The organism is Mesorhizobium sp. WSM4814 (assembly GCF_055811595.1).
Genome location: NZ_JBVVQT010000032.1, coordinates 1 through 55574, shown reverse-complemented (window position 1 = coordinate 55574; position 55574 = coordinate 1). Strand labels below are relative to the sequence as shown.

Here is a 55574-nt window from a genome sequence, read left to right as displayed (position 1 = left end):
CTTCTGTCCTTGAATGGCATCCCGAACCCCCTCGCGCACAATGCGCAAAACTGTTCGCGATGTCCTCGCACACCTGTTCGCGATGTCTCCGGTCCAAACAACCTTCTCCCACAAGGGGAGAAGGCAAAAAAGAACGTTCAGTGATTGTCCCGCGGCACGCCTGCGGTGTGCGCCACATCCTGGTATTTCACCGCGGGCTTCAGCACCATTCCTTCGGAGAACTGGTCGACCATGCCGCGCTGGATCTCCTGCCATGGGGTCTGGTGCCTGGGGTAGCGATAGCCGCCACTGTTCTGCAACTCGGCGCGCCGGCGCGTAATCTCGTCATCGGTGACGAGAATGTCGGCAGTGCCCTTGCGCAGGTCGATGCGGACGCGGTCGCCGGTCTTCAACAGCGCCAGCCCGCCGCCTATGGCGGCTTCGGGCGAGGCGTTGAGGATCGACGGCGAGCCCGAGGTGCCCGACTGGCGGCCGTCGCCGATGCAGGCCAGCGCATGGATGCCCTTCTTGATGAGATGGGCCGGCGGCTGCATGTTGACGACTTCGGCGCCGCCGGGATAACCGATCGGGCCGGCGCCGCGCATGAACAGGATGGTGTGCTCGTCGATGCCCTGCGCCGGATCGTCGATGCGAGCGTGGTAGTCTTCGGGCCCGTCGAAGACCATGGCGTTGCCCTCGAAGGCCTCGGGGTCGTTCGGGTTCGACAGATAGCGCTCGCGGAATTCGGGCGAGATGCCGCTGGTCTTCATGATCGCCGAATCGAACAGATTACCCCTAAGATTGATGAAGCCGGCATTGGCCTTCAGCGGCTCGGCGACGGTACGGATAACATCGAGATTCTCGTTGACGGCCGCGCTGCAATTGGCGCCGATCGTCTTGCCGTTGACCGTCATGGCGTCGGGATGAGGCAGCAGCCCGGCCTTCATCAGTTCGGCCACCACTGCGGGCACACCGCCGGCATGATGATAATCTTCGCCGAGATATTCGCCCGACGGCTGCAGATTGACGATGAGCGGCACTTTCAGGCCGACCGTCTGCCAGTCGTCATTGTCGAGCGGCACGCCGAGATGGCGGGCGATGGCGTTGAGGTGGATCGGCGCGTTGGTCGAGCCGCCGATGGCCGAGTTGACGACGATGGCGTTCTCGAAGGCCTGCCGGGTCATGACGTCGGAGGGTTTTAGATCCTCATGCACCATGTCGACGATGCGCTTTCCCGTCTCATAGGCGATCTGGCCGCGCTCGCGGTAGGGCGCCGGAATGGCGGCCGAGCCCGGCAGCTGCATGCCGAGCGCCTCGGCCAGCGAGTTCATGGTGGTGGCGGTGCCCATTGTATTGCAATAGCCGGTGGACGGCGCCGAGGAGGCGACGATGTCCATGAACTCGTCATAGCCGATCTCGCCGGCCGACAGACGCTGGCGCGATTCCCAGACGATGGTGCCGGAGCCGGTGCGCTTGCCCTTGTGCCAGCCGTTGAGCATCGGGCCGACAGACAGCGCGATAGCCGGAATGTTGACGGTGGCAGCGGCCATCAGCAGGGCCGGCGTCGTCTTGTCGCAGCCGATGGTGAGCACGACGCCGTCGAGCGGATAGCCGTAGAGCACCTCGACCAGGCCAAGATAGGCGAGGTTGCGGTCGAGTGCGGCGGTCGGGCGTTTGCCCGTCTCCTGGATCGGGTGGCACGGGAACTCGAAAGGGATGCCGCCCATCGACACGATGCCCTCGCGCACGCGCTTGGCCAGTTCGAGATGATGGCGGTTGCAGGGCGAAAGATCCGAGCCGGTCTGGGCGATGCCGATCAGCGGCTTGCCCGACATCAGTTCGGCACGCGTCAGCCCGTAATTCAGGTAGCGCTCGAGGTAAAGCGCCGTCATCCCCGGATTGTCGGGATTGTCGAACCACTCCTGCGAGCGAAATTTCTTTTTCTGCGTGGGGGCGCCGGCCATCATGGTCTCCGTATTTGTATGACAAATCGATATGACAACGCGCGAGAGCAGGCAAGAGGCACGCGCCATCCGATTCCGGACTTTGGTGCGATAGACATGCGTTTACCCCCACGCTAGATCGGATCGGGGCTTGTCAATTCATATCCGGGAGATTTTGATGGCTTTGGTTATCGAAGGCGAGGAACGCATCGCCGCACCCCTGCAAAAGGTGTGGGAGGCGCTGAACGACCCGGACGTTCTGAGGCAGACCATTCCGGGCTGCCAGAGCCTCGAGAAGAAGTCGGACACCGAGATGGCGGCGACCGTGGTGGTCAAGATCGGCCCGATCAAGGCGACGTTCAACGGCGAGGTGACGCTCAGGAATCTCAACCCGCCGCATTCCTACACCATCCAGGGCGAGGGCAAGGGCGGCATCGCCGGCTTCGCCAAAGGCGGCGCCGATGTGACGCTGACCGCCGATGGCCCGGAGGCGACGATCCTCAGATATGCGGCCAAGGCCGATGTCGGCGGCAAGATCGCCCAGCTCGGCAGCCGTCTGATCGAATCGACATCGAAGAAACTGGCCGGACAGTTTTTTTCGAGTTTTGGCGAGAAAGTTGGCGGCTCCCCTCCCCCTTGAGGGGAGGGTGCCGAGCGAAGCGAGGCGGGTGGGGTCGCCTCAACCGCCTCAACCGACAACTGGCATTGACCAAAAAAGGTGGAGTGCGTCGCCACCGACCCCACCCGGCCCTGCGGGCCACCCTCCCCTCAAGGGGGAGGATCACTCAAACACGATGTTCGGCACGGCGGCTTCGGCCGCGCCGCGTTCTTCTTTGACCCTGCCCCAGACGTTCGCGGCGATGTCGCGGTAGATCTTGGCCTCGGCGCTATCGGGCTTCGAGACCACCACCGGTGTGCCGGCATCCGAGCTTTCGCGGATGCCCATTTCGAGCGGCACTTCGCCGAGGAAGGAGACGCCGAGACGCTCGGCCTCGCGGCGCGCGCCGCCATGGCCGAAGATGTCGTAGCGCTTGCCGGTGTCGGGGGCGAGGAAATAGCTCATATTCTCGACGATGCCCAACACCGGCACGTCGACCTTCCTGAACATATTGAGGCCTTTTCGCGCATCGATCAGGGCCAGATCCTGCGGCGTCGAGACGATAACGGCGCCGGCCAACGGCACCTGCTGGGCCATGGTCAGCTGCGCGTCGCCGGTGCCGGGCGGCATGTCGACGACGAGCACGTCGAGCGGACCCCACTCGACCTCGCGCAGCATTTGCGTCAAAGCCGACATCACCATCGGCCCGCGCCAGATCATCGGCGTCTCCTCGTCGACGAGGAAGCCCATCGACATGACCTTCAGGCCGTAATTCTCCATCGGCTTCAGGACCTTGCCGTCGACGGTCTGCGGCCGGCCATGGATGTTGAGCAGCCGCGGCATCGACGGGCCGTAGATGTCGGCGTCGAGCACGCCGACCCTCAGGCCGTTGGCGGCGAGGCCAAGCGCGATGTTGACGGCAGTAGTCGACTTGCCGACGCCGCCCTTGCCGGAAGCGACAGCGATGATCGCCTCGATGCCGGGCACGCCGCGCTTGCCCTGACTGTGCGAGGCCGGAGCGTGCGGAGCCGGACGTGGCGCGGCAGCGGGTGCGGCCGGCGGTACGGGCCTGGTGGCAGGCCTTTGCGGAACCGGAGCCTCCATGCCGCCACCCTTCTTTTCCGCCGTCAGGGCGACCACGGCGCCGGCGACACCCGGGATCGCCTTGACGACACGCTCGGCGGCGGCACGCAGCGGCTCCATCTCCTGGGCCCGGGCAGCCGGCACGGTGATCGAAAAGAACACCTTGGCATCGGCAATGAAAATCTCGGAGACCATCCCGAGGTCGACGATGTTGCCGGTGAAGTCCGGTCCGTTGACCGTCTTCAGGCGCTCGATGACGATTTCCTTGGTGACGTTTTCCTGGACGGCGGGCATCAGCTTTTCCTCTGCTTTTACGCCTGAGATAGTGCAGTTCCCGAACAGAACCAAGCGGCGGAACGACACGCACGGGCGTGGCTGCAAAGACTTGCGTCTGTTTGTCGGTCCTGCAGAGGACGAAACGTCTTTAGGGAAGAGGCACGCCGATCGCACAGGCTGCGGTCGCCGGAAGACGAAGCAGCCCTATCTTTGCAGGCTTCGGACGTGCTCGCCCGCAAGCAAAGGAGACCAATCATGCTCGCAAACAGCAACGCAACGGCCAATCTCGCGGTGAAGGACCTGGCCAAGGCCAAGGCCTTCTATGAAGACGTTCTGGGGCTGACGGAGGTTCACAACGAGGGGGACGAACTGATCGTCTACAAATGCGGCGACACCAGCATCAATGTCTATCGCTCGCAATTCGCCGGAACCAACAAGGCGACGGCGGTGACCTGGATGGTCGGCGACGAGATCGACACCATCGTCAAGGCGCTGAAATCGAAAGGCGTTGTCTTCGAGCACTACGAGATGCCGGGCCTGAAGCTGGAAGGCGACATCCACGTCGGCTACGGCATGAAGGTCGCATGGTTCAAGGATCCTGACGGCAACATTCTTAACCTGGTCGACAGGTAGGCCTGGACGGCGGCGAAGCTTCGGCCGCAATGAGGATTCGCCACGCAAAAACAGCATGCATCTGGCGCAGCCTCACTCGGCCGGGTAGCGTCCGCTCATGATCGACAAGCTGGAATTCTTCATCGCGCTGGCCAGGGAGGAGCATTTCGGCCGGGCGGCGGAGGTGTGCGGCGTCACCCAGCCGACGCTTTCGGCCGGTATCAAGCAGCTGGAAGGCCAGCTCGGCGTGATGCTGGTTCTGCGTGGCTCGCGCTTCCAGGGGCTGACGCCGGAGGGAGAACAGGTGCTGGCGTGGGCGCGCCGCATCGTCGGCGATACCCGCACCATGCGCGAAGAGATGCGGGCGGCGCGTCACGGCCTTTCGGGGCGCATCCGCATCGCCGCCATTCCGACGGCGCTGGCCATGGTGGCGCGGCTGACGACACCTTTTCGGGCAAAGCATCCCGGCGTCACCTTCTCGGTGCTGTCGCGCACCTCGATCGAGGTGCTGTCGTTGCTCGGCAATTTCGACATCGACGCCGGCATCACCTATCTCGACAACGAGCCGCTGGGGCGGGTGACCAGCGTGCCGCTCTATGACGAGCGCTATCAGCTGATCACCGCGATCGGAAATCCCTATTCCGACCGCGACAAAGTGACATGGGCGGAGCTCAGCCAGCTGCCGCTCTGCCTGTTGACGCCGGACATGCAGAACCGCCGCATCATCGACCAGCATTTGGCCGAAGCCGGCACGCAGGTGCGGCCGACACTCGAATCCAATTCGATGATCGTGCTGTTCTCGCATATCCGTACCGGAAAATGGTCGTCGATCATGCCGCTCAACCTCTCGGAAACATTCGGCTTTTCCGAGCCGATCCGGGCCATTCCGATCGTCGAGCCGGACGCCAGCCACACCGTCGGGCTGGTGGCGACGCTGCGCGAGCCGCACACCCCGCTGGTCTCGGCGCTGCTGGACGAGGCAATGGCGCTGGCAGACGATTTCCGCGCCCGCCACTGAGCTAGAGATTGCAGGCTGGACGGCAGCGATAGAAGATTTCTATCGAGCAACGGATCAGCTTTATTGATTTAGCGGGTTTCCTCCGATTTCCTAGGCACTTAGCGGATTACTACGACCAGGGAGGGCGCTGCATGATCATGCAGCCTGCAAGTACCGAGATCGCGTCGCGCACGGCGGCGATCGTTCAGGAGTTGAAGGGCCTCGAAGGTCCGCTGTTGCCGATCCTCCACGGCATCCAGGAAGAGTTTGGCCATGTGCCGCAGGACGCGCTGCCGGTCATCGCCGAAGCGCTGAACATCTCCAAGGCGGAGGTGCACGGCATCGTCACCTTCTACCACGATTACCGCAGCCGCCCGGCCGGCCGGCATGTGCTGAAGCTCTGCCAGGCCGAAGCCTGCCAGTCGATGGGCTCGGACGCGATTGCCGCCAAGCTCAAGCAATTGCTGGGCATCGGCTTCCACGAGACGGCCCGCGACGGTTCGGTGACGCTGGAGCCGGTCTATTGCCTCGGCCTTTGCGCCTGCGCGCCATCGGCGATGCTGGACGGCGAGGTGATTGGCCGGCTCGATGACGAAAAGCTCCACGAGATCGTTGCCGAGGTGCGCTCATGACCCCGCGCATTTACATTCCCGGCGATTCCGGCGCGCTGGCGCTCGGTGCGGAAAAGGTCGCCAAGGCGATTGAGAAGGAATTGGCGGATCGCGGCATCGAGGCCAAGATCGTGCGCAACGGCTCGCGCGGCGCCTATTTCCTCGAGCCGATGGTCGAGGTGGCGACAGACAAGGGCCGCGTCGCCTACGGGCCGGTGAAGCCTTCCGATGTCAAAGGCCTGTTCGACAGCGGCTTTCTCAGCGGCGGTCACCACAAGCGCTGGCTGGGCGCGCCCGACAAGATCCCGTTCCTGGCCAGGCAGACGCGGCTGACCTTCGCACGCTGCGGCGTCATCAATCCACTGTCGCTCGATCACTACAAGGCGCATGGCGGACTGAAGGGGCTGCAGAACGCCGTGGCGATGGCTCCGGCCGACATCGTCAAGCAGGTCACCGAGTCGGGCCTGCGGGGTCGCGGCGGCGCCGGCTTCCCGACCGGCATCAAGTGGAAGACGGTGCTCGATACGACCGCCGACAAAAAGTACATCGTCTGCAATGCCGACGAGGGCGACAGCGCCACCTTCGCCGACCGCATGATCATGGAGGGCGACCCCTTCGTGCTGATCGAAGGCATGGCAATCGCCGGTGTCGCCACCGGCGCGACCAAGGGCTTTGTCTATATCCGCTCGGAATATCCGCATGCGGTGGCGATGATGCAGAAGGCGGTCGAGGCTGCCCGCCAGGCCGGCCTGCTCGGCCTCAACGTGCTGGGCTCGCCCAACGCCTTCGACATGGAAATCCGCGTCGGCGCCGGCGCCTATGTCTGCGGCGAGGAAACCTCGCTGCTCAACAGCCTCGAAGGCAAGCGCGGCGTCGTTCGCGCCAAGCCGCCGCTGCCGGCCATCCAGGGCCTGTTCGGCAAGCCGACGGTGATCAACAACGTCATCTCGCTGGCCTCGGTGCCTGTGATCATGGACAAGGGTGCTGCCTTCTACAAGGATTTCGGAATGGGCCGCTCGCGCGGCACCATTCCGATCCAGATCGCCGGCAATGTCAGATATGGCGGCCTGTTCGAGGCGGCGTTCGGCATGACGCTTGGCGAGATCGTCGACGACATCGGCGGCGGCACGGCGACTGGACGGCCGGTCAAGGCGGTGCAGGTCGGCGGGCCGCTCGGCGCTTATTTTCCGCGCAGCCTGTTCGACACGCCGTTCGACTACGAAGCCTTCGCCGCCAAGGACGGGCTGATCGGCCATGCCGGCATCACCGTGTTCGATGACACCGCCGACATGCTGAAGCAGGCACGCTTTGCCATGGAGTTTTGCGCCATCGAGAGCTGCGGCAAGTGCACGCCGTGCCGCATCGGCTCAACACGCGGCGTCGAGACGATCGACAAGATCGCCAGGGGTATCGAGCCGGAAAAACAGATCGAGCTGGTGACGGACCTCTGCAACACGATGAAGTTCGGTTCGCTCTGCGCGCTGGGTGGCTTCACGCCTTATCCGGTGATGAGCGCAATCAACCACTTCCGCGAAGATTTCAAGCCGGTGCCAGTCGCCGAAGCAGCAGAATAGGAACCTCGCGATGGGTCTCATTCAGGAAATCGACTACGGCACGCCGGCCTCGACATCCGAGAAGCAGGTGACGCTGACGGTCGACGGCTTCACCGTCACCGTGCCGGAAGGCACCTCGATTATGCGCGCCTCGATGGAGGCCGGCATTGCCATCCCAAAACTTTGCGCCACCGACATGGTCGACGCCTTCGGCTCCTGCCGGCTCTGCCTGGTCGAGATCGACGGCCGCAACGGCACGCCCTCCTCCTGCACGACGCCGGTGGCGCCGGGCATGGTCGTGCACACCCAGACCGGTCGGCTGAAGGACATCCGCCGCGGCGTGATGGAGCTCTACATTTCCGACCATCCGCTCGACTGCCTGACCTGTGCGGCCAATGGCGACTGCGAATTGCAGACGCAGGCCGGCGTCGTCGGCCTGCGTGACGTGCGCTACGGCTATGAGGGCGACAACCACGTCTTCAAGAAGAACGACGGCGCCGAAAACTTCAAATGGATGGCGAAGGACGAGTCCAACCCATACTTCACCTATGATCCATCGAAATGCATCGTCTGCTCGCGCTGTGTGCGCGCCTGCGAGGAGGTGCAAGGCACATTCGCGCTGACCATCGAAGGCCGCGGCTTCGAAAGCCGTGTGTCGCCCGGCATGCACCAGCTTTTCATCGACAGCGAGTGCGTGTCCTGCGGCGCCTGTGTGCAGGCCTGCCCGACGGCGACGCTTTCCGAGAAATCGGTGATCAAGATCGGCCAGCCCGAGCATTCGGTCGTCACCACCTGCGCCTATTGCGGCGTCGGCTGCTCGTTCAAGGCCGAAATGCGCGGCGACGAGCTGGTGCGCATGGTGCCCTACAAGGACGGCAAGGCGAACCGTGGCCATAGCTGCGTCAAGGGCCGTTTTGCCTACGGCTACTCGACCCACAAGGAGCGCATCCTCAATCCAATGATCCGCGAAAAGGTCACCGATCCATGGCGCGAGGTGTCGTGGGAGGAAGCGCTGACCCACACCGCCAACGAGTTCCGCCGCATCCAGTACCAGTATGGCCGCACCTCGATCGGCGGCATCACCTCGTCGCGCTGCACGAATGAGGAAACCTATCTGGTGCAGAAGCTGATCCGCCAGGGTTTCCGCAACAACAATGTCGATACCTGCGCCCGCGTCTGCCATTCGCCGACCGGCTATGGCCTTGGCCAGACTTTCGGCACCTCGGCAGGCACCCAGGATTTCGATTCGATCGAGCAGACCGATGTGGTGATGATCATCGGCGCCAATCCGACCGACGCACATCCGGTGTTTGCGTCGCGCATGAAGAAGCGGTTGCGCAAGGGCGCCAAGCTGATCGTGCTCGACCCGCGCCGCACCGACATCGTGCGCTCGGCACACATCGAGGCGCAGCATCATCTGCCGCTGAAGCCGGGCACCAATGTCGCCGTGGTCACCGCGCTTGCCCATGTCATCGTCACCGAAGGCCTGTTCGACGAGGCCTTCATCCGCGAACGCTGCGACTGGGACGAGTTCCAGGATTGGGCGTCGTTCGTGGCGCTGCCGGAAAACAGCCCTGAGGTGGTCGGCCAGCTCGCCAATGTCGATCCAGAAGAGATCCGCAGCGCCGCACGGCTGTTTGCCACCGGCGGCAATGGCGCGATCTATTACGGCCTCGGCGTGACCGAGCACAGCCAGGGCTCGACCACCGTCATCGCCATCGCCAATCTTGCCATGGCGACCGGCAATATCGGCCGGCCGGGCGTCGGCGTGAACCCGCTGCGCGGCCAGAACAATGTCCAGGGCTCCTGCGACATGGGCTCGTTCCCGCATGAGCTGCCCGGCTATCGCCACGTCTCCGGCGACGCGGTGCGCGATATCTATGAAAGCCTGTGGGGGGTCAAACTCGACGACGAGCCCGGCCTGCGCATCCCCAACATGCTGGACGCCGCCGTCGACGGCTCGTTCAAGGGCCTCTATGTGCAGGGCGAGGACATTTTGCAGTCGGATCCCGACACCAAGCATGTCGCCGCAGGCCTTGCGGCGATGGAATGCGTCGTCGTCCACGATCTCTTCCTCAACGAGACCGCCAACTACGCGCATGTCTTCCTGCCCGGCTCGACCTTCCTCGAGAAGGACGGCACCTTCACCAATGCCGAACGCCGCATCAACCGCGTGCGCAAGGTGATGGCGCCGAAGAACGGGCTGGCCGACTGGGAAGTGACGCAGAAGCTCGCACAGGCGATGGGTCTTGCCTGGAATTACCAGCATCCGTCCGAAATCATGGATGAGATCGCCAGGACGACGCCAAGCTTCGCCAAGGTCTCCTACGACTATCTGGAAAAGATAGGCTCGGTGCAGTGGCCGTGCAACGAGCAGGCGCCGGAAGGCACGCCGATCATGCATATCAGCGGCTTCGTGCGTGGCAAGGGCAAGTTCATCCGCACCGAATATGTGGCGACCGACGAGAGGACGGGACCGCGCTTCCCGCTGCTGCTGACCACCGGCCGCATCCTGTCGCAGTACAATGTCGGCGCGCAGACCAGGCGTACCGACAATGTCATGTGGCACAGCGAGGACCGTCTCGAGATCCACCCGCATGACGCCGAAAACCGCGGCCTGCGCGACGGCGACTGGGTCCGCCTGACCAGCCGCTCCGGCGAGACGACGCTGCGCGCGCTGATCACCGACAAGGTGTCGCCTGGCGTGGTCTATACGACGTTCCACCACCCCGACACGCAGGCCAACGTGATCACCACCGACTTCTCCGACTGGGCGACCAACTGCCCGGAATACAAGGTGACGGCGGTGCAGGTCGGCGCGTCCAACGGGCCGTCGGAATGGCAGCTCGACTATGACGAGCAGGCCCGCAACAGCCGTCGCATCGCGACGCTGGAAGCAGCGGAGTAATCGTGCCGAGGCATTCGACCGAAAGCGCTTCAATCTTGACGGTTGGTCGACCCCCACTCCGTCGAGCTTCGCTCGACACCTCTCCCCCGATCGACGGGGGAGAGGAAAGCGCGCGAACTCCAGGCTCCCTTCCTCTCCCTCCGGAGGGGGGAGAGGTGGCGCTGCGAAGCAGCGACGGAGTGGGGGATGGCCTGGGAGAGCAACTGCCAATTGAAGCAAGAAGTCTTCGACGCTTCCTAAGTAAAATGGCCGGCAGGCCAAAGGGGGTGCCGCGTGATGCCTAAACGTTGCGGTATCACCCAAATTTCCCGCCTCGCCCACCGCGCCGGCAGCAGTGCGGCCGCCAACCGGATGGTGCCGGAAGAGACGCCGGTGGCGTTCTCCTTCGCCGGCACCACTCACGCGGTGATGATGGCAAGTCCGGCCGATTTCGAGGATTTCGCGCTCGGCTTCTCGCTGACCGAAGGCATCATCGCCGACGGCCGGGAAATCGAGGCGATCGAGGTCGAGGATCACGGCGCCGGCATCGACATCCAGATCAGGCTGAAGGACCAGGCCAATACGCGCTTCGAGGCGCGGCGCCGACGGCTGGCCGGCCCGGTCGGCTGCGGGCTATGCGGCATCGAGTCGATCGAGGAGGCGATGCGCTCGGTCGAGGCGGTCGGTTCGTCAAGACTTACACTTGACAGCGACGACATCGTCCGTTCCGTCAGGCTTTTGTCGAAAGCACAGCCGCTGCATGCCGAGACCGGTGCGGTCCATGCCGCCGGCTTTTATATCCCAGGCAAGGGCATCGTCATGGCGCGCGAGGATGTCGGCCGTCACAATGCGCTCGACAAGCTGGCCGGGGCGCTCGCCAAAGCCGGCATCGATGGCTCCTTGGGTGCCGTCGTGGTGACATCGCGCGTTTCGGTCGAGATGGTGCAGAAGACGACGGCGATCGGCGCTGCGTTCATCATTGCCGTTTCGGCGCCGACGGCACTTGCCATCCGCACCGCCGGGGACGCCGGCATGACGCTGGTGGCTTTGGTGCGCGGCGATGATTTCGATATTTTCACCCACCCCGAGCGGGTGGCTTCCGGAGTTGCCAAGCATGTCGCATGACGAAGGCCACATCATGAGCACCAGCGAAAAGCTGGTCCGCATGGCCAACCAGATTGCCGCCTTTTTTCACTCCAAGCCGCGCGAGGAAGGCATTGCCGGCGTCGCCGAGCACATCAACAAGTTCTGGGAGCCGAGGATGCGGCGGCAATTGTTCGAAATGCTGGACAATGGTGGCGAAGGCTTCAACGAGCTCGTCGTGGCCTCCTCGGCAAGGATCAAGCGGCCGGCCGCACCTGAAGCAGCGGGCTTAGGCGCCGATGCCGGGGGCGTCGCTTCCGGCGGCAAAGGCCCTGGGGCCGGTGAGTCGAATATCCCCGCTTCGCAGAAGTAGGCCCGGCGCTGCCCCTCATCCGGCCCTTCGGGCCACCTTCTCCCCGTCAACGGGGAGAAGGAAAAGGCGCTACCCGTGCGCAACCATCACATGGCGGACAGCGGTATAATCCTCCAGGGCATAGAGCGACATGTCCTTGCCGTATCCGGACTGCTTCAGCCCGCCATGCGGCATCTCGTTGGTCAGCATGAAGTGGGTGTTGATCCAGGTGCAGCCATATTGCAGCCGGGCGGCCGTCGCCATGGCGCGCGAGATATCCTTGGTCCACACCGAGGACGCAAGGCCATAATCGCTGTCATTGGCCCAGCTCACCGCCTCGTCGACCTCGGCAAAGCGGGTGACGGAGACAACCGGCCCGAACACTTCGCGGCGCACGATCTCGTCCTCCTGCAGCGCGCCGGCGACGACGGTCGGCTGATAGAAGAAGCCGGTGCCCTCGCCCGGCTTGCCGCCGGTGGTGATCTCGATGTGCTTAAGCTCCGAGGCGCGCTCGACGAAGCTCGAGACGCGGTCGCGCTGGCGGCGTGAGATCAACGGTCCGATCTCGTTTTCGGTGTCGTCGGGGCGGTTGTATTTGATGGTCGAGACGGCGGAGGAAAGGTCGGCGACGAGCTTGTCGTAGATCTTCTTGCCGGCATAGATGCGGCAGGCGGCGGTGCAGTCCTGGCCGGCATTGTAATAGCCGAAGGCGCGCAGGCCGTTGACCACCGCGCCGAGATCGGCGTCGTCGAAGACGATGACCGGAGCCTTGCCGCCTAGTTCGAGATGCGTGCGCTTGACCGATTTGGCGGCGGCCTGCAGCACCTTCTTGCCGGTGGCGACATCGCCGGTGATCGAGATCATATTGATTTTCGGGTGGTTGATCAGCGTGTTGCCGACGCTGTCGCCTCTGCCGAGCACGACGTTGACGACGCCCTCGGGCAGTATCTCGGCAAGGATTTTTACCAGCTTCAGCGCTGTCAGCGGCGTCTGCTCGGACGGCTTGAAGACGACCGTGTTGCCGCCGGCAATCGCCGGCGCCAGCTTCCAGGCCATCATCATCAGTGGGTAGTTCCACGGCGCGATCGAGGCGACGACGCCGATGGCGTCGCGGCGGACCATCGAAGTGTGGCCGGGAATGTATTCACCGGCGACCTGGCCGGGCATCGAGCGGACAGCGCCGGCAAAGAAGCGGTAGCAGTCGACGATCGCCGGGATTTCGTCGTTGAGCACGGCATTGATCGGCTTGCCGCAATTGAGCGCCTCGAGGGCGGCGAAATCTTGTGCCGCGGCCTCGATGCGATCGGCGATCTTCAGGAGATAACCTGAGCGCTGCGCGGGCGTGGTGCGCGACCAGGTGACGAAGGCTTTTTCGGCCGCCAGCACCGCCGCCTCGATCTGCGCCTGGCTGGCTTCAGGCAGGTTGAGGATAGTCGCCCCGGTCTTCGGATTGAGGATCGGCTCCTCGGTCTCGGTGCCCTTCTCGAATTTCGAGCCGATCAGCATCTTTGTGTCCATGGCAGTCTCTCCCTTATGGATTCTTGACGTCATTTGACCGAACCGGCGATCTGGTCGCCGTCGCGGGTCAGGTAATAGGCGACGAGGATGGGCAGCAGCGTCACCAGCACGACGACCATGGCCACGACATTGGTGACCGGGCGCTGGCGCGGACGGATCAATTCCTCCAGCATCCAGATCGGCAGCGTCTGCTGCTGGCCGGCGGTGAAGGTGGTGACGATGACCTCGTCGAACGACAGCGCAAAGCCAAGCATGCCGCCGGCAAGCAGCGCGGTGGCGATGTTGGGCAGCACGACATGCCGAAACGTCTGGAAGCCGTCGGCGCCGAGGTCCATCGACGCCTCGATCATCGAGCCGGAGGTGCGGCGAAAGCGGGCGACGGCGTTGTTGTAGACGACGACGACACAGAAGGTGGCGTGGCCGAGCACGATCGTCCAGAACGAGAACGGAATCTCGGCCAGCGAAAAGGCCGAACGCAGCGCGATGCCGGTGATGATGCCGGGCAGCGCGATCGGCAGGATGACCAGCAGCGAGATGGTTTCGCGGCCAAAGAACCGTGTTCGCGAAACGGCGGCCGCGCAGAGCGTGCCAAGCACCAGGGCGAGGAGTGTCGAGATAGCGGCGACACGGACCGACAGCGACAGCGCTTCCCACACGTCCGGGCGGTTCCAGGTGACGGCGAACCATTGCATGGTCAGCCCCGGCGGCGGCCAGGCGAAGCTCTTTTCCTCGGTCGTGAAGGCATAGACGAAGATCAGGAGGATCGGCAGATGCAGGAACAGCAGGCCGCAGGCGGCGGCGACCTTCAGGCCGAGAGGGGCGGTTGGTGAACCATCAGAGCGCATCGAAGGCCCCCATGCGCTTGGCGCCCCAGAGGTAGAAGCCCATGATGACGATCGGCACCACGGTGAAGGCGGCTGCGAGCGGGATGTTGCCGGCGGTGCCCTGCTGCGAATAGACGGCCTGGCCGATGAACAGCCGCGAGGTGCCGATGATCTGCGGGATGATGTAGTCGCCCAGCGTCAGCGAGAAGGTGAAGATCGAGCCGGCGACGATGCCCGGCAGCGCCAGCGGGAACAGCACGTTGCGGAAGGTCTGGCCGGGCGAGGCGCCGAGATCGGACGAGGCCTCGACCAGATTGCCCGGCACGCGCTCGAGCGCCGCCTGCACCGGCAGGATCATGAACGGCAGCCAGACGTAGACGAAGACGATGAAGGTGCCGGTGGACGACACCGACAGCGAGTTGCCGCCGACGACCGGCAGCGACAGCCAGCCGTCGAGCAGCCATAGCAGATGCAGCTTGGCGAGCAGCCAGGTGAGGATGCCTTCCTTGGCGAGAATGAGCTTCCAGGCGTAGATCTTGACCAGATAGCTCGACCACAGCGGCAGCATGATGCCGAGATAGAACAGCGCCTTCCAGCGGCCGCGCGCATAGCGCGCCGCGTAAAAGGCGATGGGAAAGGCGATGATCGCCGAGACGAACGTGACCAGGGCCGCCATCGTCACCGTGCGCAGGATGATGTCGAGATTGGCGGCCTGCAGCAGGTCGCCATAGGTCTTCAGCGTGAACTGCCGGTTGATGAGGCCGGAGAATTCGTCGATCGAGAAAAAACTCTGCAAGAGCAGCGCGAACAGCGAGCCGACATAGACGATGCCAAGCCACAGCACCGGCGGCAGCAGCATCAACAGCAGCAGCAGCTTCGGCTTGCGCCAGAGCAGGTCGGACAGCGCGCCGCGCACGCCGCCGGCGCGAGGCAGGACGGCTGGGGCAGGTTTTGCCTGGGTCGCGGTCAGAGTCATGGTTTCTTCGACCGGCCGCGATCCTTCGCGCCCCCCTCTGTCCTGCCGTGAAGCGCCTTGCCGCGGCTATTAGCGACAGTTGCCGACAGCGCCATCATCCCGGCTCGTCCATCAGATGCAAATGCTCGCGGTTGAAGGTGAGCACGACCGCCTCGCCTTCCCTGGGCAATTTCGCACCGGCCGGCACAATGGCATGCAATCTCAACCCGTCGGCGTCGAGCGCCAGTCTGGTCGTGGCGCCGAGATAATTGGTCGAGACAAGACGGGCGGCAACGCCGTCGCCCTTCGCCGCCCGGCCGATGCGAATGGATTCAGGGCGCAGGCTGCCCCAGCGATGCTGGCCGGAATAGCGCTGGACGAAATCCGGCGGCAGCACATTGGACGAGCCGACGAAATCGGCGACGAAGCGCGTCTTCGGCCGCTGGTAGATGTCCTCCGGCGTGCCGATCTGCATGATCTTGCCGTCGTTGAAGACGGCGACGCGGTCGGCCATCGACAGCGCCTCGCCCTGGTCGTGGGTGACGAAGACGAAGGTGATGCCGAGCGCCTTCTGCAGCGACTTCAGCTCCTCCTGCATGTTTTCGCGCAGCTTGAGGTCGAGCGCGCCAAGCGGCTCGTCGAGCAGAAGCACCTTCGGCTGGTTGACCAGCGCGCGGGCGAGCGCGACGCGCTGGCGCTGTCCGCCGGAAAGCTGGCTCGGGCGGCGGGCGCCGTAGCCGGGAAGCCGGACCAGCGACAATGCTTCCTCGGCGGCCTTCTGCCTCTCCAGCTTGCCGACACCCTTGACCATCAGCCCGTAGGCGACGTTGTCGAGCACGTTCAGATGCGGAAACAGCGCGTAGTCCTGGAAGACGGTGTTGACGTTGCGGCGATAGGGCGGAACGCCTTCGGCGCGTTCGCCAAAGATGGAGATCGAGCCCGATGTCGGCTGCTCAAAGCCGGCGATCAAGCGCAGGCAGGTCGTCTTGCCGGAACCCGAAGGTCCAAGCATGGCGAAGAACTCGCCCGGCACGATGTCGAGATCGACCATGTCGACGGCGCGCACGCTGCCGAAATGGCGCGAGACTTTTTGGAAGGAAACGGCTGATGTCATGGAGCTGTCCTGATCTGCCAGGCTCGTCAATTCAGGCGACAGCGCTGACCCTCATCCGCCTGCCGGCACCTTCTCCCCGTAGGGACGTGGAGAAGGGGCTAGCCGCAACGCTCGCGATCCCTCTCCCCGTTGTTCACGGGGAGGGGGTAAGGGTGAGGGGCAGCGCCACTGGCGAGCAATGCGAAACGAACTCACCGTCCGCCGATGACGCCGATATAGTCCGACACCCAGCGATAGTAAGGCACGCACTGGTCCTGGGTGGCGCATTTCGACACCGGCGTCTTCCAGAACTTGATCTTTTCGAAATTGTCGTAGCCGTTGGTCTTGCAGCCTTCGTCGCCGAGCAATTCGTTGCCCTTGCAGGCAGCCGGCACCACCGGCAGCGAACCGAACCAGGCGGAGACGTCGCCCTGCACTTTCGGTGACAGCGAGTGCTCCATCCACATATAGGCGCAGTTCGGGTGGGCTGCGTCGGCTGCCAGCATGGTCGTGTCGGCCCAGCCGGTGACGCCTTCCTGGGGTATGGTCGAAGCGACCGGCTTCTTGGCAGCAACCAGCGTGTTGACCTGATAGGGCCATGAACCGGAGGCAACGACGCCTTCGTTCTGGAAGTCGTCGACCTGGATGGCGGCGTCATGCCAGTAGCGTCCGACCAGCGTGCGCTGGACGCGCAGCAGATCGAGGGCGGCCTTGTACTGGTCTTCGGTCAGCTCGTAGGGATCCTTGATGCCGAGCTCCGGCTTGTGGAACATCAGATAGTTGGCCGCATCGGCGATGTGGATCGGCCCGTCATAGGCCTGGACGCGGCCCTTGTTCGGCTTGCCGTCGGGCAAGGTCATCTCCTCGAAGACGACGTTCCAGCTCTTCGGCGCTTCCTTGAACACCTCGGTATTGTACATCAGCACGTTCGGCCCCCACTGGTAGGGGGCGCCGTAGTGGACGCCGCCGACCGTGAACCACGGCGCATCCTTCAGCCGGTCGTCGACCGTGTTCCAGCTCGGGATGAGATCGGTGTTGATCGGCTGGACCCGCTTGCCGGCGACAAGGCGCAACGACGCGTCGCCCGAGGCAGTAACAAGGTCGAATCCGCCCTCATTCATCAGCGCGACCATCTCGTCGGAGGTGTTGGCGGTCTTGATATTGACCTTGCAGCCTGTGTTCTTCTCGAAAGACGTGACCCAATCATAGTTCTTGTCGGTTTCGCCGCGTTCGATGTAGCCGGGCCAGGCAACAATGTTGACCTGGCCTTCGCCCTTGCCAAGTTCCTTAACCTGGGCGATCGCCTGGCCGGAGAAGGCCAGCGCGACCGTCAATGCAGTGCATGACTTCAGGAATGAATTCATCGTCGATCTCCCATTTGAGGGGCCGCACTCTCGCATCGGCCCGAAAATCGGATTGATTTTCGGAAGCACGATGCGAAAACTAAAAGTGTTAGAGCGTACTTTGTGCGTCCAATTGGACGCACGTCGCTCTAACGGCGGCTTTGCTCCCTGATCATGAAGGTGCTGTGAAATTTCCGGTTTCGCAAATTCATTTGTCAGAAAGGCGATATCGGTTTTTCCGATAGATCAGCGGCCGTTCTTGTCCGGCCGCTGACGAACCATGCGCTGCGACTGGGCAAGCCCGATGAAGTCGCGCGCGGCCTGTGGCAGGCCGGAGCCGCGCCGCCAGACCGTGCCGACTTGGACAACGGGCAACGAGCCCGAAATATCGCGCGATTCGATGCGGTCGCCTTCAAGCGACCATGGCCGGTAGACGAGGTCGGGCAGCAGCGCCACGCCGGCGCCGGTGGCGACGAGGCTGCGCACCGCTTCGACCGAGCGGGTGCGGAAGGCGACATGCGGCTTGGCGGCGATCGCCGCCAGCAATTTTCCGGTATTCTCTTCGATCTCGTCGACGGTCAGCATGATCAGCGGCTCCGACGCGATATCGCTGATGCCGATGATGTCGGCGCTGGACAGCGGATGGCCAAGCGGCAGCCATAGCCGGTAGGGCGAGACTTCGAGAATTTCCGATTGCAGGGCGGTGCGGTCGCGCAGGTTCGATGTGACCATGACGGCGATGTCGAGCTTGCCGCCGACCAGCAGATGTTCGAGGTAGTCGCCATTGTCCTCGATGGCCGAGATCTCGACGCCCGGATAGGCGCGACGATAGCGGGCGAGAAGGTCGGACAGGACATAGCCGGCGACCAGCGAGGTGACGCCGAGTTGCAGCCGGCCGCCAGCCGCCGCTTGCTCGCCGGAGAAGGCGCGGCGCGCATCGGAAACATCGGCAAGGATCTTTGTCGCGTGGCGCAGGAACTGGTGGCCCTTGTGGGTGATGTTTAGGCCGCGCGGATGGCGCTCGAACAGTTCGACGCCGAGATCGCCTTCGAGCTCCTTGATCGCCTCGGTGACCGACGATTGCGAGATGGACAGGTTTTGGGCGGCGCCAGACACGGTGCCTTGCTCGGCGACGGCGATGAAGAACTGCAATTGGCGGATGGTGAAGGCCATGGCCGGACTAAACACCGGGACGGCAAGGAAGAAAAGCCGCCGATCCCAGGCTCACCGCATTACTGCTCTGGCCAGGTCAGGTCCCGCTTTCGCTGCCGGCAATACTGAGCCGTGCGCCAGCCTGGGCAAGGGCTGCGGCGATGGCGTGCGGCGGCGGCCGATCGGTGACGAGCTCGGAAAAACCGTCGAGGCCGCAGACTTGAACCAGGCCCTGGCGGCCGAACTTGGTGTGGTCGGTGATGACAAGCGAGCGCTGGCCGCGCGACAGCACCATGCGGGCGAATTCCGCCTCGTCCAGATCATAGTCCATCACGCCGGTGACGGCATCGACCGCGCCGGTGGAGATCACAGCGTGGCTGACGGAAAAGCGGCTGACGAATGCAATGGCCGAGACGCCGAAGGCAGCGCCCGAATCGCTGCGCAGTTCCCCGCCGGCCATGTAGACCTTGTTGCCGTTGACGGTGGCCAGCGTGCGGGCGATGTCGGAGGAGTTGGTGACCACCGTCAACCGCCGGTGACCGAGCAGTTCGCGGGCCAGGAAAGAGGTCGTGGTGCCGGTGTCGAGCATGATCGCTTCGCCGTCGCGGATGGTGGCGGCAACCATGCGGGCGATGGCGCGCTTGGCATCGGCATTCTCGCGCATACGCCGCTCGAACGGCGCCTCGCCGGCCATCGACGGCAGGCCGACGGCGCCATGCATCTTCAGGATCGAACCGTCACTGGTCAGCGGCTTGACGTCGCGGCGCACGGTCTCCAGCGAGACGCCCAGCCGGTCGGCCAGGCTGGCGATGGTGACGGTGCCTTCCTCATGGAGGAGACGCAGGATCTCGCCATGCCGCTTCGAGGGCATCGGTCTCACCCAATCGATTTGTTGCGCTACTGACCGCTTCTAAGGCAAATCGGCCACAGTTTACAAGAAATCCTTGTGATTTCGGGCAAAAAGCCACAAGTTGTCGTTGACAAGCCGGATCACATGGCGCGACACTGGCTTGTGACAGGCTTCGGAACTGCCACGGGAGAACGATGGCAGAGCCGCACCAAAATTCGCCTGCCCGAACGTCCGGGAAATCGTCTGACGTAAGGGAAAAGGACTTTTTTGAATCCGCGGGGGCGGATGCCGGAGTCAAAGAACCCGGCACTGGGGCTCGTCGGTGCGGTGCGGGATACCGATCCCGGGATCCCGCACCGACGAGGACTTCGCATTGCTCCCTCCTGCCGGCCGCCCTCTTTGCGTCGCCCGCGACGCCTTGAACCCCGCGCAACGAGGGATTCACCCGTGACCGCCGAGGACCGCATCCGCGCCCTGCCCTGCTGGACCGGCAGCATCGAGATCGCGCCGCTGCCAGGCGGCCTGAGCAACGCCAACTATCTGGTCAAGGACGCCGCCGGCCGGCATGTCGTGCGCTTTGGCCAGGACTTTCCATTCCATCATGTCTTTCGCGAGCGCGAGGTGATGACCGCGCGCGCGGCGCACGCCGCCGGCTTCGCGCCTGCGGTCCGCCATTCCGAGCCCGGCATCCTGGTAACGGAATTTCTCGGCGCCAAGACTTTTGTCGCCGAGGACGTCCGCGCCAATATCGACCGCGTCGCCGCCCTGATGCGCGGCTTCCATCGCGAGATGCCCAATCATGTCTCCGGCGCCGGCTTCATGTTCTGGGTATTCCATGTCATCCGCGACTATGCGCGCACGCTGGAGGAAGCCGACAGCCGCATGCGAAGCGAGTTGCCGCGGCTGCTGACGCTTGCAGACGAGCTCGAACGGGCGCAGAAATTGCTGCCGATCGTCTTCGGTCATAATGACCTTCTGCCGGCTAATATTCTCGATGACGGCCACAGGCTGTGGCTGATCGATTTCGAATATGCCGGCTTCAACACGGCGATGTTCGACCTCGCCGGCGTCGCCTCGAACGCCACCATGAACGACGAGGAGTCCTTCGCCTTCCTGACCGCCTATTTCATGAAGGAGCCGGACGAGGCGATCCGCCGCTCGCATGCGGCCATGCAATGCGCATCGCTGCTGCGCGAGGCGATGTGGAGCATGGTTTCCGAACTTTATCTCGACGCGCCCGGCATCGACTACGTTGCCTATACCGACGAAAACCTGACGCGGCTCGATGCCGCGCTGGAAAACTACAGAACAAAGTACGGACAGATATCATGACCTTGCCCGCCCACGCCGAGATCGTCGTCATCGGCGGCGGCATAATCGGCTGTTCGACGGCTTATCATCTGGCGCGTGACCACAAGGCCGATGTCGTGCTCCTGGAACAGGGCAAACTGACTTCGGGCTCGACATGGCATGCCGCGGGGCTGGTCGGTCAATTGCGGTCTTCGGCCTCGATCACCCGCGTGCTCAAATATTCGGTCGATCTCTACAAGGGGCTGGAAGCCGAAACCGGGCTGGCCACCGGCTGGAAGATGACCGGATGCCTCAGGCTCGCCACCAATGCCGACCGCTGGATCGAGTACAAGAGGCTGGCGACGACGGCGAAGAGCTTCGGCATGGACATGCAGTTGCTGTCACCGGCCGAGGTTAAGGCGATGTGGCCGCTGCTGGCAACCGGCGATCTCGTCGGCGCCAACTGGCTGCCGACCGACGGCCAGGCAAACCCTTCCGACATCACGCAGTCGCTGGCCAAAGGCGCGCGCATGCATGGCGCCAGGCTGTTCGAGGATGTCCGCGTCACCGGCTTCGACATGCAGGATGGCCGCATCACAACGGTAAAGACCAACAGGGGCGATATCGCCTGCGACAAGGTGGTGAACTGTGCCGGGCAATGGGCGCGGCAGGTGGGAGCGCTAGCCGGCATCAACGTGCCGCTGCAGCCGGTGAAGCACCAGTACATCGTCACCGAAAGAATAGACGGGGTGGCGACCGATGCGCCGACGATCCGCGACCCCGACCGCCGCATTTATTTCAAGGAGGAGGTCGGCGGGCTGGTGATGGGCGGCTATGAGCCGAACCCGCAAGCCTGGACGACCGATCTTCCTGGCGGCGATGTCCCTGACGACTGGCAGTTCCGGCTGTTCGACGACGATTACGATCATTTCGAGCAGCATATGAACCAGGCGATCACGCGGGTTCCGGCGCTCGAAACCGTCGGCGTCAAGCAGATGATCAACGGGCCGGAGAGCTTCACGCCGGACGGCAATTTCATTCTTGGCGTGGCACCCGAATGCGCCAACATGTTCGTCGGCGCCGGCTTCAACGCCTTCGGCATCGCGGCAGGCGGCGGCGCCGGCTGGGTGCTGGCGCAGTGGGTCGTCGACGGCGAGGCGCCACTCGACCTGTGGGTGGTCGATATCAGGCGCTTTTCCGACCTGCACCGCGACCGGCAATGGGTCCGCGACCGCACGCTGGAAGCCTATGGCAAGCACTATACGATCGGCTTCCCGCATGAAGAGTATGCCACGGGCCGGCCACGGATCGTGTCGCCACTCTATGAACGGCTGCAAAAGCACCGCGCCGTGTTCGGCTCCAAGCTCGGTTGGGAGCGGCCGAACTGGTTTGCGCCCGAAGGCGTCGAGCCGAAGGACATCTATTCGATGGGCCGGCAGAACTGGTTTTCGCCAGTCGGCGACGAGCACCGGCACGTGCGCGAACACGTCGGCATCTTCGACCAATCGTCCTTCGCCAAATACGAAATGACCGGTGCGGATGCGCTGAAGGCGCTCGACTGGATCTGCGCCAACGACGTCGCCAAGCCGGTCGGCCGGCTGACCTACACGCAGCTTCTCAACACGCGCGGCGGCATCGAGGCCGACCTGACCGTGGCGCGGCTCGGCGAAGACCGATTCTACGTCGTCACCGGCACCGGCTTTAGGACGCATGACTTCTCGTGGATCGGCGACCATGTCGGCAACGAGCTCGACGTGACGCTCACCGATGTCACCGAGGATTTCGGCACGCTGTCGCTGATGGGGCCGCGGGCCCGCGACGTGCTGGCTGCGGTGACCGATGCGGACGTGTCGAACACCGCTTTCCCGTTCGGACACGTGCGGGAAATCTCCATCGCCGGCACCACAGTTAGGGCGCTGCGCGTCACCTATGTCGGCGAGCTCGGCTGGGAGCTTCATGTGCCGATCGCGGCGACGGGCGAAATCTTCGACGCGCTGATGGCGGCGGGCGAGGAGCACAGCATCCGCCCGGTCGGCTACAGGGCGCTGGAATCGCTGCGGCTGGAAAAAGGCTACCGCGCCTGGGGCTCCGACATCACGCCCAACGACACGCCGCAGGAGGCCGGCCTTGGCTGGGCGGTGAAGCTTCGCAAGAACACAGATTTTCTCGGGCGGCGGGCGCTGGAAGAGATCGGCGGCGCGGTTCTGAAAAAACGCTTTGCCGGCTTCACCGTCGACGATTGCGAGATCGTGCTGCTCGGGCGCGAAACGATCCTGCGCAACAGCGAGCCGGTCGGCTACCTGACCAGCGGCGGCTATGGCTACACGGTCGGAAAGAACATCGGCTACGGCTATGTGCGCAACGCCGACGGCGTCAGCGACGATTTCCTCACCTGCGGCGACTACGAGCTGGTGGTGGCTATGCAGCGGACGCCGGCAAAAATCCATCTCGAGCCGCTTTACGACCCGGCCGGAGGAAGGATCAGAGCCTAAAGCGCGTCGCGTCTGAACGGATTCATGCGAGGCGCTTTAAGTTCTTGTTTCTATGCATGTCGTTATCGCAAAACCGCTGCTCACTTTTACGCGACATGCATAGGAGCGGGGATGGTCAGTTCACGCGCAGAACGAGACCGCGGCTGGGCACGGTGTCGGCCTCGCCCGGCATGGAGACATAGGGCGATGTCTCCTCGGCGCGCGTGACGACGCCCTTCGCCTCGAGGTCGGCTATCCCTGCGGAAAAGCCGGCGTCCCACAGGGTGTTCTTGACCGTCAGCACGATTATCCCGCCCGGCCGGCAGATGCGGATCAGTTCGTCCAGCCCCTCAGCGCCGACATGGCCCGAGGTGAAGACGCCGGCCGATATGATGCCGGCATAGGCATCATCCGCGAAGGGCAGCGGGCCGCCGAGCGCAAAGCAGTGAAGCGCCGAATAGACGCCCTTGCGCGCTGCCTGGGCCAGCATGCCTTCGGAAATGTCGAGCGCCTCGACCTGCGGATAGCCCGCGATCTTCAGCCACTCGCCGATGAGCCCGGTGCCGGCACCGGCATCGAGGAGCGGTGCCGCGCCGCGCGGCAGGTGGCGGGCAAGCAGGGCAAGGCAGATGGTCGGATGGCGATAACCGGCCGCCGACATGTCGGCGTCGTAGGTGTCGGACCAGCGGTCGTAGAGCGCCGCCACCTCCTCTGGCCGCTTCGCTGCATAGGCCGCGGCGAGCGCGCCTTTGTTTTTCCTGTCCGCCATTACAGTCTCGTCCGCAAATCACAGCGCCGCAGCGTTCTTAGCGCGTCCTACGGGGAACGCACGGCGCTGGAGTGAACCGCATGCAAGCGATGATAGCCAAACGGCGAAATTTGTGGAACCGTCGTCACCACAAATAGACGCGAAAAGAGGGCAGAAGCGATGGTGGACGAGGAAGCACGCGCGGCGCTTGCAGCCATTCCGGCGCTGGCCGGCTACGAGGGACCGCTGGAGCGGCTGGGTGGCCTCACCAACCTCGTCTTCAGGGCTGGAGATGCCTGCCTGCGGATTCCCGGCAAGGGCACGCAGGAGTATATCAACCGCGCCAACGAGGCGGTGGCGGCGCGGGAGGCAGCGATGGCCGGCGTCAGCCCCGAGCTGCTGCATGTCGACGGCGAGACAGGCGTGATGGTGACGCGCTTCATCGCGGGCGCCGAGACGATGTCGCCGGATAAATTCAAGACCCGGCCGGGCAGTCCGGCGCGTGCCGGCAAAGCCTTCCGCAGATTACATACATCCGGCGCGGTGTTTCCCTTCCGCTTCGAGCTGTTTGCGATGATCGACGACTACCTGAAGGTGCTGTCGACCAAGGACGTCGCCCTGCCTGCCGGTTACCACGACGTCGTTATCGAGGCGGAAACGGTGCGCTCGGCGCTTGCCGCGCATCCCCTGCCTCTCGTCGCCTGCCACTGCGATCCGCTGTGCGAAAATTTTCTCGATACGGGCGACAGGATGTGGATCGTCGACTGGGAATATTCCGGCATGAACGACCCGCTTTGGGATCTCGGCGACCTCAGCGTCGAAGGCCAGTTTGATACGGCGCAGGAGGACGAGATGATGGGCGCCTATTTCGGTGGCGAGCCGACGCCGGCGGCGCGCGGCCGCATCGTCATCTACAAGGCGATGTGCGATCTCTTGTGGACGCTGTGGGGACTGATCCAGCTTGCCAACAGCAATCCGGCCGACGATTTCCGCGCCTATGCCGACGGTCGCTTTTCACGCTGCAGGGCGCTGATGGAGACGGCCGACTTCTCAACGCATCTGGCGGCGGTGCGCGCCGGTTAAGTGCCAAAACTCTGAACCTTGAGGCACCAGAAATCTGGACCCTAGTTGACACCTTTCGGCACGTTTTCGGGCGGCACCGTGTCGACCACTTTCTGGCGATGGAAGATGAACAGGCCGGCCAGCACGATGATGCCCGAGCCGATCAGGATGCGCGGGCCGGGCATGTCGCCGAAGAAGGCCAGCCCGAAGATGACGGCCCATAGCAGCAGGCTGTAATGCAGCGGCGCCAGCGTCGACGCCGGCGCCAGCTTCAGCGCCCTGGTGATCATAAGATGCGCGCCGCAGGAGACGATGCCAAGAAGCAGCATGGCGCCGAAATCGAGCGAGGACGGCGTCTGCCAGTTGCCGATGGTGAGAAACCCGCCGACCACCAACGTGCCGATGGTTTGCCAGGTAACGAGCGAGGTGTCGCTGGTGCCGCGCAACCGCCGGTTGAGAATGATGGCGAAGGCGAATGAAATGCTTCCGGCCAGCGCGAAGGTCGACGACAGCGAAAACGCGGCCGAGGACGGTTCGAGCATGATCAGCACACCGCAGAACCCGACCAGAATCGCCATCCAGCGGCGCCAGCCGACCTTTTCACCAAGCAACAGGTGGGACAGCGCCGCCACGTAGATCGGCCCTGCCATGTAGAAGCTCATGACGTCGGCGAGCGGCAGATAGACGACGGCGGCGTAGAACAGCGCCGTGTCAAGCGTCGCCATGACGACGCGCACGACCTGCAGTTCCAGGCGCTCCATGCGGAACAGCCTGGCCGCGCCTTGACGCGCGATCATCGGACCGAGCACGAAAAAGGCGCCGATGGAACGGATCAGCACGACCTGACCGACGGAAAAGCTGGCGACCAGCCATTTACCCATCGCATCGTTCAACGCAAACAGGAAATCGCCGGCCAGCATCAGCAGAATGCCAGCCAAAAGCACGTTCCTGATCGTCGAATTCTGGGCTGTTGGCTCTGCCATGCCGATGTCGCTTCCTCCTGCATGAAAGCCCGGTGAGCAGCGTCGTAGACGCAAGCAGCCGCTTTGACGAGCGGAAATCGGGAAGCCGGCCAGACCAGGGACCGGAAAACGGCTGGGCCTGTACGGACGATCGCAACGGCCTACTTTGGCCGTGGCCGAATGATAACCGGACGATAGATCACCGGCCGATCCCAGGGATCGAAGACCGACGCACTTCTGAGTTCGGCGCGGCGCGCCAGATCGATGCGCTGCAGACATTCGGCGAAGGCATCATTCTTCCTGACGAAACCGTAGGAACGGCATTTCGCCTCGTCAGCGGCACGACGGTCTTCGGCCGTCATGCAGCCTGCACAGGTCGCCGCCAACACGACCACCATCGCCGCCTTGTGCCACATGACATCCTCCTCGGCATAAAACTGGAGGTTGATTGTAGACTTGCGGTCAGGACCTATCAATCTGATCGATGGAGTTTTGAGACCGGCGATGCCTGCGGTTCACTGTTGCCGGCCGTCCGGCGATCGAGAGCCGTGTTTCCTGCCTGGCCCGCTCGGCCACCACCTTGCCCCTGGCGATGACACAGAGTCGCTCGGGACGCAGGCGCAAGGCCTCGACCGGATCGCCGGCATCGAGGACGACGAGGCTGGCGCGCTTGCCGACCGACAGGCCGAAATGGTCGAGGCCCATGATGGCGGCGTTGACGTTGGTGACCATGTCGAAGCAGCGCGCCATGTCGGCCGGGCTCGACATCTGGGCGACGTGAAGGCCCATGAAGGCGACGTCGAGCATGTCGGCGGTGCCCAGCGAATACCAGGGGTCGAGCACGCAATCCTGACCCCAGCCGACGCGGATACCGTGGGCAAGCATTTCCTTGACCCGCGTCAGGCCGCGGCGTTTGGGGAATGTGTCGTGGCGGCCCTGCAGCATGATGTTGATCAGCGGATTGGGGATCGCCGAGACGCCTGCCTCTGATATCAGCGGCAACAGCTTCGAGACATAGTAATTGTCCATCGAGTGCATCGACGTAAGATGCGAGCCGGCGACCCTGCCCTGCAGGCCGAGGCGTTGCGTCTCATAGGCCAGTTGTTCGATATGGCGCGACAGCGGATCATCGGTCTCGTCGCAATGCAGGTCGACCATGAGGCCGCGTTCTGCCGCGATTTCGCACAGTTCCGTCACCGAACGCGTGCCGTCGGCCACGGTGCGCTCGAAATGCGGAATACCGCCGACGATGTCGACACCCATGTCGAGCGCGCGGATGGTGTTATCGCGCGCCGTCGGCGAGCGATAAAACCCATCCTGCGGGAAGGCGACCAGTTGCAGGTCGATATAGGGCGCGACGGTCTTCTTCACATCGAGCAGGGCTTCGACCGCCAGCAGCCTGGTATCGCAGACATCGACATGGCTGCGGATGGCGAGCAGGCCCATGGACACCGCCCAGTCGCAATAGGCGAGCGCGCGGTCGCGCACCGCTTCGTGCGTCAACAGCGGCTTCAGTTCGCCCCACAGCGAGATGCCTTCGAGCAGCGTGCCCGACACGTTGATGCGCGGGATGCCTAGCGAGAGCGTGGCGTCCATGTGAAAATGCGGATCGACGAAGGGCGGCGAGATCAGATTGCCATGGGCATCAATCGCCGTGCCCGCGCCAGCGTTCAGCTCCGGCTCGATGGCCGCGATCGTCTCGCCGATGATGCCGATATCGGCGATCCTGCCGTCGGGCAGCGTGCCGCCGCGGACGATAAGGTCGAAATCCATCTACCGTCATCCCTTTGAAGAAGCGAACCTATTCCGGCACATACCTTACCGCACCCTTTGCAGCACTGGTCGCCATCGAGGCGTAGGCGCGCAAGGCCATCGTCACCTTGCGCTTGCGCTTTTCCTCGGGCTTCCAGGCGGCGGCTCCCTTGGCCTCCATCGCGGCGCGGCGGGCGGCCAGTTCGGCATCGTCGACGGCAAGCCGGATGGTGCGGTTCGGGATATCGATCTCGATCGTATCGCCCTCATGCACCAGCCCGATCAGCCCGCCTTCCGCCGCCTCGGGAGAAGCATGGCCTATCGACAGGCCGGAGGTGCCGCCGGAGAAGCGGCCATCGGTGACCAGCGCGCAGGCCTTGCCGAGGCCCTTCGACTTCAAATAGCTGGTCGGATAGAGCATTTCCTGCATGCCGGGGCCGCCGCGCGGCCCTTCGTAGCGGATGACGACGACATCGCCGGCCTTGATCTCGTTGGACAGGATCGCCTTGACGCTGGCGTCCTGGCTTTCGAACACCCTGGCCGGGCCGGTGAATTTCAGGATCGATTCATCGACGCCCGCGGTCTTCACGATACAGCCGTCGAGCGCCAGGTTGCCTTTCAGCACGGCAAGGCCACCATCCTTGGAAAAAGGATATTGGGCTGAGCGGATGACACCCTTCTCCCGATCGAGATCGAGTTCGTCCCAGCGGCGATCCTGGCTGAAGGCGACCTGCGTCGGCACGCCGCCAGGGGCCGCCAGAAAGAAGTCGCGGACATTTTGGCTTGACGTGCGCGAGATATCCCAATGGTCGAGCGCTTCGCCGAGGCTTGCGGTGTGCACGGTCGGCAGGTCGCGGTTGATCAGTCCGGCGCTATCGAGCTGGCCGAGGATCGCCATGATGCCGCCGGCGCGGTGGACGTCTTCCATGTGCACATCCGCCTTGGCGGGGGCAACCTTGCATAGCACCGGCACCTTGCGTGACAGCGCGTCAATGTCGTCCTGACCGAAATCGATCTCGCCCTCATGCGCGGCAGCCAGGATGTGCAGCACGGTGTTGGTCGAGCCGCCCATGGCGATGTCGAGCGTCATGGCGTTCTCGAAGGCACCCTTCGAAGCGATGCTGCGCGGCAGCGCGGTGTCGTCGTCCTGCTCGTAGTAGCGCTGGGCGAGATCGACGATCAGGTGGCCGGCCTCGACGAACAGCCGCCTGCGGTCGACGTGCGTCGCCAGCGTCGAACCGTTGCCGGGCAGCGAAAGGCCGAGCGCCTCGGTCAGGCAATTCATCGAATTGGCGGTGAACATGCCCGAGCAGGAGCCGCAGGTCGGGCAGGCAGAGCGCTCGATGGTCTTGACGTCCTCGTCGGAGATCTTGTCGTCGGCAGCCGCGACCATGGCGTCCACCAGATCGAGCGCCTGCGTCTTGCCGGCAAGCACCACCTTGCCGGCTTCCATCGGGCCGCCGGAGACGAAGACGGTCGGGATATTGAGACGCAGCGACGCCATCAGCATGCCCGGCGTGATCTTGTCGCAATTCGAGATGCAGACCATGGCGTCGGCGCAGTGGGCGTTGACCATGTATTCGACCGAGTCGGCGATCAGCTCGCGCGAAGGCAGCGAATAGAGCATGCCGTCATGACCCATGGCGATGCCGTCGTCGACAGCGATGGTGTTGAACTCTTTCGCAACGCCGCCGGCCTTCTCGATCTCGCGGGCGACCAGCTGGCCGAGATCCTTGAGATGGACGTGGCCCGGAACGAACTGGGTGAAGGAATTGACGACAGCGATGATGGGCTTGCCGAAATCGGAATCCTTCATGCCGGTGGCGCGCCACAGGCCGCGGGCGCCGGCCATGTTACGGCCATGGGTGGTGGTGCGGGAACGGTAGGCGGGCATTAAACTGTCCTTGCTGTCTGCGTGGCGTCCGAACAGGCGCGGAAAACCGGAATTGAGCGGCGTTATATACGCCACCGTCTGGTCTGGCCACGGTTTTGCGATGCGCCGGGATCTTGAGCCAAAGACGGCAAGCCGGTCCAGGCAGTAAAAAAGTCAGAGGTGCTGTCGGATCGTGTTTTGTTTGAGCGTCCTTGGGCAGACGGCGGCGACCGGCATCAATCGCCAGCCGGCCGTTGGACGCGTGAAAACAAGCCAAAACAGCCCGAGGAGCAAGAAAATGCAAAAGATCACCCCCTGCCTGTGGTTCGACGACCAGGCCGAGGAGGCCATGAACCATTACATCTCCATCTTCAAGAACTCGAAGGTGCTGAGTGTGATGCGCTGGCCCAAGGGCAGCGGCGATAATGAGGGCAAGGTGCTGGTGACCTATTTCGAGCTCGACGGCGTGCAGTTCCAGGCGCTCAACGGCGGGCCGCAATTCAAGTTCACCGAGGCAGTCTCGCTGTCCATCGACTGCAAGACGCAGGAGGAGGTCGACTATTTCTGGGACAGGCTCATCGAGGGCGGTGGCGAGCCCAGCCAGTGCAGCTGGCTGAAGGACAAATTCGGCGTCTCCTGGCAGGTCGTGCCGGAGCAATTGCCGAGGCTGCTGCAGGACCCCGACACCGAAAAGGCCGGCCGCGTCATGCAGGCGATGATGCAAATGTCCAAGATCGACATCGCCAAGATCGAGGAGGCAGCCAGGGGGTGAGGAGCCGACCGATCTTCCCTTCTCCCCTTGTGGGAGAAGGTGGATCGGCGCGCAGCGCCGAGACGGTTGAGGGGTGTTGGACAGAACGAGGCGTCGGCGTTCCCTGGAACACCCCTCATCCGTCGCCTTCGGCGACACCTTCTCCCACAAGGGGAGAAGGGAAAACCAACAGGTCAAGCCGCCTTGTCGCGGACCTGGTAGTCCTTGACCGCCGCAAAACGGATCGCCTTCCAGCGCTCGGCCTCGTAGTTGAGCGAAAAGGCGTGCTGGGCAAGGAACACCGGATCGTGGTCGAGGTCGCGGGCAATGTCGCCGCGATGCGCCTCGATGAAGCGATGAACCTCGGCCTTGTCGTCGGCCGATATCCAGCGGCAGACGGAAAAGCGCGACATCTCGAAATCGACCGGCAGCGTGTATTCGATATTCAGCCGCTCCTTCAGCACGTCAAGCTGCAGCGCACCGACGACGCCGACGATTGCCGGCGAGCCGTCTTCTGGCGAGAACAGTTGCACGACGCCTTCCTCGGCCATCTGGTGCAGCGCCTCCTTCAGCTTCTTGGCCTTCATCGCGTCGCCGAGCCGGACGCGGCGCAGGATTTCCGGCGCGAAATTCGGCACGCCGCGGAACAGGATCTCCTCGCCCTCGGTCAGCGTATCGCCGATGCGCAGCGTGCCGTGGTTGGGGATGCCGACGACGTCGCCGGCAAAGGCCTCGTCGGCGGTGACGCGGGTGCGGGCGAAGAAAAATTGCGGCGCCGACAGGCTCATCGGTTTTCCCGTGCGCACCAGCTTGGCTTTCATGCCGCGCTCGAGCTTGCCCGAGCAGACGCGGACGAAGGCGATGCGGTCGCGGTGGTTGGGATCCATGTTGGCCTGGATCTTGAAGACGAAGGAGGTCATCCTATCCTCGGTCGCCTCGACTTTGCGGGTATCGGCTTCCTGCGCGCGTGGCGGCGGCCCGTAGGCACCAAGCGCCTCGATCAGGTCGCGGACGCCGTAATTGCGCAGCGCCGAACCGAAATAAACCGGCGTCAGATGGCCCTCGCGAAACGCACCGATGTCGAGCGGGCGGCAGGCTTCGCGCGCCAGCTCCAGCTCCTCGATGAAAGCCTCGCGCTCGTTCTCCGGCAACAGGCCGGCGACGCGGTTGGAGTCGGGACCATTGACCGGCGTGCGTTCTTTCTCGGCGTCGCCCTTGCGCACCGCGTTCAGCGCCAGATGATAGGTGCCGGAAAAGGTTTTGCCGCGGCCGATCGGCCAGGTGATCGGTGCGGTGTCCAGCGCCAGCTTCTGCTCGATCTCATCGAGTATCTCGAACGGGTCGCGGCTTTCGCGGTCCATCTTGTTGACGAAGGTGATGATCGGGATGTCGCGAAGCCGGCAGACCTCGAACAGTTTTAGCGTGCGCGGCTCTATACCCTTGGCGGCGTCGATGACCATGACCGCCGCATCGACCGCCGACAGCGTGCGATAGGTATCGTCGGCGAAATCCTCGTGACCGGGCGTATCGAGCAGGTTGAAGACATTGTCCTCATACTCGAAGGTCATCACCGAGGTGACGACCGAAATGCCGCGCTCGCGCTCGATCTTCATCCAGTCCGACCGGGTCTGGATGCGATCCTTCTTGGCCTTGACCTCGCCGGCAAGCTGGATGGCACCGCCGAACAAAAGCAGCTTTTCGGTCAGCGTCGTCTTGCCGGCGTCCGGATGCGCGATGATCGCGAAAGTGCGGCGGCGCGCCACCGCGTTCGTGATGTCTTCAGCCAATTTGTGGAATCCCATGTGGTGCGCGGGCTTCTAGCAGCGCTTTTGCAGCCTGTCGAACAATTTTGGGCGGTTGCCCGGCCTTGAGATAGGTCCGCCGCAATGGCATCAACAGAGGCGGTTCGATAAAGGTCCATCCATGAGCGCAGCCAAGCACGTCATTGTCGTCGGCGCCGGCATCATCGGTGCGTCCATCGCCTGGCATCTGGCGAAGGCTGGCGCGAACGTGACGATCGTTGCCGACAGCGGTGCGGGCGGCGTCGCCACGCCGAATTCCTTTGCCTGGATCAATGCCAGTTGGGGCAATCCAGAGCCGTATTTCCGGCTGCGTACCCGTTCGATGGCCGAATGGACGCGGCTTGCCCATGACGTGCCCGGCATTCCACTCGCCTGGTGCGGCGGCCTGTGCTGGGACCTGCCGCCGGCCGAGCTTGGGGCCTATGCCGCCGAGCATTCCGCCTGGGGCTACGGGATCGAGCGCGTCGACCGCGTGGGAGCCGCACGTATAGAGCCCAATTTGACCGAGCTTTCCGACTTCGCCCTTCACGTCGCTGAGGAGGGCGTGGCCGAACCGGTCGCGGCCACGCAGACGCTGCTGGCCGACGCCGAGCGACTTGGCGCGCGGGTGATTACCGGCACGACAGTCACCGCGCTGATACAGACCAAAGGCAGGATTAGCGGCGTCGATACGTCAGGCGGACGGATTGTCGCCGACGAGTTGGTGATCGCGGCCGGCGCCGGCTCTGCGGCAATTGCGGCAACGGCCGGGCTAAAACTGCCGATTGAGACGCCGCCCGGCCTGATCGTCCATTCACGCCCGTACGAAAAGCTGCTCAACGGCCTGGTGATCGGCGACCGGCTGCACATGCGCCAGACTGCCGAGGGCCGCATCATCGCCGGCTCGGATTTCGGCGGCGCCGATCCGGGCATGGATGCCGAAGCCACAGCCCGCGACCTGTTTGCGGCGATGAAGAGCATGCTGCGCGGCGCCGACCGGCTGGAACTGGATTTTCACACCGTCGGCTATCGGCCGACGCCGATCGACGGCTTTCCGATCATCGGACGGGCTCAAAGCGTGAGCAGCCTCTATGTCGCGGTCATGCATTCCGGCATCACGCTGGCGCCTGCCGTCGGCCTGTTCGCCGGCCGGGAAATACTGGACGACGCGCGCGATCCGCTACTTGAGCCCTATAGGCTAACGCGGTTTGCTCAATAGCCGGGCGGACGGCGAAAACCGCCGCTCAGCGGCGCTATTGCCCTGGCGATGCCAAGCAGCCGCGATTCTGACCAGCGACGGCCGACCAGCTGCAGGCCGATGGGCAGGCCGTCGCGGTCCTGCTCGCAGGGCATCGACAGTGCCGGGTGGCCGCTGTAGTTGAACACCGCGCCATAGGCTGGCAGCAGCCAGTAGCTCTGCTCCCTGTCATCGACCTTGATTGGTGTTCCCGGCTCGCAATGCGGAAAGGCCGTGGTCATGGCGACGGGACAAAGCAAGACATCGCAACCTTCGAAAAACCGGTCCCAGGCAAGGATTGACTGGTCGCGGTGGGCGAGCGCTTCGAACCAGCGCGAGACCGGTGTCGGTTCTTCTGGCGGCTTCGGCTGCGCAGCCTCCAGCATCATGCTGATCAGCGCGCCGCCTTGCGTCAGATCGTCATGCAGGCCGAGCGTCGGCAGTCTTGCTTCCTCGACGACTGCCCCCGCAGACTTGAGTTGCTCGGCCAGACTTTCGACCGCGGCCCTGATCTCGCCGGCTACCGGAAAACCCGGAAAGGCCGGCGCGAAAGCGATGCGCAGGGTCTTGAGATTGACCTCAGGCATGTCCTCGACCAGCACCGGGGCAAGGTCGGTGTCGCTGCCATCCGGTCCTGCAATGATCCTCAGGATCAGCGCCAGATCTTCGACGTTGCGGGCCAGCGGACCGATGCAGGACATCAGCCGTACGCCGCGCGGCACGCCACCGGGATCGGGAAAGGCGCCGGCCAAGGAGACGCGATGCTCGGTCGGCTTGAGGCCGTAGACGCCGCAGAAGGCTGCCGGCAGGCGGATCGAATCCTGCATGTCGGTGCCGAGTTCGAATGGCGTCATGCCCGCGCAAAGTGCTGCCGCCGCTCCCCCGCTGGAACCGCCGGCGGTGCGCGATAGATCCCACGGATTACTGGTGCGGCCGAACAGCGGGTTGTTCGACTGCCAGTCGCCCAGCATCGTTGCGACATTTGTCTTGCCGACGAGCACGCCGCCGGCCGCCTTCAACCTGAGAACGACCGGGCTGTCTTTTCTCGCCACATAGTCGGCAAAAGGCGGGAAGCCGACCGTCGTCTTCATCCCCAGTGTTTCGTGAGTGTCCTTCAGCGTGAACGGCACGCCGTGCAGCGGCCCGAGAGCGTCGCCGCGCGCCTGCGCTTCGTCGGCCTTCTTCGCGCGAGCGCGAGCCCCTTCCCTGTCGAGCGTGACGACCGCGTTGACCGCCTCATTATGCCTGTCGATCTCAGCCAAATGCGCGTCCAGCGCTTCCACGGCGGAAATCCTGCGGTCGAGGATCGCGGCAGCCAAGTCTCTGGTGGAGGAAAAGACGAGGTCCATGACCAATGCTCCGGCTTGCTAGCGGCGCCAGCCTCACCAAATGGCGGACTACGGCGCGTCTTCAAGCCGAGTTCAGCATTCGAGGACAGGTGGTGCTTGATCGGAATTGCGCTGCGAGGGTCTGTTGAGGGGGCGCTGTCCCGCGATGTTGCCGCGATAGCGAGGGAGCTACACGGCCAGCGCCAGTCTTGCCGGTTCCGGCGCAAATGGACGAGTGGTCATGCCGTCTCTGGTAATGGTGACGAAGCTAGAGGGCGGGATCGGCTGCCAGTCGCCGCCATCACGGTCGAAAGGCTCCGACATCAGGCATCGCCCGCCGTTGCGGAAGACGGAGGTGTAGAGCGTCGGCGCGTGGGCATCGGTCGCATAGCGCACCGCATGGAGCGATTCGCCGTCCGACAAGGCGGCGGTAAGTCTCAGCGCCGGTTCGAAGCCGGCGCGGCGCGAGGCGTCGATCACCCGCGCCGTAGCGCGCGACACCGCGCCTTGCGGATCGCCCGCCAGACCCTCGTCGATCATCAGGAGAAAGAAAAGTTCGGAATCGGTGGTGCCCTCGCGGCGATCGAAGACATCGTCGGAGAGCGCGTTTTCCAGTGCGCGGCGGATTCTTTCGAAGCCGCCGATCTGGCCGTTGTGCATGAACGACCAGCGGCCGGCAGTGAAGGGATGACAGTTCATGCGGCTGGTGGCGCCGCCGGTCGAGGCGCGCACATGGGCCAGGAACAGGCTGGACCTGATCTGCCGGCACAGGCTCTTCAGATTGGGATCGGACCAGGCCGGCAGGATGTCGCGATACAGGCCCGGTTCGGGCCGGTCGCCGTACCAGGCGAGACCAAAGCCATCGCCATTGGTCGGCGACTTGGCTTCCTGGGCGCAATGACTCTGGGCGATCAGCGAATGGCAGGGCGCCGTGACGATGTCTTCCAGGAAAACCGCTTCGCCAAGGTAGGCCGCCCACCGGCACATCGCTCAATCTTCCCTCAGGCGCGATCCATGCGAGCCGCAGGCTCCTTGATCGCGTGTGTGCCTCTGTTGTGCGTGCGCTCATAGAGCTCGCGGACGATTCGGCTGGCCGTAGTCTCACACAGAAATGGCAAGAAAGCGTGAATGAGTGCGGCGAACGCTGCCATGAACAGACGCGAGCAGAACCACGCCGCGAAGGCCATATGGCTGAAATAGGTCTCGCCCACCTTGGCCGGGTGAGAGGTAAAGAGCCTTGCAAGCCGTGTCGTCATGGTGATCCCTCCTGGCTGGGTAAGCCCCCGATGCTGAGTATTCTGGCACGAGCTTCTGGTTCATCGGTCCCAAATCATCCTTGTGTTTGGCCAAATAATGGGACAAGCATCCCACATGGCTCTGGAGATCGATGAGATCGACCGAAGATTGCTGGCCGAACTGCAACGCGACGGCACGCTGTCGGTCGACCAATTGTCGCAAAGGGTGTCGCTGTCGCGCAACGCCTGCTGGCGCCGGGTCAAGCGGCTCGAGGAAGACGGCGTCATCACCGGCCGGGTGGCGCTGGTCGATGCCGACAAGCTTGGCCTTGGCCTTTCGGTGTTCATCCTGGTCCGGACCTCCAATCATGATCCCGACTGGCTGCAAAAATTTCGGGCGGCAGTGGGCGGCTTTCCCGAGATCACCGGCGTCTACCGCATGTCCGGCGACCTCGACTATGTCTTGCGCGCCCGCGTCGCCGACGTGAAGGCGTATGACCGGCTCTATCAGCGGCTTATCGCCAAGGTGGCGCTGTCGGATGTTTCGGCCTCCTTCGTCATGGAGGAGATCAAGGAGACGACCATCGTCCCCGTAGAACTGCGCTGAAACGGAACTGCGCTGAAAGAAAGCCGTTGATAGTCTGGCCGCCGAGTTGACTGAATCGGCGTTGATAGCGATAGGATCAGCCTCATGCGCGCAGCCCTCTACACTTCCTCCGTCATCGGTCCGGCCGTCGGCTTCATCAGGCTGCCGCACGGTGAAGGCCTGCCGCTTCCCGCCTATGAAAGCCCGGGCGCCGCCGGCATGGATCTGCGCGCCGCGGTGCCGGACGACCGGCCGCTGCTGATCCTGCCGGGAAAACGCGCGCTGGTGCCGACCGGACTGATCCTGGAGATCCCTGAGGGGGTGGAAGGCCAGGTCCGGCCACGCTCGGGCCTCGCCTTCAAGCACGGGCTTACCTGCCTCAACACGCCGGGCACCATCGACAGCGACTATCGCGGCGAGGTCAAGGTGCTGCTGATCAATCTTGGCGACGAGGATTTCGCGGTGACGCGCGGCATGCGGATCGCGCAGATCGTCTTCGCCCCGGTGACGCAGGCGATGGTCGATGAGCGCAGCTTGGCCGGCGGAACGACGCGCGGCTCCGGCGGCTTCGGATCGACCGGCACGGCCTGATGTCGCTACCCAAACTCGTCATCTTCGATTGCGACGGGGTTCTGGTCGACACCGAAAACCTAGCCAATCGGCGCCTTGCCGAATGGCTCAGCGCCGCCGGATACCCGGCAAGCTTCGAATATTGCCGCAAGAACTTCTCCGGTCGCGCCATGGTCTCGGTGCAGAAGGAAGTCGAGGCGACCGGCGCCAGCCTCGGCGCCGATTTCGTCGACCGTTGGAATGCCGGACTGCCGGACCTGTTCGCGCATGGCGTCGAAGCCGTCCCCTATGTCAGGCAGTTCATCGAAGCCGTGCACGCTGCCGGGATCGCAACTTGCGTCGCTTCGTCGGCGCGGGTGAGTAAAATGCACATCACGCTCGGCCAGACCGGGCTGCTGCCGCTGTTCGAGCATGCACTGTTCAGCTCGACCATGGTTTCGCGCGGCAAGCCGTTTCCCGACCTGTTCCTGCATGCCGCAAGCACGATGGGCTTCGCGCCCGCCGACTGCATCGTCATCGAGGACAGCGTCGCCGGGACATTAGCCGGCATTGCCGCCGGCATGCGCGTATTTTCCTACTACGGCGACCCGCATTCCGACCGCGACGGCCTGACCGAGGCCGGCGGCATCCTGTTTGACGACATGCGCGAGCTGGCCGGGCTGGTGCCGATCCCCTGATCTGGTCTTCAGGTTTTTATCCGGCTGGACGCGCCAGGCGCCCATGCTAGCTTGCCAATGTTCGACAGTGGGAGGCGCCCAGCCTATGAACTCGATCCTGTTTCGCTTCACCCTCGCCTGCTTGCTGCTGCCGTGTCTGTGGGCCGCGGCCGGCGCGCAGGGCGTCAGCTTCCCGGACCTTGGCAGCGCCGTTCCCGGCCACGAGGACACGACCTATCTCGACCTCGCCAGGATGGTCATTCCCGATCTGGCGGCGGACAAGGACGGCTTCTACCGTGGTTCCATGCCGATCGAGATGCGCCATATCGAAGGTGGGGATAGCGGTGGCGTGCCACCCGAAACGTCGGGCTTTTCCGATGCTGGCGTGCTCCAGATCAGGGCCGGCGGCAAGGAGCGGCTGGCCATGCTGTTCGACCTCGGCAGTTCCTCCGACAGCGCTGAGGGCTTTGCGGTGCTGGCGCTTTACGATCTTGCCGGCAAGCCGAGACTGCTCGACGCTGTCAATGTCGCCGTCGACCGGAGCACCTATCTCCGCGCTCCGGGCAAGCTGCCGATCGGGCCCGGCGATGACGCCATCATCACCCTGAGCACGCATTTCAATTCGAGCCAGGGCTATGTGAGCACGCCGCTGATCCTGGTCCGCGACGACAGGTTCGAGCTGATCGACATGATCTATACGTTCGACGAGTCCCTGTGTGCCTACAGGCGCACGCAGGAGTTGGGGTTTCAGACCGTTGCGGAAGGCCAGCCCTATGCGGCCATCAAGGCGACGGTGACCGATGCCACCGTGCCGAATGGCGAAAGTTGCGACGATCCGGCGCCCGAGGCTTCCTCGCGCGACATCTCCGTCACCTACCATTGGGACGGGACCGCATACGTCAAGGGGTCCGACGCACTGGACAAATTGGCAGGAGAGAACGCCAATCGCTTCTGACCCATTCGCATTCGTTTGCCCGGCGGGCAGTGGCGGGATAAAATGCGCTTCGCACTCTGGGGAGCATCCATGGACAAGGGCAAAATCTTTCGCGACCTGCACAGTTCGATCTTCGTCATGCCCAACCCCTGGGACGTCGGCACGACGAAACTGCTGGCCTCCTTCGGTTTCAAGGCGTTGGCGACGACCAGCGCCGGCTTTGCCTTTTCGCGCGGCCTGCCCGATGGCGCGGTGACCTTCGAGGCGATGATCCACCACTGCCGCGACGTGACCGCGGCGACCGGCCTGCCGGTCTCGGCCGACCTCGAGAAGGGCAAGGGCGACAGCGCGACAAGTGCCGCGGAAACTATCTTCGCAGCCGAAGCGGCAGGCCTCGCCGGCTGCTCGATCGAGGACCACACCGGCGAGCCCGACAAGCCGATTTATGAATTTTCGCATGCCGTCGAGCGCGTCGCCGCTGCAGCGGAGGCGGCACGGGCGCTGAAGCACGACTTCGTCTTCACCGCGCGGGCCGAGAATTTTCTGTGGGGCAGGCCAGACATCGACGACACGATCAAGCGGCTGCAGGCCTTCGAGAAGGCCGGCGCCGACGTGCTCTACGCGCCAGGCCTCGGCGATGTCGAGACGGTGCAAACCGTCTGCTCGGCGCTGACCAAGCCGGTCAACGTCATGGTGAGGCCCGGCTTCACCGTCGCCGATCTTGCCCTGGCAGGGGTCAAGCGCATTTCGCTCGGGCCCTGGCTGACCAATTACGCCTTCGGCATGCTGGAAACGGCGGCACGTGAGATCCAGCAGGACGGCACCTTCGGCTTCACCCGCACCGCCATGCCGTTCGGCAAGCTGCAGGCGTTGTTTGCCAAATCTTCAGCTTAGATTGGCCCAACGCATGAAGCTCAGCGTCGTCGACATGCACACCGGCGGCGAGCCGCTGCGGATCGTCACCGGTGGTTATCCCAGGATTCCTGCAGGCACGATCCTGGAAAAACGCGCCTATGTGCGCGATCACCTCGATCATCTCAGGAAGATCCTGATGTTCGAGCCGCGCGGCCATCACGACATGTATGGCGCGCTACTGGTGGAACCCGATCTGCCCGGCGCCGACTTGGCCGTGCTGTTTATGCACAATGAGGGCTATTCGACGATGTGCGGCCACGCCATCGTCGCGCTCGGCCGCTACGCCGTCGACGAGGGACTGGTGGCGCGGCAGGAGCCGCTGACGACAGTCAAAATCGAGGCGCCGTGCGGACTGGTCGTCGCCTCGGTCGAGGTGCAAGATGGCAAGGCCGGTGCTGTATCGTTCGAAAGCGTGCCGGCCTTTCTGTTCGCCCGCAACCAGCAGATCGAATTGCCGGGCTTCGGGGCAATCAGCTTCGACATCGCCTATGGCGGCGCCTTCTATGCGCTCGCCGATTGCCGCCAGTTCGGGCTGGAGTTCGGCAAGAACCGCGTGCGCGATTTCGTCGATGCGGCGACGGCGCTGACGGAGAGGCTGAAGAAAGTATTCCCGCTGTCGCATCCGGACCATGCCGACCTTGCCTTTCTCTACGGCACCATCCTGACCGACGGACAGGACGCATATGCCGATAGCCCGACCAAAAACATCTGCGTCTTCGCCGACGCCGAGGTCGACCGTTCGCCAACCGGATCGGGCGTCGCCGCGCGGCTGACGGCAATGCATGCCAAGGGCGAAATCGCCGGTCAGACGCGGCTGTTCGAGAGTGTTGCAGGCTCGCGCTTTTCCGGCAGCGTGGCGAGGACCGCGAAAGCCGGGCCGCATGACGCCATCATCGCCCGCGTCGGCGGCCGCGCCTTCTACAGCGGCCGGGCCGAATTCATCGTCGAACCCGACGACGAGTTGGGACGTGGTTTTCTTTTGCGTTAGCGCCGAACCCAACAAAACGGAACGGAGCGTAACGTTTGGCTACAACCGCCATTCGCAAGCCTGCATCACCAGAACATCAGCACTCCTAAGCCGCTTCGCGCGCCGAGATAGCCTTGTGCAAATGCACCATCATGGCGGCGGCGAACAGCGGCGTCAAAAGGTTGAGCAGCGGCACCGCGAGGAAGGCAGCGACAACCAGCCCGGCGAGAAACACCGTGACGGCATGTTTTTTGCGCAATGCCCGGGCCTCGGCCTCCGGGCGAAAGCGCATGGCGGCGAATTCGAAGAATTCGCGTCCCAGCAGATAGCCGTTGACGATGAAGAAGGCAGCGATGTTGATGCCCGGCACCAGCAGCAGCAGCAAGGCCACGATGTTGCCGAGGATGACGACGCCGAAGAATCTTATCGCCAGCACCAGCGAGCGCAGCGCCGGCGTCGCGCGGCCGGGCGGGTCATTGGGATAGTCGGTGCGCTCGACCAGTTCGGCGGCGTCGTCGAGGAACAGGCCGGCGATGATCGCCGTCACCGGCGCGATCAGCAGCGCCAGACCGAGCGCCAGACCGATCCCGGCGACGATGACGCCCAGCCATCCGGCCCAGGACGGCAGGGCGGGCAGCCATGCGTCGATCCATGGCCAGGCCAGCCATTCGAACAGGGCCTCGATGGCGAACCAAAGCGCGGCGAGCGCCAGCAAGGTCAGGCCCAACGTTTTTACGAACACCGAGCGGAATTCGGGCGAGAACAGCTGGCTGGCGGCGGCGCGGGCGGCGCTGGAGATCACGGCGTTTCCAATTCCAAGTTGAACATCTGCGAAATAGGCGGAGACACGACAAGTCGCAAGCACAACCAAGGGGCGCAACCCAAGGGCACAACCAAGTGCGGCGTCACGCCATTTAAAAAATCACGGCCTAGGCAAAGCCGCATCAAATCGCTAGACCCGCCCGCGGCCGGCATGCCAGAAAGCCGGTGGTTTTTCGCGGAGACATGATTGATGCCGAACTATGACGTGCTTTGTATCGGTAATGCCATTGTCGACATCATCGCCCAGTGCGACGAGGCATTCCTTGAGACGAACGGCATCATCAAGGGCGCGATGAACCTGATCGACACGAGGCGCGCCGAGCTGCTCTACAGCCGCATGGGCCCGGCCATCGAAGCCTCCGGCGGCAGCGCCGGCAACACGGCGGCGGGCGTCGCCAGCTTCGGCGGCCGCGCCGCCTTCTTCGGCAAGGTCTCGAACGACACGCTCGGCGAAATCTACGCCCATGACATGCACGCCCAGGGCGTGGCCTTCGACACTAGGCCGCTCAATGGCGAACCGCCGACGGCGCGCTCGATGATCTTCGTCACGCCGGACGGCGAGCGCTCGATGAACACCTATCTCGGCGCTTGCGTCGAGCTCGGTCCGGAGGATGTCGAGGCCGACAAGGCGTCGGGCGCCGCCGTCACCTATTTCGAGGGCTATCTGTGGGACCCGCCGCGCGCCAAGGAAGCGTTCCGGCAGACGGCGAAGCTCGCCCATGCCGCCGGGCGCGAAGTGTCGATGACATTGTCGGATTCGTTCTGCGTCGACCGCTACCGCGAGGAGTTTCTGGAGCTGATGCGCTCGGGCACCGTCGATATCGTCTTTGCCAATAGCCATGAGATCAAGTCGCTGTACCAGACCGCCTCCTTCGACGAGGCGCTGGCCCAGATCCGCAAGGATTGCAAGATCGCCGCCGTCACCCGCTCCGAAAAGGGCTCGGTCATCGTGCGCGGCGACGAGACCGTCACCATCAATGCGACGGAAATCCGCGAACTGGTCGACACCACCGGCGCCGGGGACCTCTATGCCGCCGGCTTCCTCTACGGCTACACACAAGGCCGCAGCCTGAAGCATTGCGGCGATCTCGGCTCGCTGGCGGCCGGGCTGGTGATCCAGCAGATCGGGCCAAGGCCGCGGCAAAATTTACGCCACGAGGCTGAGCAGGCAGGCCTGATTTAGGAAGAGGCGCTCGCTCCTCAGGCCCCCGCCGTATAAGCGGCAATCGCCGCCATGTTGACGATGTCGCTGTCCTTGGCGTTGAGCGAGACGATCTGAACCGGCTTGTCCAGGCCGACCAGCAGCGGGCCGATAACGGTCGAGCCGCCGAGCTCCTGCAGCATCTTGGTCGAGATCGAGGCCGAGTGGAAGGCCGGCATGATCAGCACATTGGCTGGGCCGGTCAGCCGGATGAACGGGTATTGCGCCATGGCGCGTGCGCTGAGCGCCACGTCGGCTGCCATCTCGCCGTCATACTCGAAATCGACGCGCCGCTTGTCGAGGATGCGCACCGCTTCCTGGATGCGTTCGGAGCGCTCGCCCTGCGGATGGCCGAAGGTGGAATAGGCAAGCATGGCCAGCCGCGGCTCATAACCCATGCGGCGGGCAAAGCCGGCGGCCTCCTCGGCGATGTCGGCGATCTGTTCGGCATTCGGCATATCGTGCACGGCGGTGTCGGCGACGATCACGGTTCGGCCCCGCGCCAGCACGATCGAGGCGCCGATCACGCGGTGGCCGGGCTTGGCGTCGATGATGCGGCGGATGTCGTCGAGCGCCGTCGAGTAGTTGCGGGTGACGCCGGTGACGATGCCATCGGCATCGCCCAGCGCCACCATGCAGGCGGCGAAATGGTTGCGGTCGGTGTTGATCAGGCGCTGGCAGTCGCGAAACAGGAAGCCCTTGCGCTGCATACGCTCGTACAGATAGTCGGTGTAGACGCCGTTGCGGCGCGACAGCCTGGCATTGATGATCTCGATGCCTTGCTTGTTCAGTTCGATGCCGGCGTTCCTGGCGTTCTCCTTAATGATGTCGTCGCGGCCCAGCAGGATGGCGGTGCCGAGCCGCTGGTTCACATAGGAGACGGCGGCGCGCATCACCTGCTCCTCCTCGCCCTCGGCGAAAACGATGCGCTTGGGCTGGCGGCGCACGCGGTCGTAGATGCGCTGAAGGGTCGAGGCGATCGGATCGCGGCGGGCGGAAAGCTCCTGCGCGTAGCGGTCGAGGTCGAGGATCGGCTTGCGCGCGACGCCGGATTCCATCGCGGCCTTGGCAACCGCGATCGGAATGGCCGAGATCAGGCGCGGGTCGAACGGCACCGGGATGATGTAGTTGGGGCCGAATTTCGGCCGCATGCCCTGGTAGGCGGCGGCGACGTCGTCGGGTACATCCTGGCGCGCCAGTTCGGCGAGCGCACGCGCCGCGGCGATCTTCATGTCGTCATTGATGGTGGTCGCCCGCACGTCCAGCGCGCCGCGGAAGATGTAAGGGAAGCCGAGCACGTTGTTGACCTGGTTCGGATAGTCCGAACGGCCGGTGGCCATGATGGCATCGGCGCGGATTTCGGCCACTTCCTCCGGCGTGATCTCCGGATCGGGGTTGGCCATGGCGAAGATGATCGGCTTCTCGGCCATGGACTGCACCATCTTGGTGGTCAGCGCGCCCTTGGCTGAGAGGCCGAGGAACACGTCGGCACCGTCGATCGCCTCGGCCAGCGAGCGTGCGTCGGTCTTGGCGGCATGCGCCGACTTCCACTGGTTCATGCCTTCGGTGCGGCCCTGGAAGACGACACCTTTGGTGTCGCACAGGATGATGTTTTCGGGCGCAAAGCCCATCGCCTTCATCAGCTCGATGCAGGCGACGCCGGCGGCACCGGCGCCATTGCAGACCATTTTGGTGGTCTTCATGTCGCGACCGGTGATTTCCAGCGCGTTGATCAGGCCGGCCGCCGAAATGATGGCGGTGCCGTGCTGGTCGTCATGAAAGACCGGTATGTCCATAAGTTCGCGCAGCCGCTGCTCGATGATGAAGCACTCCGGCGCCTTGATGTCTTCCAGATTGATACCGCCGAACGACGGCCCAAGGAAACGCACGCAATTGATGAACTCTTCGGCATCCTCGGTGTCGACCTCGAGATCGATCGAATCGACATCGGCGAAGCGCTTGAACAGCACCGCCTTGCCTTCCATCACCGGCTTGGCGGCCAGCGCGCCGAGATTGCCGAGGCCGAGGATGGCGGTGCCGTTTGAGATGACGGCGACCATGTTGCCGCGCGCCGTGTAGTCGAAGGCGCGGCTGGGATCCTCGGCAATGGCAAGCACCGGAACCGCGACGCCCGGCGAATAGGCGAGGCTTAGGTCACGCTGGGTGGCCATCGGCTTGGTGGCGACGATCTCCAGCTTGCCCGGGCGGCCCATGGCGTGGAATTCCAACGCCTCCTGCGCACTGACGGAGGGGCCGTTGCTTTCGGTTTTCTTGGCCATGATGCTTTCGATTTCCTCACCCGTGCAGCACCTCGTTGAGACGGGCGCGGTGCTTTCTTTTGTGGAACGTTCGGGATTAAGGCTACACTTCGCCGCTGTAAACCGCCAAGCAGATGGCTTGGGAAATTTTGGAAGCAACTTCTTGAACGACGAAACGCCCATTCGCAGCGACAGCGCTACGCCGGCCTTTGCGCCGGCAACGCCGATGATGGAGCAGTATATCGAGATCAAGGCGGCGAACCCGGATTCGCTGCTGTTCTACCGCATGGGCGATTTCTACGAGCTGTTCTTCGACGACGCCGAGAAGGCGAGCCGGGCGCTCGGCATCGTCCTGACCAAGCGTGGCAAGCACCAGGGCCTCGACATCCCGATGTGCGGCGTACCGGTGCATGCCGCCGACGATTATCTGCAGAAGCTGATTGGACAAGGGTTCCGCGTCGCCGTCTGCGAGCAGATCGAGGATCCGGCAGAGGCGAAGAAACGCGGCGGCAAATCGGTGGTGCGCCGCGACGTGGTGCGGCTGGTAACGCCCGGCACCATCACCGAGGACAAATTGCTGGCGCCGTCGGAATCGAGTTTCTTGATGGCACTTGGCCGGGTCAAGGGCGGAGCCGAACAAAGAAGCGGGGAGCGCGGCAGCTCGACAGGGAACCAAGGAAGTTTTGCGCTGGCCTGGATCGAGATCTCGACCGGCGCCTTCCGCGTTGCCGAGACCAGCGCCGACCGGCTGCTCGCCGATGTCTTTCGCGTCGAGCCACGCGAACTGATCGTCGCCGAACCGGTGTTTTACGATCCAGAGCTGAAACCGGTGTTCGATGTGCTCGGCCGCATCGCCAGTCCGCAGCCGCCGAGCCTGTTCGACTCGGCGTCGGCCGCGGGCCGCATCGCCCGTTTCTTCGAGGTGGCGACGCCGGACAGTTTTGGCACGTTTTCCCGCGCCGAGCTGTCGGCGATCTCAGGCGCAATCGCCTATGTCGAGAAGACGCAGAAGGCCGAGCGGCCGCCGCTGTCGCGGCCCGAGCGCGAGGAGCAGGGTTCGACGCTGTTCATCGATCCGGCGACACGCGCCAATCTGGAACTGCTGCGCACGCTGTCCGGCAGCCGCGAGGGTTCGCTGTTCAAGGCGATCGACCGCACGGTGACCGGCGGCGGCGCGCGGCTGCTCGCCGATCGGCTGATGGCGCCGCTGACCGATCCGGCGGCAATTGGCGCAAGGCTGGATTCGGTGTCGTTCTTCCGGTCCGAGACACGGCTGTGCCAGGCGGTGCGGGCGAGCCTGAAGAGCGTCGCCGACATGCCACGCGCGCTGTCGCGGCTGGCGCTCAACCGCGGCGGCCCGCGCGATCTCGGCGTGCTGCGTGCCGGGTTCGAGGCAGCCGGCGCTATTGCCGAACTGTTTGCGGCGACCGCCCTGCCGCCAGAATTGGCGGCGGCGCTGGCGGCGATCGAAGCGCTGCCGCGCCCGCTGGCCGAGCATCTGACACGGGCGCTCGCCGACGAGCTGCCGCTGCTCAAGCGCGACGGCGGCTTCGTCCGTTCCAGCTACAACGCCGAGCTCGACGAGATGCGGGCGCTGCGCGATGAATCGCGCAAGGTGATCGCCGGGCTGGAGCGCTCGCTGATCCACGAAACCGGCATCCGCTCGCTGAAAATCCGGCACAACAATGTGCTTGGCTACTACATCGAAGTCACCGCCAACAACCATGCGATCATGACGAGCAGCGACGGGGCGAAGGCGCGCTTCATCCATCGCCAGACCATGGCCAACGCCATGCGCTTCACCACGACCGAACTGGCCGAGCTGGAATCGAAGATCGCCAATGCCGCCGACCGGGCGCTGGCGATCGAGCTTGCCGCCTTCGACAGGCTGACGGCGGAAGCCGTTGGCGAGGCGGACAAGATCCGCGCCGGCGCCGAAGCACTCGCCGTGCTCGACGTGTCGGCGGCACTGGCGCTGCTTTCCGAAAGCGACGCCTGGTGCCGGCCGGTGGTGGACGCGAGCCTCGCCTTCGCCATTTCGGGCGGGCGGCATCCGGTGGTGGAACAGTCGCTGCGGCGTTCGGGCGAAGGACCGTTCGTCGCCAATGATTGCGATCTGTCGCCGGAAGGCAATGCCAAAAACGGCGCGATCTGGCTGCTGACCGGCCCCAATATGGGCGGCAAATCGACCTTCCTCAGGCAGAACGCGCTGATCGCCATCCTCGCCCAGACCGGCTCCTTCGTGCCGGCGGCCTCAGCCCATATCGGCGTTGTCGACCGGCTGTTTTCACGTGTCGGCGCCTCGGACGACCTGGCGCGCGGCCGCTCGACCTTCATGGTCGAGATGGTCGAAACGGCGGCGATCCTCAACCAGGCCGGCGAACGCGCGCTGGTGATCCTCGACGAGATCGGCCGCGGCACCGCCACCTTCGACGGCCTGTCGATCGCCTGGGCGGCGGTCGAGTATCTGCACGAAAAAAACCGCTGCCGGGCGATCTTCGCCACCCATTTCCACGAAATGACTGCGCTGGCCAGCAAGCTCGCTCGACTGCACAATGTCACCATGCGGGTCAAGGAATGGGAAGGCGACGTGGTCTTCCTGCACGAGGTCGGCAAGGGTGCCGCCGACCGCTCCTACGGCGTGCAGGTGGCGCGTCTGGCCGGCTTGCCGGAGGCGGTGGTCGGGCGGGCCAGGGAAGTGCTGCACCAACTGGAAGCTGGCGAGGTTTCGGGCAAGGCCAACCGGCTGGTCGACGATCTGCCGCTGTTTTCGGTGGCGGTGAAACGGGAAACGCCGAAGCCGGTGAAGGACGACGCACTGGGCGCCGCGCTCGGCGCGATCAACCCCGACGAGATGACGCCGCGGGAGGCGCTGGAGGCGCTGTATCGGCTGAAGGGAATGGCGGGGAAATAGCTGGGCCTCGTCCGCTCCCATCCCTCAAATCATCTGCAGGCCCTGCTTGCGCCGCGGCGGTGGGAAGGCGCGGTCGATTTCGGTGAAATCCTCACGCGTAAGCTCGATGTCGAGCGCCGCGACATTCTGGCGGATATGCTCCTGCTTGCTGGCCTTTGGAATGGCGATGACGCCGTCCTGTGCCATCACCCAGGCCAGCGCCAGCTGAGCCGGCGTCGCATCGTGGCGGGCGGCGATGGCTTCGAGGCTGGCGTTGCGCGCCAATACGCCCTGGTCGACCGGCGAATAGGCCATCAGCGGAATGCCGCGCTGCCGGCTCCAGGGCGCAAGGTCGAATTCGGGGCCGCGCTGGGACAGATTGTAGAGGATCTGGTTGGTCTGGACGCCGTCGCCGGCCGGCAGGCTGACCAGTTCCTCCATCTCATGAGTGTCAAAATTGCTGACGCCCCAATGGCGGATCTTGCCGGCTTTTTTCAACGCTTCGAAGGCCTCGACCGTTTCCGCCAGCGGCACGCTGCCGGGCCAGTGCAGCAGATAGAGATCGATGCGGTCGGTGCGCAGATGCCTGAGGCTTGCCTCGCAGGCAGCCGGCACGCCGGTGCGCGAGGCGTTGGATGGCAGCACCTTGGAGACTAGGAACACCTCGTCGCGGCGCCCGGCTATAGCATCCGCCACCACTTCCTCGGCGCCACCGCTGGCATACATTTCGGCGGTGTCGATCAGCGTCATGCCGAGATCCAGCCCAAGCTTCAGGGCATTGACCTCATCGGCATGGCGGCGGGCGTCCTCGCCCATTTTCCAGGTGCCTTGACCCAGCACGGGAACGGCTTCGCCCGAGGGCAATGTTGTGGTTCTTATCGTTGACGGCATGGCGTGCTCCAGTCGAGGCCCGATGGCTGATGCTACTTCACCGGATGGGCGGCCAGCCAATCCTGCATCCGCTTGATCTCGGCTTCCTGCGCCGCGATCACCGCTTCGGCCAGCTTGCGCATTTCCGGATCCTTGCCATTGGCAAGCTCGACCTTGGCCATGTCGATAGCCGCCTGGTGATGCGGGATCATGCCGCGGGCGAAATCGACATCGGCATTGCCGGAATATTCGATCGCCGTCATCGCGGTGTGCATTTTGTCCATCGCCGCCTTGTAGCTGTCGGTCGAGGCACCCTGCGCGCCCATCGCCCCCATGTCGTGCGCCCCCATGTCGTGTTTCGTCTCCTGGGCTTGCGACGGAATGCTTTCCAGGAAAACCGCAAGCAGCATTCCGGCCGCCATCAGCAGCAGCACGATCTTCTTGGCCAACGTCATTCATGATCTCCTTTTTGAACGAGTTCCTATCTGGGGACTTGGCTCAGAGTTTCAACGTCCTGAGCCGCAACGCGTTGGTGATCACCGACACCGAGGACAGGCTCATCGCCGCTGCCGCAATCATCGGCGACAACAGCGTGCCGGTGAGCGGATAGAGCACGCCGGCGGCGACCGGCACGCCAAGCACGTTGTAGAGGAAGGCGAAGAACAGGTTCTGGCGGATGTTGCGGATCGTCGCCTGGGCGAGCGTGCGGGCCCGAACGATGCCGTTGAGATCGCCCTTGACCAGCGTGATCCCGGCGCTTTCGACCGCGACATCGGCGCCGGTGCCCATGGCGATGCCGACATCGGCGGCGGCCAGCGCCGGCGCGTCGTTGACGCCGTCGCCGGCCATGGCGACGCCGCCGCCGCTGGCGCGCAACTCTTCGACCAGCGCGCTCTTCTGTTGCGGCAGCAGGCCGGCACGCACCTCGTCAATGCCGAGTTTGCTTGCGATGGCTTTCGACGAGGTCGACGATCCGCGCCAGCGTGGTTTCGGCGCCGATCCTCTCGGCGCGCATGATCAGCGAACCGTTCTTGTTGAGCGTGCCGCCGGTGACGGAATCGCCTTCAGTCTTTTCGACCGGCAGAGGCTCGCCGGACAGCATCGATTCGTCGACGGAAGAGCGGCCGTCCAGCACCATGCCGTCGACCGGCACGGCATCGCCGGGGTGGATGCGCAGGCGGTCGCCGGCCTTGACCGTGTCGAGCGGCACGTCGTTTTCGGAACCGTCCTCGCCGATCAGCCGCGCGGTCTTCGGCGCGAGGTCGAGCAGCGCGCGAATCGCCGAGCCGGTTTTTTCACGGGCGCGCAATTCCAGCACCTGGCCGAGGAAAACCAGCGCCACGATGACGGCGGCTGCCTCGAAATAGACCGGGACCGTGCCCTCATGACCGCGGAACTGGTGCGGAAATATATCGGGGAACAGCGCGGCGGCGACGCTGTAGAGATAGGCGGCACCAACGCCGAGCGAAATCAGCGTCCACATGTTGGGGCTGCGGTTGAGAACCGATTCCCAGCCGCGATGGAAGAAAGGAAAAGCCGCCCACAGCACAACCGGGCTGGCCAGCGCCAATTCCACCCAGATCTTGGTCGAATCCTCGATGAAGGCGCTAAACGTCAGGCCGAGCATCGGCGCCATGGCGAAGATCAGCAATCGCACCGACAACACGGCGCTCACCCAGAAGCGCCTGGTGAAATCGACCAGTTCCGGGTTCGGGCCCTCGTCGCCGGTCGGCACGCCATCGGTTCCAGCGCCATCCCGCAGATCGGGCAGGCGCCTGACTTGTCGCGGACGATTTCTGGATGCATCGGACAGGTGTATTGCGTGCCTTTCGGCATCGCCTGCTGCTCCGGCCTGTCGCCAAGATACTTTGCCGGCTCCGCCTCAAGTGCGGCAGGAGGCGATCATCCGGTTTCGACTGCCGTGGAGAGCCTGTCTGTCCGCCCCATACCCAGCGCCGCGAAAACGCGCTATAGACGCCGCCAAAACGGCGAGGCCGAACGGCACTTATGGCAAGAATCTCTCTAAAGCTCGACGAACTGATCGACGGCGAAGCCTTGCGCCGCGAGATGACCGCGCTGACTGCGGCCACGGCAGGCGACGGCTCCGGCAAGGCTGCGCGTGCCGGTGTTCTCCAGCTTCTCAAGGGCAGGCTGGCCGCCGGCCGCAGCATCGCCGAACGCATGCTGATGGACGACGGCAGCGGCACTGCCTGCGCCGCCCGGCTGTCGCATCTCATGGACGAAATCATCCGCGCGCTCTACGAGTTCGCCGCCACCCACGTCTATCGCGTCAAGAACCCGTCATCGGCCGAACGCATGGCCGTCGTCGCGGTCGGCGGCTATGGTCGCGGCACGCTGGCGCCGGGATCTGATATCGATCTGCTCTTCCTGCTGCCCTACAAGCAGACCCCATGGGGCGAGCAGATCGTCGAATACATGCTCTACGTGCTGTGGGACCTGGGACTGAAGGTCGGTCACGCCACCCGCAACATCGACGAATGCCTGCGGCAGTCGCGCACCGACATCACCATCCGCACCTCGATCCTGGAGGCGCGTTTCCTGTGGGGCGAGCAGAAGCTCTATGACGAGCTCTTGCAGCGCTTCGACCGCGAGGTGGTGCGCACGACCGGACCCGAATATGTGCAGGCCAAGCTTGCCGAACGCGACGAGCGTCATGCCAAGGCCGGCGAAAGCCGCTATCTGGTCGAACCCAACGTCAAGGACGGCAAGGGCGGCCTGCGCGACCTGCAGACGCTGTTCTGGATCGGCAAGTATTTCTACCGGGTCCGCACCGGCGAGGAACTGGTCGACAAGGGCGTCTTCACCGGCACCGAATACCGGGAATTCCAGAAGGCCGAGGACTTCCTGTGGGCGGTGCGCTGCCACATGCATTTCCTCACCGGCAAGGCCGAGGAGCGGCTGCATTTCGACATCCAGCGCGAGATCGCCGAGCGGCTGGGCTACACCACACATCCGGGCCTGTCGGCGGTCGAGCGCTTCATGAAGCATTACTTCCTCGTCGCCAAGGACGTCGGCGATCTGACCCGCATCTTCTGCGCGGCGCTCGAGGAAGAGCAGGCCAAGCATGTGCCGGGCTTCAACCGCATCTTTCTCACCTTCTCGCGCCGCAAGCGCAAGCTTGCCGGCACGTCCGATTTCATTGTCGACAACCATCGCATCAACATCGCCGACGACCTGGTGTTCGAGCGCGATCCGGTCAATCTCCTGCGGCTGTTCTGGTTCGCCGACAAGCACGGGCTGGAATTTCACCCCGATGCGCTGAAGCTGCTGACCCGTTCGCTCGGCCTCGTCGGCAAGGCGCTCAGGCGCGACGAGGAAGCCAACCGGCTGTTCCTCGACATATTGACGTCGGACCGCAATGCCGAACTCAATCTCAGGCGGATGAACGAGGCGGGACTGCTGGCAAAGCTGATCCCGGATTTCGGCAAGATCGTCGCCATGATGCAGTTCTCGATGTACCACCACTATACGGTGGACGAGCACCTGATCCGCTGTATCGGCGTGCTAGCCGAGATCGAGCGCGGCGACGGTGAAAAGATCCACCCGCTTGCCCACTCGCTGATGCCGGGGCTGAAGAAAAGCCGCGAGGCGCTCTATGTCGCGGTCCTGCTGCACGATATCGCCAAGGGCCGGCCGGAGGACCATTCCGAAGCGGGCGCCCGGATCGCGCGGCGGATCTGCCCGCATATGGGGCTGTCGGCGGCCGACACCGAAACGGTCGCCTGGCTGGTCGAAAACCATCTCGCCATGTCGATGACGGCGCAGACCCGCGACCTCAACGACCGCAAGACGATCGAGGACTTTTCCGCGATCGTGCAGTCGGTCGAACGGCTGAAGCTGCTGCTCGTCCTGACCGTCTGCGATATCAGAGGCGTCGGGCCTGGCGTCTGGAACGGCTGGAAGGGGCAGTTGCTGCGCACGCTCTACTACGAGACCGAATTGCTGTTGACCGGCGGGTTTTCGGAGGTGTCGCGTGCGATGCGTACCGCGGCTGCCCGCGAAAAGCTGGCCGAGGCGCTCGCCGATTGGCCGGAAAAGGCCCGCAAGCGCTATGTCGCCAAACACTATGAGAATTATCTGCTGGCGGTCGATCTCGCCGACCAGCTTCGCCACGCCGAATTCATCCGCGAGGCGGATGCGGCGGGCAAGAAGCTCGCCACGATGATCAAGACCCATCAGTTCGAGGCGGTGACCGAGATCACCGTGCTGGCGCAGGACCATCCCCGCCTGCTGTCGGTCATTGCCGGCGCCTGTGTGGCGGCCGGCGGCAACATTGTCGACGCGCAGATCTTCACCACCTCCGACGGCCGCGCGCTGGACACCATCCTGATCTCGAGGGAATTCGACCGCGACGAGGATGAGCGCCGCCGTGCCGAGCGCGTCGGCCGCCTGATCGAGGACGTGCTGTCGGGTAAGAGCTGGCTGCCGGAGATGATCGAGAAGCGCACCAAGCCGCGGCGCGGCGCCAAGGTCTTCCGCATCCAGCCGCGCGCCGAAATCCGCAACACGCTGTCGAACCGGTTCTCGGTGATCGAGGTCGAGGGGCTGGATCGGCCGGGCCTGCTGTCCGAGATCACCGGGGCGTTGTCCGACCTGTCGCTCGACATCGCCTCGGCGCACATTACCACGTTCGGCGAAAAGGTCATCGACACCTTCTATGTCACTGATCTCACCGGCCAGAAGATCGACAGCCCGACCCGCATGGCCGCCATCAAAAACAGGCTGATCGCGGTCCTCGAAGGCACCGTGCCCGAGCGCGGCGGCAAGGCCAAGGCTGCGGCCGAGTGACAGCCACCACCCATTTGTCCCAATCCTGCAGGCAGTCTCCAGACGCATGAGCCTTGTCAAAAAGTTCGCGACGGTCGCTTCCGGCACGCTGATGAGCCGCGCCCTCGGCTTCGGCCGCGAGATGCTGATGGCGGCCGCGCTCGGCACCGGGCCGATCGCCGACGCCTTCAACGCTGCCTTCCAGTTTCCCAACACCTTCCGCCGGCTGTTTGCCGAAGGCGCCTTCAACGCCGCCTTCGTGCCGCTGTTCGCCAAGGAGATCGAGACCCACGGCACCGATGGCGCCAAGCGCTTTTCCGAAGAGGTGTTCGGCGTGCTGTTCACGGCGCTGCTGGCGCTGACCATCGCCATGGAACTGGCGATGCCGCTGATCGTGCGCTACCTGGTGGCGCCGGGCTTTGCCGACTCGCCGGGAAAGTTCGAGATGACGGTCCGGCTCGCGACCATCATGTTTCCCTATCTGATCTGCATGTCGCTCGGCGCCATGATGGCCGGCATGCTGAATTCGCTGCGCCGCTATTTCGCCGCCGCGGTGGCGCCGGTGTTCCTGAACGTCATCCTGATCGGCGTGCTCGCCTATGCGTGGCACAAGGGATCGGACGCGCGCACCGTTGGCTTCGCACTGGCCTGGGGCGTGCTGGCGGCGGGGCTGGTGCAACTGGCGATCGTCTGGGTGGCGGTGCGCCATGCCGGCATCTCGATCGGCTTTCGCCGGCCAGGGATGACGCCCAATGTCAAGCGGCTGCTGATCCTGGCGCTGCCGGCGGCGATCACCGGCGGCATCACCCAGATCAACCAGCTGATCGGCACCGCAATCGCCTCGGCGCAGGACAGTGCGGTGTCGTCGCTCGCCTATGCCGATCGCATCTATCAGCTGCCGCTCGGCGTCGTCGGCATCGCCGTCGCAATCGTGCTTCTGCCCGAACTGTCGCGGGCGCTGAAGTCGGGCAATCTGATGGAGGCGGCCAATTTGCAGAACCGGTCGGTGGAGTTCACGCTGTTCCTGACCTTGCCGGCGGCGGCGGCACTGCTGGTCATGGCGGAGCCGATCGTCGGGCTGGTCTACGAACGCGGCGCGTTTGCCGCAAACAACTCGACGCCGATCGTGGCGGCGATCCTGGCGATCTTCGGCTTGGGGCTGCCGGCCTTCGTGCTGATCAAGGCGTTCACCCCCGGCTATTTCGCCCGCGAGGACACGCGCACGCCGATGATCTTCGCCGCGATCTCGGTGGCGGTGAACATCACCACCGCGCTGACGCTGTTTCCGCAGATGGGCGCGCCGGGCATCGCCGTCGCCTCGGCCGTCGCCGGCTGGGTCAATGCGTTGATGCTGCTCGGCGTGCTGATCCGGCGCGGCCATTGGGGCCGCGACGTGCCGCTCATCAGACGCATCCCACGGCTGGTGCTGTCGGCGGCGGTGATGGCGGCGGCGCTGTATTTTGCCGAACACTGGTTTGCCGCCCAACTGGCTTCGGGCTCGCCGCTGGTGGTCAAGGCGGCAACGCTGCTTGGGCTGGTCGCCGGCGGGGCGCTGCTTTATTTCGTCACCGCCTTCGTCACCGGGGGGGCGGATTTCGGCATGATCCGGCGCAGTATCAGGCGGAAGGGCTCCTCTTCGACCAGGGAATAGTCTCCGACCCGTAGACCACCATGTCGATGTCGGCGCTGCCCCTCATTGCCCTGCCGGGCATTTCTCCCCGTAAACGGGGAGAAAGAAGCTGGGCGCCCCCTGGCGCCCTTCCTGCAACGCTTGTCGTTGGCGAAACCGTGGACGACGGGGCTTTCTCCCCGTCTCTATACGGGGAGAAATGTCCGGCTGTCCGAACCGGATAGATAGGTAACAGAATGGACTAATTGCATGGGTGACAGTTTTCTCCTCTGCCGGGAGGACTGG

The 55574-nt window shown here is 64.2% G+C and carries 45 protein-coding genes and 1 pseudogene; 23 read left to right on the top strand and 23 right to left on the bottom strand.

Going from position 1 to position 55574, the window contains the following annotated elements; all coding sequences use genetic code 11:
• Positions 1-137: 137 nt before the first annotated feature.
• On the bottom strand, positions 138-1943 hold the full coding sequence (locus AC0L2V_RS29715; protein WP_473521913.1) for an IlvD/Edd family dehydratase: 1806 nt from the start codon (positions 1941-1943) through the stop codon (positions 138-140).
• A 157-nt stretch (positions 1944-2100) separates the two neighbouring features.
• Here AC0L2V_RS29715 and AC0L2V_RS29710 point away from each other — a divergent pair, with 157 nt between their 5' ends.
• On the top strand, positions 2101-2562 hold the full coding sequence (locus tag AC0L2V_RS29710; RefSeq protein ID WP_091592917.1) for an SRPBCC family protein: 462 nt from the start codon (positions 2101-2103) through the stop codon (positions 2560-2562).
• Between the two features lie 141 nt (positions 2563-2703).
• Here the strand turns inward: AC0L2V_RS29710 and AC0L2V_RS29705 are convergent, their stop codons facing one another.
• Complete coding sequence (locus AC0L2V_RS29705; RefSeq protein ID WP_128168292.1) at positions 2704-3897, bottom strand: Mrp/NBP35 family ATP-binding protein; 1194 nt, start codon at positions 3895-3897, stop codon at positions 2704-2706.
• 237 nt (positions 3898-4134) lie between these two features.
• Between AC0L2V_RS29705 and AC0L2V_RS29700 the strand changes: the two genes are divergently transcribed.
• The 7 genes from AC0L2V_RS29700 to AC0L2V_RS29670 all read left to right on the top strand — a co-directional run bounded on the left by AC0L2V_RS29700 (position 4135) and on the right by AC0L2V_RS29670 (position 11995).
• Positions 4135-4512: a VOC family protein gene (locus AC0L2V_RS29700; protein WP_091592913.1), complete on the top strand. Its 378-nt coding sequence runs from the start codon at positions 4135-4137 to the stop codon at positions 4510-4512.
• 97 nt (positions 4513-4609) lie between these two features.
• Positions 4610-5509: a LysR family transcriptional regulator gene (locus AC0L2V_RS29695; RefSeq protein ID WP_027151624.1), complete on the top strand. Its 900-nt coding sequence runs from the start codon at positions 4610-4612 to the stop codon at positions 5507-5509.
• Between the two features lie 131 nt (positions 5510-5640).
• A complete protein-coding gene (locus AC0L2V_RS29690; RefSeq protein ID WP_473510314.1) occupies positions 5641-6120 on the top strand; it encodes a formate dehydrogenase subunit gamma in 480 nt (159 codons plus the stop codon).
• Entirely contained in the window at positions 6117-7673 is a 1557-nt protein-coding gene (locus AC0L2V_RS29685) for a formate dehydrogenase beta subunit (protein WP_473510315.1), read from the top strand. Before AC0L2V_RS29690 ends, AC0L2V_RS29685 begins: the two co-directional genes overlap by 4 nt.
• A 10-nt stretch (positions 7674-7683) precedes the next feature.
• The gene (gene fdhF, locus AC0L2V_RS29680) at positions 7684-10560 is read left to right on the top strand and encodes a formate dehydrogenase subunit alpha (RefSeq protein WP_473510317.1); all 2877 of its coding nucleotides are present in this window, start codon (positions 7684-7686) and stop codon (positions 10558-10560) included.
• Positions 10561-10836: 276 nt separating this feature from the next.
• Entirely contained in the window at positions 10837-11664 is an 828-nt protein-coding gene (gene fdhD, locus AC0L2V_RS29675) for a formate dehydrogenase accessory sulfurtransferase FdhD (protein WP_473510372.1), read from the top strand.
• Complete coding sequence (locus tag AC0L2V_RS29670; protein ID WP_473510319.1) at positions 11654-11995, top strand: formate dehydrogenase subunit delta; 342 nt, start codon at positions 11654-11656, stop codon at positions 11993-11995. The genes fdhD and AC0L2V_RS29670 overlap by 11 nt, the downstream gene beginning before the upstream one ends.
• A 69-nt stretch (positions 11996-12064) precedes the next feature.
• On the opposite strand, the gene AC0L2V_RS29665 is transcribed toward AC0L2V_RS29670, so the two are convergent.
• From AC0L2V_RS29665 to AC0L2V_RS29635, 7 genes are all read right to left on the bottom strand, one after another.
• The gene (locus AC0L2V_RS29665; protein WP_473510320.1) at positions 12065-13492 is read right to left on the bottom strand and encodes a gamma-aminobutyraldehyde dehydrogenase; all 1428 of its coding nucleotides are present in this window, start codon (positions 13490-13492) and stop codon (positions 12065-12067) included.
• A 29-nt stretch (positions 13493-13521) separates the two neighbouring features.
• The gene (locus AC0L2V_RS29660; RefSeq protein ID WP_473510322.1) at positions 13522-14337 is read right to left on the bottom strand and encodes an ABC transporter permease; all 816 of its coding nucleotides are present in this window, start codon (positions 14335-14337) and stop codon (positions 13522-13524) included.
• Positions 14327-15292 carry an ABC transporter permease gene (locus tag AC0L2V_RS29655; protein ID WP_473510324.1) on the bottom strand — a complete coding sequence of 322 codons (966 nt, stop codon included), beginning with the start codon at positions 15290-15292 and terminating at the stop codon, positions 14327-14329. Before AC0L2V_RS29655 ends, AC0L2V_RS29660 begins: the two co-directional genes overlap by 11 nt.
• A 94-nt stretch (positions 15293-15386) precedes the next feature.
• Complete coding sequence (locus AC0L2V_RS29650) at positions 15387-16385, bottom strand: ABC transporter ATP-binding protein (RefSeq protein ID WP_091592894.1); 999 nt, start codon at positions 16383-16385, stop codon at positions 15387-15389.
• Positions 16386-16576: 191 nt separating this feature from the next.
• Positions 16577-17728 carry an ABC transporter substrate-binding protein gene (locus AC0L2V_RS29645; protein WP_128244443.1) on the bottom strand — a complete coding sequence of 384 codons (1152 nt, stop codon included), beginning with the start codon at positions 17726-17728 and terminating at the stop codon, positions 16577-16579.
• A gap of 225 nt (positions 17729-17953) precedes the next feature.
• Positions 17954-18880, bottom strand: coding sequence for a LysR family transcriptional regulator (locus AC0L2V_RS29640; protein WP_023802869.1), 927 nt, complete (start codon positions 18878-18880; stop codon positions 17954-17956).
• Positions 18881-18956: 76 nt separating this feature from the next.
• Entirely contained in the window at positions 18957-19730 is a 774-nt protein-coding gene (locus AC0L2V_RS29635) for a DeoR/GlpR family DNA-binding transcription regulator (RefSeq protein ID WP_027151613.1), read from the bottom strand.
• 426 nt (positions 19731-20156) lie between these two features.
• On the opposite strand from AC0L2V_RS29635, the gene AC0L2V_RS29630 reads away from it, so the two are divergent.
• The gene (locus tag AC0L2V_RS29630) at positions 20157-21041 is read left to right on the top strand and encodes a phosphotransferase family protein (RefSeq protein WP_023802867.1); all 885 of its coding nucleotides are present in this window, start codon (positions 20157-20159) and stop codon (positions 21039-21041) included.
• Positions 21038-23491 carry a GcvT family protein gene (locus AC0L2V_RS29625; RefSeq protein ID WP_473510330.1) on the top strand — a complete coding sequence of 818 codons (2454 nt, stop codon included), beginning with the start codon at positions 21038-21040 and terminating at the stop codon, positions 23489-23491. Before AC0L2V_RS29630 ends, AC0L2V_RS29625 begins: the two co-directional genes overlap by 4 nt.
• Positions 23492-23606: 115 nt before the next feature.
• On the opposite strand, the gene AC0L2V_RS29620 is transcribed toward AC0L2V_RS29625, so the two are convergent.
• Entirely contained in the window at positions 23607-24239 is a 633-nt protein-coding gene (locus AC0L2V_RS29620) for a class I SAM-dependent DNA methyltransferase (RefSeq protein WP_473510332.1), read from the bottom strand.
• Between the two features lie 159 nt (positions 24240-24398).
• Between AC0L2V_RS29620 and AC0L2V_RS29615 the strand changes: the two genes are divergently transcribed.
• Positions 24399-25301, top strand: coding sequence for a phosphotransferase (locus AC0L2V_RS29615; protein WP_473510333.1), 903 nt, complete (start codon positions 24399-24401; stop codon positions 25299-25301).
• A 41-nt stretch (positions 25302-25342) separates the two neighbouring features.
• Here AC0L2V_RS29615 and AC0L2V_RS29610 read toward each other — a convergent pair whose 3' ends face one another.
• The 4 genes from AC0L2V_RS29610 to ilvD form a co-directional block, all read right to left on the bottom strand.
• Positions 25343-26263 (bottom strand): DMT family transporter, encoded by a 921-nt coding sequence (locus AC0L2V_RS29610; RefSeq protein ID WP_473521912.1) that lies wholly within the window; start codon positions 26261-26263, stop codon positions 25343-25345.
• 140 nt (positions 26264-26403) lie between these two features.
• Complete coding sequence (locus tag AC0L2V_RS29605) at positions 26404-26658, bottom strand: hypothetical protein (RefSeq protein WP_023802862.1); 255 nt, start codon at positions 26656-26658, stop codon at positions 26404-26406.
• 46 nt (positions 26659-26704) lie between these two features.
• On the bottom strand, positions 26705-28015 hold the full coding sequence (locus AC0L2V_RS29600; RefSeq protein ID WP_473510336.1) for an amidohydrolase family protein: 1311 nt from the start codon (positions 28013-28015) through the stop codon (positions 26705-26707).
• A 28-nt stretch (positions 28016-28043) separates the two neighbouring features.
• The gene (gene ilvD, locus AC0L2V_RS29595) at positions 28044-29888 is read right to left on the bottom strand and encodes a dihydroxy-acid dehydratase (protein WP_473510338.1); all 1845 of its coding nucleotides are present in this window, start codon (positions 29886-29888) and stop codon (positions 28044-28046) included.
• A 277-nt stretch (positions 29889-30165) separates the two neighbouring features.
• Between ilvD and AC0L2V_RS29590 the strand changes: the two genes are divergently transcribed.
• Positions 30166-30639 (top strand): VOC family protein, encoded by a 474-nt coding sequence (locus AC0L2V_RS29590; RefSeq protein ID WP_292406851.1) that lies wholly within the window; start codon positions 30166-30168, stop codon positions 30637-30639.
• Positions 30640-30812: 173 nt separating this feature from the next.
• On the opposite strand, the gene AC0L2V_RS29585 is transcribed toward AC0L2V_RS29590, so the two are convergent.
• Positions 30813-32420 (bottom strand): peptide chain release factor 3, encoded by a 1608-nt coding sequence (locus tag AC0L2V_RS29585; RefSeq protein WP_023803735.1) that lies wholly within the window; start codon positions 32418-32420, stop codon positions 30813-30815.
• A 121-nt stretch (positions 32421-32541) separates the two neighbouring features.
• Here AC0L2V_RS29585 and AC0L2V_RS29580 point away from each other — a divergent pair, with 121 nt between their 5' ends.
• On the top strand, positions 32542-33618 hold the full coding sequence (locus tag AC0L2V_RS29580) for an NAD(P)/FAD-dependent oxidoreductase (protein ID WP_473521911.1): 1077 nt from the start codon (positions 32542-32544) through the stop codon (positions 33616-33618).
• Here the strand turns inward: AC0L2V_RS29580 and AC0L2V_RS29575 are convergent.
• The 3 genes from AC0L2V_RS29575 to AC0L2V_RS29565 form a co-directional block, all read right to left on the bottom strand.
• A complete protein-coding gene (locus tag AC0L2V_RS29575) occupies positions 33612-34985 on the bottom strand; it encodes an amidase (RefSeq protein WP_473510343.1) in 1374 nt (457 codons plus the stop codon). The genes AC0L2V_RS29580 and AC0L2V_RS29575 overlap by 7 nt on opposite strands.
• Positions 34986-35153: 168 nt before the next feature.
• Positions 35154-35951 (bottom strand): class II glutamine amidotransferase, encoded by a 798-nt coding sequence (locus tag AC0L2V_RS29570; protein ID WP_473510345.1) that lies wholly within the window; start codon positions 35949-35951, stop codon positions 35154-35156.
• Between the two features lie 14 nt (positions 35952-35965).
• Positions 35966-36220: a DUF6356 family protein gene (locus AC0L2V_RS29565; protein ID WP_473510346.1), complete on the bottom strand. Its 255-nt coding sequence runs from the start codon at positions 36218-36220 to the stop codon at positions 35966-35968.
• A 115-nt stretch (positions 36221-36335) separates the two neighbouring features.
• Here AC0L2V_RS29565 and AC0L2V_RS29560 point away from each other — a divergent pair, with 115 nt between their 5' ends.
• The 6 genes from AC0L2V_RS29560 to AC0L2V_RS29535 all read left to right on the top strand — a co-directional run bounded on the left by AC0L2V_RS29560 (position 36336) and on the right by AC0L2V_RS29535 (position 40848).
• Positions 36336-36806 (top strand): Lrp/AsnC family transcriptional regulator, encoded by a 471-nt coding sequence (locus tag AC0L2V_RS29560; RefSeq protein ID WP_473510348.1) that lies wholly within the window; start codon positions 36336-36338, stop codon positions 36804-36806.
• Positions 36807-36890: 84 nt separating this feature from the next.
• The gene (dut, locus tag AC0L2V_RS29555) at positions 36891-37376 is read left to right on the top strand and encodes a dUTP diphosphatase (RefSeq protein WP_473510350.1); all 486 of its coding nucleotides are present in this window, start codon (positions 36891-36893) and stop codon (positions 37374-37376) included.
• Positions 37376-38032: an HAD family hydrolase gene (locus AC0L2V_RS29550; protein WP_287055152.1), complete on the top strand. Its 657-nt coding sequence runs from the start codon at positions 37376-37378 to the stop codon at positions 38030-38032. The genes dut and AC0L2V_RS29550 overlap by 1 nt, the downstream gene beginning before the upstream one ends.
• An 85-nt stretch (positions 38033-38117) precedes the next feature.
• A complete protein-coding gene (locus AC0L2V_RS29545) occupies positions 38118-38966 on the top strand; it encodes a hypothetical protein (protein ID WP_473510352.1) in 849 nt (282 codons plus the stop codon).
• A 69-nt stretch (positions 38967-39035) separates the two neighbouring features.
• Complete coding sequence (locus AC0L2V_RS29540) at positions 39036-39839, top strand: isocitrate lyase/PEP mutase family protein (protein WP_473510354.1); 804 nt, start codon at positions 39036-39038, stop codon at positions 39837-39839.
• Between the two features lie 13 nt (positions 39840-39852).
• Positions 39853-40848 (top strand): proline racemase family protein, encoded by a 996-nt coding sequence (locus AC0L2V_RS29535; RefSeq protein ID WP_473510355.1) that lies wholly within the window; start codon positions 39853-39855, stop codon positions 40846-40848.
• 85 nt (positions 40849-40933) lie between these two features.
• Here the strand turns inward: AC0L2V_RS29535 and AC0L2V_RS29530 are convergent, their stop codons facing one another.
• On the bottom strand, positions 40934-41629 hold the full coding sequence (locus tag AC0L2V_RS29530; protein ID WP_473510357.1) for a sulfate transporter family protein: 696 nt from the start codon (positions 41627-41629) through the stop codon (positions 40934-40936).
• Positions 41630-41839: 210 nt separating this feature from the next.
• Here AC0L2V_RS29530 and AC0L2V_RS29525 point away from each other — a divergent pair, with 210 nt between their 5' ends.
• On the top strand, positions 41840-42832 hold the full coding sequence (locus tag AC0L2V_RS29525; protein WP_023803749.1) for an adenosine kinase: 993 nt from the start codon (positions 41840-41842) through the stop codon (positions 42830-42832).
• 17 nt (positions 42833-42849) lie between these two features.
• Here AC0L2V_RS29525 and AC0L2V_RS29520 read toward each other — a convergent pair whose 3' ends face one another.
• Positions 42850-45129: an NADP-dependent malic enzyme gene (locus AC0L2V_RS29520; RefSeq protein ID WP_023803750.1), complete on the bottom strand. Its 2280-nt coding sequence runs from the start codon at positions 45127-45129 to the stop codon at positions 42850-42852.
• A gap of 205 nt (positions 45130-45334) precedes the next feature.
• On the opposite strand from AC0L2V_RS29520, the gene mutS reads away from it, so the two are divergent.
• Positions 45335-48022, top strand: coding sequence for a DNA mismatch repair protein MutS (gene mutS / locus AC0L2V_RS29515; RefSeq protein ID WP_473513986.1), 2688 nt, complete (start codon positions 45335-45337; stop codon positions 48020-48022).
• Between the two features lie 24 nt (positions 48023-48046).
• Here the strand turns inward: mutS and AC0L2V_RS29510 are convergent, their stop codons facing one another.
• The 3 genes and pseudogenes from AC0L2V_RS29510 to AC0L2V_RS29500 all read right to left on the bottom strand — a co-directional run.
• A complete protein-coding gene (locus AC0L2V_RS29510; RefSeq protein ID WP_473513980.1) occupies positions 48047-48892 on the bottom strand; it encodes an aldo/keto reductase in 846 nt (281 codons plus the stop codon).
• A gap of 32 nt (positions 48893-48924) precedes the next feature.
• Positions 48925-49326 (bottom strand): CopM family metallochaperone, encoded by a 402-nt coding sequence (gene copM / locus AC0L2V_RS29505; RefSeq protein WP_128174105.1) that lies wholly within the window; start codon positions 49324-49326, stop codon positions 48925-48927.
• A gap of 43 nt (positions 49327-49369) precedes the next feature.
• A pseudogene (locus AC0L2V_RS29500) lies at positions 49370-50764 on the bottom strand (HAD-IC family P-type ATPase); the annotation flags it as partial.
• A 114-nt stretch (positions 50765-50878) separates the two neighbouring features.
• On the opposite strand from AC0L2V_RS29500, the gene AC0L2V_RS29495 reads away from it, so the two are divergent.
• Together AC0L2V_RS29495 and murJ are read left to right on the top strand one after the other, a co-directional pair.
• The gene (locus AC0L2V_RS29495; protein ID WP_128183343.1) at positions 50879-53680 is read left to right on the top strand and encodes a [protein-PII] uridylyltransferase; all 2802 of its coding nucleotides are present in this window, start codon (positions 50879-50881) and stop codon (positions 53678-53680) included.
• A 46-nt stretch (positions 53681-53726) separates the two neighbouring features.
• Complete coding sequence (gene murJ, locus AC0L2V_RS29490; protein ID WP_473513984.1) at positions 53727-55310, top strand: murein biosynthesis integral membrane protein MurJ; 1584 nt, start codon at positions 53727-53729, stop codon at positions 55308-55310.
• Positions 55311-55574: the final 264 nt, after the last annotated feature.

Excerpts from the sequence above, each read along its gene's own strand:
- AC0L2V_RS29715 (WP_473521913.1), bottom strand. The coding sequence starts at position 1,943 with ATGGCCGGCGCCCCCACGCAGAAAAAGAAATTTCGCTCGCAGGAGTGG.
- AC0L2V_RS29710 (WP_091592917.1), top strand. The coding sequence starts at position 2,101 with ATGGCTTTGGTTATCGAAGGCGAGGAACGCATCGCCGCACCCCTGCAA.
- AC0L2V_RS29705 (WP_128168292.1), bottom strand. The coding sequence starts at position 3,897 with ATGCCCGCCGTCCAGGAAAACGTCACCAAGGAAATCGTCATCGAGCGC.
- AC0L2V_RS29700 (WP_091592913.1), top strand. The coding sequence starts at position 4,135 with ATGCTCGCAAACAGCAACGCAACGGCCAATCTCGCGGTGAAGGACCTG.
- AC0L2V_RS29695 (WP_027151624.1), top strand. The coding sequence starts at position 4,610 with ATGATCGACAAGCTGGAATTCTTCATCGCGCTGGCCAGGGAGGAGCAT.
- AC0L2V_RS29690 (WP_473510314.1), top strand. The coding sequence starts at position 5,641 with ATGATCATGCAGCCTGCAAGTACCGAGATCGCGTCGCGCACGGCGGCG.
- AC0L2V_RS29685 (WP_473510315.1), top strand. The coding sequence starts at position 6,117 with ATGACCCCGCGCATTTACATTCCCGGCGATTCCGGCGCGCTGGCGCTC.
- fdhF (WP_473510317.1), top strand. The coding sequence starts at position 7,684 with ATGGGTCTCATTCAGGAAATCGACTACGGCACGCCGGCCTCGACATCC.
- fdhD (WP_473510372.1), top strand. The coding sequence starts at position 10,837 with ATGCCTAAACGTTGCGGTATCACCCAAATTTCCCGCCTCGCCCACCGC.
- AC0L2V_RS29670 (WP_473510319.1), top strand. The coding sequence starts at position 11,654 with ATGTCGCATGACGAAGGCCACATCATGAGCACCAGCGAAAAGCTGGTC.
- AC0L2V_RS29665 (WP_473510320.1), bottom strand. The coding sequence starts at position 13,492 with ATGGACACAAAGATGCTGATCGGCTCGAAATTCGAGAAGGGCACCGAG.
- AC0L2V_RS29660 (WP_473510322.1), bottom strand. The coding sequence starts at position 14,337 with ATGCGCTCTGATGGTTCACCAACCGCCCCTCTCGGCCTGAAGGTCGCC.
- AC0L2V_RS29655 (WP_473510324.1), bottom strand. The coding sequence starts at position 15,292 with ATGACTCTGACCGCGACCCAGGCAAAACCTGCCCCAGCCGTCCTGCCT.
- AC0L2V_RS29650 (WP_091592894.1), bottom strand. The coding sequence starts at position 16,385 with ATGACATCAGCCGTTTCCTTCCAAAAAGTCTCGCGCCATTTCGGCAGC.
- AC0L2V_RS29645 (WP_128244443.1), bottom strand. The coding sequence starts at position 17,728 with ATGAATTCATTCCTGAAGTCATGCACTGCATTGACGGTCGCGCTGGCC.
- AC0L2V_RS29640 (WP_023802869.1), bottom strand. The coding sequence starts at position 18,880 with ATGGCCTTCACCATCCGCCAATTGCAGTTCTTCATCGCCGTCGCCGAG.
- AC0L2V_RS29635 (WP_027151613.1), bottom strand. The coding sequence starts at position 19,730 with ATGCCCTCGAAGCGGCATGGCGAGATCCTGCGTCTCCTCCATGAGGAA.
- AC0L2V_RS29625 (WP_473510330.1), top strand. The coding sequence starts at position 21,038 with ATGACCTTGCCCGCCCACGCCGAGATCGTCGTCATCGGCGGCGGCATA.
- AC0L2V_RS29620 (WP_473510332.1), bottom strand. The coding sequence starts at position 24,239 with ATGGCGGACAGGAAAAACAAAGGCGCGCTCGCCGCGGCCTATGCAGCG.
- AC0L2V_RS29615 (WP_473510333.1), top strand. The coding sequence starts at position 24,399 with ATGGTGGACGAGGAAGCACGCGCGGCGCTTGCAGCCATTCCGGCGCTG.
- AC0L2V_RS29610 (WP_473521912.1), bottom strand. The coding sequence starts at position 26,263 with ATGGCAGAGCCAACAGCCCAGAATTCGACGATCAGGAACGTGCTTTTG.
- AC0L2V_RS29605 (WP_023802862.1), bottom strand. The coding sequence starts at position 26,658 with ATGTGGCACAAGGCGGCGATGGTGGTCGTGTTGGCGGCGACCTGTGCA.
- AC0L2V_RS29600 (WP_473510336.1), bottom strand. The coding sequence starts at position 28,015 with ATGGATTTCGACCTTATCGTCCGCGGCGGCACGCTGCCCGACGGCAGG.
- ilvD (WP_473510338.1), bottom strand. The coding sequence starts at position 29,888 with ATGCCCGCCTACCGTTCCCGCACCACCACCCATGGCCGTAACATGGCC.
- AC0L2V_RS29590 (WP_292406851.1), top strand. The coding sequence starts at position 30,166 with ATGCAAAAGATCACCCCCTGCCTGTGGTTCGACGACCAGGCCGAGGAG.
- AC0L2V_RS29585 (WP_023803735.1), bottom strand. The coding sequence starts at position 32,420 with ATGGGATTCCACAAATTGGCTGAAGACATCACGAACGCGGTGGCGCGC.
- AC0L2V_RS29580 (WP_473521911.1), top strand. The coding sequence starts at position 32,542 with ATGAGCGCAGCCAAGCACGTCATTGTCGTCGGCGCCGGCATCATCGGT.
- AC0L2V_RS29575 (WP_473510343.1), bottom strand. The coding sequence starts at position 34,985 with ATGGACCTCGTCTTTTCCTCCACCAGAGACTTGGCTGCCGCGATCCTC.
- AC0L2V_RS29570 (WP_473510345.1), bottom strand. The coding sequence starts at position 35,951 with ATGTGCCGGTGGGCGGCCTACCTTGGCGAAGCGGTTTTCCTGGAAGAC.
- AC0L2V_RS29565 (WP_473510346.1), bottom strand. The coding sequence starts at position 36,220 with ATGACGACACGGCTTGCAAGGCTCTTTACCTCTCACCCGGCCAAGGTG.
- AC0L2V_RS29560 (WP_473510348.1), top strand. The coding sequence starts at position 36,336 with ATGGCTCTGGAGATCGATGAGATCGACCGAAGATTGCTGGCCGAACTG.
- dut (WP_473510350.1), top strand. The coding sequence starts at position 36,891 with ATGCGCGCAGCCCTCTACACTTCCTCCGTCATCGGTCCGGCCGTCGGC.
- AC0L2V_RS29550 (WP_287055152.1), top strand. The coding sequence starts at position 37,376 with ATGTCGCTACCCAAACTCGTCATCTTCGATTGCGACGGGGTTCTGGTC.
- AC0L2V_RS29545 (WP_473510352.1), top strand. The coding sequence starts at position 38,118 with ATGAACTCGATCCTGTTTCGCTTCACCCTCGCCTGCTTGCTGCTGCCG.
- AC0L2V_RS29540 (WP_473510354.1), top strand. The coding sequence starts at position 39,036 with ATGGACAAGGGCAAAATCTTTCGCGACCTGCACAGTTCGATCTTCGTC.
- AC0L2V_RS29535 (WP_473510355.1), top strand. The coding sequence starts at position 39,853 with ATGAAGCTCAGCGTCGTCGACATGCACACCGGCGGCGAGCCGCTGCGG.
- AC0L2V_RS29525 (WP_023803749.1), top strand. The coding sequence starts at position 41,840 with ATGCCGAACTATGACGTGCTTTGTATCGGTAATGCCATTGTCGACATC.
- AC0L2V_RS29520 (WP_023803750.1), bottom strand. The coding sequence starts at position 45,129 with ATGGCCAAGAAAACCGAAAGCAACGGCCCCTCCGTCAGTGCGCAGGAG.
- mutS (WP_473513986.1), top strand. The coding sequence starts at position 45,335 with ATGATGGAGCAGTATATCGAGATCAAGGCGGCGAACCCGGATTCGCTG.
- AC0L2V_RS29510 (WP_473513980.1), bottom strand. The coding sequence starts at position 48,892 with ATGCCGTCAACGATAAGAACCACAACATTGCCCTCGGGCGAAGCCGTT.
- copM (WP_128174105.1), bottom strand. The coding sequence starts at position 49,326 with ATGACGTTGGCCAAGAAGATCGTGCTGCTGCTGATGGCGGCCGGAATG.
- AC0L2V_RS29495 (WP_128183343.1), top strand. The coding sequence starts at position 50,879 with ATGGCAAGAATCTCTCTAAAGCTCGACGAACTGATCGACGGCGAAGCC.
- murJ (WP_473513984.1), top strand. The coding sequence starts at position 53,727 with ATGAGCCTTGTCAAAAAGTTCGCGACGGTCGCTTCCGGCACGCTGATG.